This is a genomic window from Streptococcus sp. X13SY08 (genome assembly GCF_001182825.2).
In the GTDB taxonomy this organism is placed as follows: Bacteria; Bacillota; Bacilli; order Lactobacillales; family Streptococcaceae; genus Streptococcus.
Genome location: NZ_LFYO02000002.1, coordinates 461371 through 519041, shown reverse-complemented (window position 1 = coordinate 519041; position 57671 = coordinate 461371). Strand labels below are relative to the sequence as shown.

50 protein-coding genes, 16 pseudogenes and 1 other annotated feature (2 of these 67 only partly in view) are annotated in these 57671 nt (G+C 39.3%); of the genes and pseudogenes, 62 read left to right on the top strand and 4 right to left on the bottom strand.

Annotated elements, in window-relative coordinates; translation table 11 throughout:
- The 12 genes and pseudogenes from rimM to AEX56_RS03180 all read left to right on the top strand — a co-directional run.
- Nucleotides 1-436, top strand: partial view of a ribosome maturation factor RimM gene (gene rimM / locus AEX56_RS03235; protein WP_049617870.1) — the 3' portion only. It extends 83 nt beyond the left edge of the window; 436 of the gene's 519 nt are visible here — the last part of the coding sequence; its start codon lies beyond the left edge, outside the window; the stop codon is at nucleotides 434-436.
- Complete coding sequence (gene trmD, locus AEX56_RS03230; protein WP_049617869.1) at nucleotides 426-1148, top strand: tRNA (guanosine(37)-N1)-methyltransferase TrmD; 723 nt, start codon at nucleotides 426-428, stop codon at nucleotides 1146-1148. Before rimM ends, trmD begins: the two co-directional genes overlap by 11 nt.
- A gap of 41 nt (nucleotides 1149-1189) precedes the next feature.
- Nucleotides 1190-2266, top strand: a complete 1077-nt coding sequence (locus AEX56_RS03225) for a pyridoxal phosphate-dependent aminotransferase (protein WP_049617868.1) — start codon at nucleotides 1190-1192, stop codon at nucleotides 2264-2266.
- Between the two features lie 290 nt (nucleotides 2267-2556).
- Nucleotides 2557-3307, top strand: a pseudogene (locus AEX56_RS03220) (DeoR/GlpR family DNA-binding transcription regulator).
- A complete protein-coding gene (pfkB, locus tag AEX56_RS03215; RefSeq protein WP_049617867.1) occupies nucleotides 3304-4215 on the top strand; it encodes a 1-phosphofructokinase in 912 nt (303 codons plus the stop codon). The pseudogene AEX56_RS03220 and the gene pfkB overlap by 4 nt, the downstream one beginning before the upstream one ends.
- The gene (locus AEX56_RS03210) at nucleotides 4212-6155 is read left to right on the top strand and encodes a PTS fructose transporter subunit IIABC (protein WP_049617866.1); all 1944 of its coding nucleotides are present in this window, start codon (nucleotides 4212-4214) and stop codon (nucleotides 6153-6155) included. Before pfkB ends, AEX56_RS03210 begins: the two co-directional genes overlap by 4 nt.
- An 80-nt stretch (nucleotides 6156-6235) precedes the next feature.
- Nucleotides 6236-6610: a DUF1149 family protein gene (locus AEX56_RS03205; protein WP_049617865.1), complete on the top strand. Its 375-nt coding sequence runs from the start codon at nucleotides 6236-6238 to the stop codon at nucleotides 6608-6610.
- A gap of 1 nt (nucleotide 6611) precedes the next feature.
- A complete protein-coding gene (locus tag AEX56_RS03200) occupies nucleotides 6612-7460 on the top strand; it encodes a DegV family protein (protein WP_049617864.1) in 849 nt (282 codons plus the stop codon).
- 482 nt (nucleotides 7461-7942) lie between these two features.
- Nucleotides 7943-9154, top strand: a complete 1212-nt coding sequence (locus tag AEX56_RS03195) for a CCA tRNA nucleotidyltransferase (protein WP_049617863.1) — start codon at nucleotides 7943-7945, stop codon at nucleotides 9152-9154.
- 18 nt (nucleotides 9155-9172) lie between these two features.
- A pseudogene (locus AEX56_RS03190) lies at nucleotides 9173-10992 on the top strand (ABC-F family ATP-binding cassette domain-containing protein).
- A 9-nt stretch (nucleotides 10993-11001) separates the two neighbouring features.
- The gene (locus AEX56_RS03185; RefSeq protein WP_049617862.1) at nucleotides 11002-11340 is read left to right on the top strand and encodes a hypothetical protein; all 339 of its coding nucleotides are present in this window, start codon (nucleotides 11002-11004) and stop codon (nucleotides 11338-11340) included.
- A gap of 79 nt (nucleotides 11341-11419) precedes the next feature.
- A pseudogene (locus tag AEX56_RS03180) lies at nucleotides 11420-12404 on the top strand (ROK family glucokinase).
- A gap of 45 nt (nucleotides 12405-12449) precedes the next feature.
- On the opposite strand, the gene AEX56_RS03175 reads toward AEX56_RS03180, so the two are convergent.
- Nucleotides 12450-12893, bottom strand: coding sequence for an ROK family protein (locus AEX56_RS03175; RefSeq protein ID WP_236682995.1), 444 nt, complete (start codon nucleotides 12891-12893; stop codon nucleotides 12450-12452).
- Here AEX56_RS03175 and AEX56_RS09495 point away from each other — a divergent pair.
- From AEX56_RS09495 to AEX56_RS03080, 18 genes and pseudogenes are all read left to right on the top strand, one after another.
- Nucleotides 12864-13764, top strand: a pseudogene (locus tag AEX56_RS09495) (glycoside hydrolase family 16 protein); the annotation flags it as partial. The gene AEX56_RS03175 and the pseudogene AEX56_RS09495 overlap by 30 nt on opposite strands.
- 11 nt (nucleotides 13765-13775) lie before the next feature.
- The gene (locus AEX56_RS03155; protein ID WP_049617860.1) at nucleotides 13776-14093 is read left to right on the top strand and encodes a PTS sugar transporter subunit IIB; all 318 of its coding nucleotides are present in this window, start codon (nucleotides 13776-13778) and stop codon (nucleotides 14091-14093) included.
- A 13-nt stretch (nucleotides 14094-14106) separates the two neighbouring features.
- Complete coding sequence (locus AEX56_RS03150; RefSeq protein WP_049618246.1) at nucleotides 14107-14424, top strand: PTS lactose/cellobiose transporter subunit IIA; 318 nt, start codon at nucleotides 14107-14109, stop codon at nucleotides 14422-14424.
- Between the two features lie 207 nt (nucleotides 14425-14631).
- Complete coding sequence (locus AEX56_RS03145) at nucleotides 14632-15471, top strand: thymidylate synthase (RefSeq protein WP_049617859.1); 840 nt, start codon at nucleotides 14632-14634, stop codon at nucleotides 15469-15471.
- A 236-nt stretch (nucleotides 15472-15707) separates the two neighbouring features.
- Nucleotides 15708-16220 carry a dihydrofolate reductase gene (locus tag AEX56_RS03140; protein WP_049617858.1) on the top strand — a complete coding sequence of 171 codons (513 nt, stop codon included), beginning with the start codon at nucleotides 15708-15710 and terminating at the stop codon, nucleotides 16218-16220.
- Nucleotides 16221-16410: 190 nt separating this feature from the next.
- Nucleotides 16411-17415: pseudogene (gene clpX / locus AEX56_RS03135) on the top strand (ATP-dependent Clp protease ATP-binding subunit ClpX).
- A 347-nt stretch (nucleotides 17416-17762) separates the two neighbouring features.
- Entirely contained in the window at nucleotides 17763-18350 is a 588-nt protein-coding gene (gene yihA / locus AEX56_RS03130; protein ID WP_049617856.1) for a ribosome biogenesis GTP-binding protein YihA/YsxC, read from the top strand.
- Nucleotides 18351-18612: 262 nt separating this feature from the next.
- Nucleotides 18613-18888 carry a transporter substrate-binding domain-containing protein gene (locus AEX56_RS09200; protein WP_082326164.1) on the top strand — a complete coding sequence of 92 codons (276 nt, stop codon included), beginning with the start codon at nucleotides 18613-18615 and terminating at the stop codon, nucleotides 18886-18888.
- 4 nt (nucleotides 18889-18892) lie between these two features.
- Nucleotides 18893-19393, top strand: a complete 501-nt coding sequence (locus AEX56_RS09195) for a transporter substrate-binding domain-containing protein (RefSeq protein ID WP_049617855.1) — start codon at nucleotides 18893-18895, stop codon at nucleotides 19391-19393.
- Nucleotides 19341-20117, top strand: a complete 777-nt coding sequence (locus tag AEX56_RS03120) for an amino acid ABC transporter permease (protein WP_236682959.1) — start codon at nucleotides 19341-19343, stop codon at nucleotides 20115-20117. The genes AEX56_RS09195 and AEX56_RS03120 overlap by 53 nt, the downstream gene beginning before the upstream one ends.
- Nucleotides 20118-20167: 50 nt before the next feature.
- Nucleotides 20168-20902, top strand: a complete 735-nt coding sequence (locus AEX56_RS03115) for an amino acid ABC transporter ATP-binding protein (RefSeq protein WP_049617853.1) — start codon at nucleotides 20168-20170, stop codon at nucleotides 20900-20902.
- Between the two features lie 241 nt (nucleotides 20903-21143).
- A complete protein-coding gene (locus tag AEX56_RS03110) occupies nucleotides 21144-21947 on the top strand; it encodes a formate/nitrite transporter family protein (RefSeq protein WP_049617852.1) in 804 nt (267 codons plus the stop codon).
- A 79-nt stretch (nucleotides 21948-22026) separates the two neighbouring features.
- Nucleotides 22027-22160: a sequence feature (ribosomal protein L10 leader region), on the top strand.
- A 27-nt stretch (nucleotides 22161-22187) separates the two neighbouring features.
- A complete protein-coding gene (gene rplJ, locus AEX56_RS03105) occupies nucleotides 22188-22685 on the top strand; it encodes a 50S ribosomal protein L10 (RefSeq protein ID WP_049617851.1) in 498 nt (165 codons plus the stop codon).
- Nucleotides 22686-22781: 96 nt separating this feature from the next.
- A pseudogene (rplL, locus tag AEX56_RS03100) lies at nucleotides 22782-23054 on the top strand (50S ribosomal protein L7/L12); the annotation flags it as partial.
- 243 nt (nucleotides 23055-23297) lie between these two features.
- Entirely contained in the window at nucleotides 23298-24122 is an 825-nt protein-coding gene (locus tag AEX56_RS03095; RefSeq protein WP_049617850.1) for a metallophosphoesterase, read from the top strand.
- A gap of 687 nt (nucleotides 24123-24809) precedes the next feature.
- Nucleotides 24810-25367, top strand: a complete 558-nt coding sequence (locus tag AEX56_RS03090) for an ABC transporter ATP-binding protein (RefSeq protein WP_082326161.1) — start codon at nucleotides 24810-24812, stop codon at nucleotides 25365-25367.
- Complete coding sequence (locus AEX56_RS03085) at nucleotides 25354-25746, top strand: FtsX-like permease family protein (RefSeq protein WP_131542057.1); 393 nt, start codon at nucleotides 25354-25356, stop codon at nucleotides 25744-25746. Before AEX56_RS03090 ends, AEX56_RS03085 begins: the two co-directional genes overlap by 14 nt.
- Entirely contained in the window at nucleotides 25746-27122 is a 1377-nt protein-coding gene (locus AEX56_RS03080; protein ID WP_053093905.1) for a hypothetical protein, read from the top strand. The genes AEX56_RS03085 and AEX56_RS03080 overlap by 1 nt, the downstream gene beginning before the upstream one ends.
- Nucleotides 27123-27146: 24 nt before the next feature.
- On the opposite strand, the pseudogene AEX56_RS03075 reads toward AEX56_RS03080, so the two are convergent.
- Nucleotides 27147-27611 (bottom strand): annotated as a pseudogene (locus AEX56_RS03075) (polysaccharide deacetylase family protein); the annotation flags it as partial.
- 57 nt (nucleotides 27612-27668) lie between these two features.
- Between AEX56_RS03075 and AEX56_RS03070 the strand changes: the two are divergent.
- The 12 genes and pseudogenes from AEX56_RS03070 to AEX56_RS03015 form a co-directional block, all read left to right on the top strand.
- Nucleotides 27669-28868 (top strand): annotated as a pseudogene (locus tag AEX56_RS03070) (homoserine dehydrogenase); the annotation flags it as partial.
- 1 nt (nucleotide 28869) lies between these two features.
- Nucleotides 28870-29730 (top strand): annotated as a pseudogene (thrB, locus tag AEX56_RS03065) (homoserine kinase); the annotation flags it as partial.
- Between the two features lie 138 nt (nucleotides 29731-29868).
- Nucleotides 29869-30768 (top strand): UDP-N-acetylmuramate dehydrogenase, encoded by a 900-nt coding sequence (murB, locus tag AEX56_RS03060; RefSeq protein WP_049617849.1) that lies wholly within the window; start codon nucleotides 29869-29871, stop codon nucleotides 30766-30768.
- 166 nt (nucleotides 30769-30934) lie between these two features.
- Nucleotides 30935-32089 (top strand): ABC transporter ATP-binding protein, encoded by a 1155-nt coding sequence (locus tag AEX56_RS03055; protein ID WP_049617848.1) that lies wholly within the window; start codon nucleotides 30935-30937, stop codon nucleotides 32087-32089.
- The gene (locus AEX56_RS03050) at nucleotides 32073-32870 is read left to right on the top strand and encodes an ABC transporter permease (protein ID WP_049617847.1); all 798 of its coding nucleotides are present in this window, start codon (nucleotides 32073-32075) and stop codon (nucleotides 32868-32870) included. The genes AEX56_RS03055 and AEX56_RS03050 overlap by 17 nt, the downstream gene beginning before the upstream one ends.
- The gene (locus AEX56_RS03045) at nucleotides 32867-33643 is read left to right on the top strand and encodes an ABC transporter permease (protein WP_049617846.1); all 777 of its coding nucleotides are present in this window, start codon (nucleotides 32867-32869) and stop codon (nucleotides 33641-33643) included. Before AEX56_RS03050 ends, AEX56_RS03045 begins: the two co-directional genes overlap by 4 nt.
- Nucleotides 33636-34703 (top strand): ABC transporter substrate-binding protein, encoded by a 1068-nt coding sequence (locus AEX56_RS03040; RefSeq protein WP_049617845.1) that lies wholly within the window; start codon nucleotides 33636-33638, stop codon nucleotides 34701-34703. The genes AEX56_RS03045 and AEX56_RS03040 overlap by 8 nt, the downstream gene beginning before the upstream one ends.
- 202 nt (nucleotides 34704-34905) lie before the next feature.
- On the top strand, nucleotides 34906-36450 hold the full coding sequence (locus tag AEX56_RS03035) for a ClC family H(+)/Cl(-) exchange transporter (protein WP_131542058.1): 1545 nt from the start codon (nucleotides 34906-34908) through the stop codon (nucleotides 36448-36450).
- Between the two features lie 273 nt (nucleotides 36451-36723).
- Nucleotides 36724-37643 (top strand): annotated as a pseudogene (locus AEX56_RS03030) (GMP reductase).
- Nucleotides 37644-37755: 112 nt separating this feature from the next.
- Nucleotides 37756-38965, top strand: a pseudogene (locus tag AEX56_RS03025) (MATE family efflux transporter).
- Between the two features lie 153 nt (nucleotides 38966-39118).
- Nucleotides 39119-40799: pseudogene (locus AEX56_RS03020) on the top strand (ABC transporter ATP-binding protein).
- Nucleotides 40800-40827: 28 nt separating this feature from the next.
- A pseudogene (locus tag AEX56_RS03015) lies at nucleotides 40828-42567 on the top strand (ABC transporter ATP-binding protein).
- 74 nt (nucleotides 42568-42641) lie between these two features.
- Here AEX56_RS03015 and AEX56_RS09490 read toward each other — a convergent pair.
- Entirely contained in the window at nucleotides 42642-42710 is a 69-nt protein-coding gene (locus tag AEX56_RS09490; RefSeq protein WP_131542158.1) for a tautomerase family protein, read from the bottom strand.
- Between the two features lie 96 nt (nucleotides 42711-42806).
- Here AEX56_RS09490 and AEX56_RS03010 point away from each other — a divergent pair, with 96 nt between their 5' ends.
- From AEX56_RS03010 to AEX56_RS09485, 16 genes and pseudogenes are all read left to right on the top strand, one after another.
- Nucleotides 42807-43580: a sulfite exporter TauE/SafE family protein gene (locus AEX56_RS03010; RefSeq protein ID WP_049617844.1), complete on the top strand. Its 774-nt coding sequence runs from the start codon at nucleotides 42807-42809 to the stop codon at nucleotides 43578-43580.
- A 10-nt stretch (nucleotides 43581-43590) separates the two neighbouring features.
- Nucleotides 43591-43776 (top strand): sulfatase-like hydrolase/transferase, encoded by a 186-nt coding sequence (locus tag AEX56_RS03005; protein ID WP_049617843.1) that lies wholly within the window; start codon nucleotides 43591-43593, stop codon nucleotides 43774-43776.
- A 6-nt stretch (nucleotides 43777-43782) separates the two neighbouring features.
- Complete coding sequence (locus AEX56_RS03000; RefSeq protein WP_049617842.1) at nucleotides 43783-44562, top strand: sulfatase-like hydrolase/transferase; 780 nt, start codon at nucleotides 43783-43785, stop codon at nucleotides 44560-44562.
- Nucleotides 44559-44735, top strand: coding sequence for a hypothetical protein (locus AEX56_RS08395; RefSeq protein ID WP_165497245.1), 177 nt, complete (start codon nucleotides 44559-44561; stop codon nucleotides 44733-44735). Before AEX56_RS03000 ends, AEX56_RS08395 begins: the two co-directional genes overlap by 4 nt.
- The gene (locus AEX56_RS02995) at nucleotides 44687-45022 is read left to right on the top strand and encodes a hypothetical protein (RefSeq protein ID WP_049617841.1); all 336 of its coding nucleotides are present in this window, start codon (nucleotides 44687-44689) and stop codon (nucleotides 45020-45022) included. Before AEX56_RS08395 ends, AEX56_RS02995 begins: the two co-directional genes overlap by 49 nt.
- Nucleotides 45012-45835: pseudogene (locus tag AEX56_RS02990) on the top strand (formylglycine-generating enzyme family protein). The gene AEX56_RS02995 and the pseudogene AEX56_RS02990 overlap by 11 nt, the downstream one beginning before the upstream one ends.
- Nucleotides 45836-45895: 60 nt before the next feature.
- Nucleotides 45896-46465, top strand: a complete 570-nt coding sequence (locus AEX56_RS02985; RefSeq protein ID WP_049617839.1) for a thymidine kinase — start codon at nucleotides 45896-45898, stop codon at nucleotides 46463-46465.
- Nucleotides 46466-46865: 400 nt separating this feature from the next.
- Nucleotides 46866-47945, top strand: a complete 1080-nt coding sequence (prfA, locus tag AEX56_RS02980; protein ID WP_049617838.1) for a peptide chain release factor 1 — start codon at nucleotides 46866-46868, stop codon at nucleotides 47943-47945.
- Nucleotides 47945-48781 carry a peptide chain release factor N(5)-glutamine methyltransferase gene (gene prmC, locus AEX56_RS02975; protein WP_049617837.1) on the top strand — a complete coding sequence of 279 codons (837 nt, stop codon included), beginning with the start codon at nucleotides 47945-47947 and terminating at the stop codon, nucleotides 48779-48781. The genes prfA and prmC overlap by 1 nt, the downstream gene beginning before the upstream one ends.
- Nucleotides 48768-49373: an L-threonylcarbamoyladenylate synthase gene (locus AEX56_RS02970; RefSeq protein WP_049617836.1), complete on the top strand. Its 606-nt coding sequence runs from the start codon at nucleotides 48768-48770 to the stop codon at nucleotides 49371-49373. Before prmC ends, AEX56_RS02970 begins: the two co-directional genes overlap by 14 nt.
- The gene (locus AEX56_RS02965; protein WP_049617835.1) at nucleotides 49374-49841 is read left to right on the top strand and encodes a GNAT family N-acetyltransferase; all 468 of its coding nucleotides are present in this window, start codon (nucleotides 49374-49376) and stop codon (nucleotides 49839-49841) included.
- Between the two features lie 10 nt (nucleotides 49842-49851).
- Nucleotides 49852-51108, top strand: coding sequence for a serine hydroxymethyltransferase (gene glyA / locus AEX56_RS02960; protein WP_049617834.1), 1257 nt, complete (start codon nucleotides 49852-49854; stop codon nucleotides 51106-51108).
- Between the two features lie 2 nt (nucleotides 51109-51110).
- Nucleotides 51111-52085: a nucleoid-associated protein gene (locus AEX56_RS02955; RefSeq protein ID WP_049617833.1), complete on the top strand. Its 975-nt coding sequence runs from the start codon at nucleotides 51111-51113 to the stop codon at nucleotides 52083-52085.
- Between the two features lie 22 nt (nucleotides 52086-52107).
- Nucleotides 52108-52635 (top strand): annotated as a pseudogene (locus AEX56_RS02950) (lysozyme family protein); the annotation flags it as partial.
- Between the two features lie 92 nt (nucleotides 52636-52727).
- Nucleotides 52728-53378, top strand: a pseudogene (locus AEX56_RS02945) (SDR family NAD(P)-dependent oxidoreductase); the annotation flags it as partial.
- Between the two features lie 8 nt (nucleotides 53379-53386).
- Nucleotides 53387-53485, top strand: coding sequence for an excalibur calcium-binding domain-containing protein (locus AEX56_RS09485; protein ID WP_443031007.1), 99 nt, complete (start codon nucleotides 53387-53389; stop codon nucleotides 53483-53485).
- A 9-nt stretch (nucleotides 53486-53494) separates the two neighbouring features.
- Here AEX56_RS09485 and guaA read toward each other — a convergent pair whose 3' ends face one another.
- Nucleotides 53495-55081, bottom strand: coding sequence for a glutamine-hydrolyzing GMP synthase (gene guaA / locus AEX56_RS02940; RefSeq protein ID WP_236682957.1), 1587 nt, complete (start codon nucleotides 55079-55081; stop codon nucleotides 53495-53497).
- Nucleotides 55082-55552: 471 nt separating this feature from the next.
- On the opposite strand from guaA, the gene AEX56_RS02935 reads away from it, so the two are divergent.
- The 4 genes from AEX56_RS02935 to AEX56_RS02920 form a co-directional block, all read left to right on the top strand.
- Nucleotides 55553-55804 (top strand): hypothetical protein, encoded by a 252-nt coding sequence (locus AEX56_RS02935; RefSeq protein ID WP_049617831.1) that lies wholly within the window; start codon nucleotides 55553-55555, stop codon nucleotides 55802-55804.
- Between the two features lie 102 nt (nucleotides 55805-55906).
- The gene (locus tag AEX56_RS02930) at nucleotides 55907-56689 is read left to right on the top strand and encodes a hypothetical protein (RefSeq protein WP_049617830.1); all 783 of its coding nucleotides are present in this window, start codon (nucleotides 55907-55909) and stop codon (nucleotides 56687-56689) included.
- A 74-nt stretch (nucleotides 56690-56763) separates the two neighbouring features.
- Entirely contained in the window at nucleotides 56764-57462 is a 699-nt protein-coding gene (locus AEX56_RS02925; RefSeq protein WP_049617829.1) for a GntR family transcriptional regulator, read from the top strand.
- An 86-nt stretch (nucleotides 57463-57548) separates the two neighbouring features.
- Nucleotides 57549-57671 carry the 5' end (the start) of a putative DNA-binding protein gene (locus AEX56_RS02920; protein WP_049617828.1) on the top strand. 210 nt of this gene lie beyond the right edge of the window, so only the first 123 of its 333 coding nucleotides appear in the window; its start codon is at nucleotides 57549-57551; the stop codon falls past the right edge of the window.

Sequence of the window (57671 nt, the reverse complement as noted above, 5' to 3'; positions counted from 1 at the left end):
AGAAGAGCGTTTTAAAAAAGGGAGTAAGCTGTCTATTTTCGATGCCAAAGACCAGTTTGTTATGGAAGTAGAAGTCGCTACCCATCGAAAACAGAAGAATTTTGATATTGTCAAGTTTAAGGGGCTTTACCATATCAATGATGTAGAGAAATACAAGGGGATGTCTCTCAAAGTCGCGGAGGAAGATTTGTCTGATTTGGATGAGGATGAATTTTACTACCACGAGATTATTGGACTTGATGTCTATGAAGGTGATGTTCTTATCGGGCAGATTAAGGAAATTCTCCAACCTGGTGCCAACGATGTTTGGGTAGTCAAACGTAAAGGGAAGAAAGATCTGCTCTTGCCTTATATTCCGCCAGTGGTTCTTAATGTTGACGTGACTGGTAATCGTGTGGATGTAGAGCTTTTGGAAGGATTAGATGATGAAAATTGATATTCTGACGCTCTTTCCGGAGATGTTTGCCCCTCTGGAGCATTCTATTGTGGGAAAGGCAAAAGAAAAAGGGTTGCTAGACATCAATTACCATAATTTTCGTGAACATGCAGAGAAGGCTCGCCATGTAGATGATGAACCATATGGTGGTGGTCAAGGTATGTTGTTGCGCGCGCAGCCCATTTTCGATACTATTGAACAAATAGATGCCAAGAATCCTCGCGTTATCTTGCTGGATCCAGCTGGTCGTACTTTTGACCAAAGCTATGCGGAAGAATTGGCGCAGGAAGAAGAACTCATTTTCATCTGTGGACACTACGAGGGCTACGACGAACGAATAAAAACGCTGGTAACGGATGAGATTTCCTTAGGAGACTTTGTCTTGACGGGGGGCGAACTGGCTGCCATGACCATGGTGGATGCGACCGTTCGTCTGATTCCAGAAGTCATTGGTAAGGAAGTCAGTCATCGGGATGATAGTTTTTCATCAGGACTTTTGGAATATCCTCAATACACGCGTCCCTATGATTTTCGCGGTATGCTTGTGCCGGATGTTTTGATGAGTGGTCATCATGAAAATATTCGAAAATGGCGTTTGGAAGAAAGTTTGCGTAAGACCTATAAGCGTCGTCCAGACCTGCTAGAACATTACAACTTTACAGAGGAAGAAGCTCTGCTATTTGAAAAAATAAAAGAAGAAAGTTTGAACTAATTCAGACTTTTTTCTGAACAAAAGATAAAAAGGAGGCTGGAATGGTTGAAGTACGAAAAAATTTAGGACATTTTCAGACCTATAAGGTACATAAGGTGGTTGAGCACAATTTAGGAGATAATGAGAATCGTCTCATGGATTGGGGATTCTTGACCAAGGAAGTCTTGAAAGAGGTGGATCCGGCAGTTCTTTCTTACTACGGTGACAATAAATATGCGGAATTGATTGCGACCTATGCGCAGTATGTCGGTGTCGAGCCCAATCAAGTGGTTCAAGGTGTCGGCTCTGATATGTTGATTGGACAGATTATTACTGGTTTTCTCAATCACGACGACATTCTACTGACCTTGAGTCCTGATTTTTTCATGTATGGGATACACAATGATTTACATGGTTCGCATATGGAGACTTTTTCTCTAGAATGGACAAATGGTCGTCCAGATTTTGATCCAAAACCTCTACTTGCCTATGCCAAGAAAGTCAATGCAAAAATGATTCTCTTATCTAACCCAAATAATCCAGCTTCAGTTTCCTATGACCGAAAAAAATTGGAAGAAATTGTATCTGGGTTTGATGGACTTGTGGTCATTGATGAAGCCTACATCGAGTTCTCAAATTCGATTTCTATGGCTGATTTGACAGACAAAGTAGACAATCTCATCGTCTTACGTACTTTGTCTAAAGCTTTTTCACTAGCTGGATTGCGTCTTGGGTTTGCCATTTCTAATAATCGTCTAGCGAGGGAATTAGATCGCATTTTGCCTCCGTATAGTATGTCTAATCTGGTGGCTTATATTGGAAATGCCGCGCTGGCCCACCGAGACAAAGTAGAAGAGTCTGTCAAGCAAATTTGTACTATTCGTGATGATTTTATGGACTTTTTGGCGAATCTAGCAGATGTAACGGTGCTTCCAAGCCAAACGAATTTTGTCAGCTTTACAGCATCTTTTGCAGAAGAAATTTTTCAAGCAGGGCAAGATGCAGACTTTGCATTTAAATACTATAAACAAGGCCCTATGTCCAATTATATCCGCATGGGAATTGGACGAGAAGATGAAATAGATCAGATGAAGTCTATTATTCGAGAAGTTGCTCAGCAACATCATTTAGGAGAGTGAGACAAAAATTAGTCATTTCATAGAAATTCGATTTTTCAGTCCTGACCGAAAACAGTCTACTAGACTGTTTTACTCCCACTGCCGTACAGTTGAGTAGCGTGAAAAAGGTGATTTATAGGTATATTTCATGCCACGCAATCTGTTATTAAAATGAAATAGAAAGGAGGAAGCTGAGACTCTTGTATCAGTTTCTTTTTTGAAGAAAAATGAAAGAAAATGAATGATATTGATTGAAAATGAAAGAAAATGTGGTACAATAGCATTTGTAAACGATTGCAGGAGGTGGTTTTATTTTAAAATCAGAACGCAAGCAAATCATATTGGAAAAAGTGAAATCTGATACTTTTGTCAAACTAGAAGATTTGGTAGCATTGTTGCACACTTCCGAATCCACAATCCGAAGGGATTTAGATGAGCTAGAGGCCCGTGGTCGTCTCAGACGGGTTCATGGCGGAGTCGAAAGCTTATCTCATCTGCAAATAGAAGAATCTATTGAGCAAAAATCTGTCAAAAACGTGCAAGAAAAAAGCCGATTAGCTGAACTTGCCTGCCAACTTGTGGAAGAGGGCGATGTGATTTTTTTGGATGCTGGGACGACAACAGAGATGCTGATTACTGGTTTGGTCGGAAGACGAATAAACGGTTGTAACGAATTCTATTCACCATGCCACCAAATTGGTGGAACAAAGAATCCCAACCATTATCATTGGTGGAGCGGTCAAGCAATCTACGGATGCATCTGTTGGGGCAGTAGCTGTTCAACAACTACGTCAATTGAATTTTGACAAGGCATTTTGGGGGATGAATGGGGTGGATGAACATTACCTTAAAACGCCTGATGTCGAAGAAGCAGCCATCAAGCAGACGGTGATTGATAATTCTAAAGATGCTTACATCTTGGTGGATCAATCAAAAATCGGTGCCTATTCATTTGTCAAAGTAGCGCCTGTTACTAAAGTTCACTTGATTACGAGCACGAGCTCATCAGAATCTAATTTGCTTAAAAAATTAAAGAAGAAAACGAGGGTAATGGAAGGATGATATATACCGTAACCTTGAATCCAGCGGTTGACTTTATTGTACGACTTGACCATATTAAGGCGGGCAGTGTCAATCGTATGGATAGTGATGATAAATACGCTGGTGGCAAGGGTATCAACGTTAGCCGGATTTTAAGACGTCTTGAGATTCCAACAACAGCAACTGGCTTTATCGGCGGCTTTACAGGCAATTTTATTCACAATAGCTTATTGAGTGAAGGGATTGCTAGCCACTTTGTCGAAGTGGAAGAAGACACGCGCATCAACGTTAAAATCAAGGCTGATGTAGAAACCGAAATCAATGGAACTGGTCCCTATATTTCAGATGAAAAATTAGCAGAATTAGCAGCAATTTTATCTCATTTGGAGGAAGGCGATGTGGTTGTCTTTGCGGGATCAGCGCCAGCTAATCTCGGTAATCAAGTTTACAAACGTTTGATTCCACTAGCCAAAGAATCGGGAGCACAAGTCGTTTGTGACTTTGAAGGACAAACTTTGCTGGACTCCTTGGCTTTCAATCCTCTCTTGGTCAAACCAAATAACCATGAATTGGAGTCCATTTTCAAGGTCAAGTTAGCTGGTTTGGATGACATCGAAAGATACGCTCGGAAATTATTGGAAATGGGAACGCAATATGCTCTGATTTCTATGGCGGGAGATGGCGCACTATTAGTGACCAAAGAAGCTAGCTATTTTGCTAAACCCATAAAAGGGCAAGTCAAAAATTCTGTTGGAGCAGGAGATTCCATGGTAGCAGGATTTACAGGAAAATATGTGGAAACAAAAGATCCGCTTGAGGCGCTCAAATGGGGTGTGGCGTGTGGAACAGCGACGACCTTCTCAGATGATTTGGCAAGTAGAGATTTTATTAAAGAAACTTATAAAAAAGTTGAGGTAGAAAAAAGATGAATATTCAGGATTTACTCAGAAAAGATATGATGATCATGGATTTGCAGGCGACAACTAAGGAAGCTGCAATCGATGAAATGATTGACAATTTAGTGGTTCACGGTGTGGTAACAGACTTTGCAGCCTTTAAAGATGGAATTATGAATCGTGAAGCCCAAACGTCAACTGGTCTAGGCGATGGAATCGCTATGCCACACAGCAAAAATGCAGCAGTCAAAGAAGCAGCAGTCCTTTTTGCTAAATCAGTCAAAGGTTTAGACTACGTTTCTTTAGATGGTCAACCAACGGACTTGTTCTTCATGATTGCAGCACCAGAAAGAGCCAACGACACACACTTGGCAGCTTTAGCTCAATTATCAAAGTATCTCTTAAAAGATGGTTTTGCGGATCAATTACGCACAGCCTCTACACCAGATCAAGTCTTGGCAATTTTTGATGCGGCTTCAGAAAAAACAGAAGTATCTCCAGTCATTGCACCGCAAGATGCCGATGAATTCCTTGTTGCAGTTACAGCTTGTACGACAGGGATTGCTCATACATACATGGCAGAAGAGGCTCTCAAGAAAACAGCAGCTGGTATGGGTCTTGCCATCAAAGTAGAGACAAATGGTGCATCAGGTGTTGGCAATAAATTGACAGCAGATGATATTGCAAAAGCAAAAGGTGTGATTATTGCAGCTGATAAGGCAGTTGATATGGCTCGCTTCGATGGAAAGCCATTGATTAATCGTCCAGTGGCAGATGGTATCAAGAAGCCAAAAGAATTGATTCATACGATTTTGGATGGTAAAGCAGATATTTATCATGCTAAGGAAGGAAAACAAGTGCAAAGAGAAGAAAAATTAACAGCTGGGCAAGCTTTCTACAAACACCTGATGAGTGGTGTCTCACAAATGTTGCCATTCGTTATCGGTGGTGGTATTATGATTGCCCTTGCTTTCTTGATTGATAATGCCATGGGTGTACCACAAGATAGTCTTGGAAATCTTGGTTCTTACCATGAATTGGCTTCTATGTTTATGAGGCTTGGGCAAGCAGCCTTTGGCTTTATGTTACCAGTGTTTGCAGGATACGTAGCTTACTCTATTGCTGAAAAACCAGGTTTGGTTTCAGGTTTTGTTGCGGGGGCTATCGCATCAAGTGGTTTGGCTTATGGAAAAATCGCTTTTGCAGCAGGTGGTGAAGCGACTCTAGGTCTTGCCGGAGTATCATCTGGTTTCCTTGGTGCTCTTGTCGGTGGTTTTATTGCAGGTTATGTTGTTCTTGCTATTAAGAAATTCATCCCAGTTCCTCGTTCCCTTGAAGGTGCCAAATCTATCTTGATTTTGCCGCTCCTTGGTGTGCTCTTGACAGGTGCAATTATGCTGGCGGTCAACATTCCGATGGCAGCAATTAATACAGCGCTCAATGATTTCTTGACAGGACTTTCTGGTAGTTCAGCTGTTCTCCTCGGACTTCTTGTTGGTGGAATGATGGCAGTAGATATGGGTGGTCCAGTCAACAAAGCAGCTTATGTCTTTGGTACTGGTACACTTGCAGCAACAGTTGGTAATGGAGGTTCTGTTGTGATGGCTGCTGTAATGGCAGGTGGTATGGTACCGCCGATTGCAGTCTTTATTGCAACACTATTATTTAAAGATAAATTTACCAAAGAAGAACGCGATGGTGGTTTAACCAATATTATCATGGGGCTTTCCTTCATCACAGAAGGTGCTATCCCATTTGCAGCGGCTGACCCAGCTCGTGCTATTCCAAGTTTCATCGCAGGTTCTGCACTTGCAGGAGCTCTTATTGGTCTTTCAGGTATCAAATTGATGGCACCACATGGAGGTATCTTTGTGATTGCCCTTACGAGCAATCCACTCCTTTATATCTTGTATGTCTTGATTGGAGCATTGGTATCAGGTCTTATCTTTGGTGCCCTTCGTAAATCAAAATAAATCCTTAAAACCTTGTTGAAAAACAAGGTTTTAAGGATTTATGGTACAATAAAGCTAATATTGCTTTGAAGGAGATGAACATGGAATTAACTCGCTCTAAGGAATTTGTCAATCAATTTCATTTTGATGGCCGCAATCTTCAATGGGAAAAAGAAAATGGGGAACCAAAGACGCGTTTACAAGTTGATTTTCAGTTGATTGAAAAAAATCAAGAAGAAAATAAAACAGTAATGGTCACTATTTTGCATTACATGGTTGTGCTCAATACACATGTTATTTCAGGTTCGATGACACAAAAAGTAGAAGTTTTAAATAGAATCGTAGAGGAACCAAGTGAGTTTACGGACGAAGACCGTCGTGAATTAGCTTTGCCCTTGCTTGACATGCTCAAACGTTTGACCTACGAAGTGACCGAGATTGCCTTTGATGCACCGGGAATGAAATTGGAGTTTTAAGATGAAAGTTGCTATTATCACGGACTCATCAGCCGTTTTACGCCCCGAAACAGTCCAGAATGAGCAGGTTTTCGTTTTGGATATTCCTGTTTCTATCGATGGCGTGGACTATGTCGAAGGGCAAAATTTAAGTGTTCAAGAATTTTATGAAAAAATGGGAGCCTCAGCTGAGTTACCTAAGACAAGCCAACCTAGCTTAGCCGCTCTTGAAACTATTTTAGGAAAACTATCAGAGCAAGGCTATACACATGCTATTGGACTCTTTTTATCCTCTGGAATTTCTGGTTTTTATCAAAATATTCAGTTCTTAAAAGAAGAATTTTCAGATTTGACCATTGCTTTTCCAGATACAAAAATTACTTCAGCTCCGCTTGGGATGATGGTAGAAAATGTTCTGAAATGGTCGGAAGAAAGTGCCAACTTTGATGAGATTTTAGTACATCTTGAGAAGCAAATTCAGTCTACAACAGCTTTTATCATGGTGGACGATCTAGATCATTTGGTTAAAGGTGGTCGTTTATCAAATGGGGCAGCTCTGCTTGGGAACTTACTCAGTATCAAGCCGATTCTCTACTTTACGGATCAAGGAACCATTGAAGTGTATGAAAAAGTTCGCACAGAGAAAAAGGCGGTCAAGCGTTTGGTAGAGATTTTGAAAGAAAAAACAGCCAATGGAGATTATCAAACCGCCATTATCCATGCCAATGTGCCTGAAAAAGCAGCTGACTTCAAAGATTTATTGCTAGAAAATGCTTTGGAAGGTGAACTACCGATTGTTTCATTTGGCTCTGTTATCGGAACGCATTTGGGTGAAGGTGCAATTGCCTTTGGTATCTCACCAATAGCATAAAAAGTTGTAAGACAGACCTACTCAAAGTTATTTTTGTAGGGTTTAAAGAGAAATTTAGTCTGCTTTTGTTTTTAGCACAACTGGTTGACGCTGAAAAAACGAAAGAATGAATTGCTTTTCACTTGAAAAAAATTGGTGGTTTGATGCCATTAAACTTTGTGAGTGAAGGGATATTTTCCATACAACTGTTGACTAAGATGGCTAATTATTCTCAAATTTTTTAGAATTGATTGAATGACACCAAGTTGCTAAAAAGATAAAGAAGAATTGATTTCAAGTGCTTGTGAGTCGTTTGCGATGGTTTCTTATTTGTTCAGTTCATTAACAGAATCTGATTGCCCATCTGAAAATGCTTTTCGGAGACTAAGGGAAGAGTGAGGTCTTAATTCTATAGTCTTTCTTCCTTGTATGTATGGTGTCAATATGGTGGTGAAAGAAGTAATAAAACGCGAATAATTCGCGTATAGTTTGGAACGGTTATTATGAAATTAGACTATTTGCCTTCTGAGTTTCAGGAGGCTTTGCCGATTTTAGAGAAAATAAAAGCTGCGGGATTTGAGGCTTATTTTGTGGGTGGTTCTGTGCGCGATGCTATTTTGGAGCGTCCTATTCATGATGTGGATATTGCGACATCCAGTTATCCTCAAGAAACCAAGGAGATTTTTCGTCGTACAATCGATTTTGGTATTGAACATGGGACTGTCCTTGTCTTGGAGGGAGAAGGCGAGTACGAAGTGACGACTTTTCGGACAGAGGATGTTTATGTGGACTATCGTCGTCCTAGTCAGGTTTCTTTTGTACGTTCCTTAGAAGAAGATTTGAAGCGACGCGATTTCACGGTTAATGCCTTTGCTTTAGATGAGAACGCTCAAGTGATTGATAAGTTTGATGGCTTGACAGACTTGAATAATCGTCTTTTACGAGCAGTTGGACTTCCTGCGGAGCGCTTTGGTGAAGATGCTCTTCGGATTATGAGAGGATTTCGCTTTGCTGCGACTTTGGATTTTACCATTGAGGACATGACTTTCGAGGCCATGAAAAAAATGGCTCCCTTACTTGAGAAGATCTCTATCGAACGTATTTTTATCGAGTTTGATAAATTATTAATGGCTGATTTTTGGGCAAAAGGGATTGCTGCGCTGGTGCAATCACAGGCTTTCCAGTATTTACCTATGTTGGAGAACAGACAAGTAGGCTTGCTAGGCATGCTAGAGATTTTGCCACATGATACACGGTTTACAAGTTCGGAGCAAGCTTGGGCTATGCTGATGATTGCTTTAGAAATCGGAGACACTAAAACGTTTTGTCGCAAGTGGAAAACATCCAATGACTTTCAGAAGACAGTCAATAATCTCGTCAAAATATGGTATGCTCGCTTACAGGGACCTCCTAATAAGGAGCTTTGCTATGCCTACGGAAAAGAAAATCTACTCTTGGTAGAGAAGCTTCGTCAGATGTTGAGGCTGGATGTTGATATGGAACGCATCGCGGAACTGGATGCAGCCTTGGTGATCCACAGTAAGTACGATATGGCGGTCAATGGAGGCACTCTAATCGCGGAGCTTAGCATGAAGCCGGGGCCTCACTTGGGACAGATCTTAGATGAAGTAGAAATGGCACTGGTACATGACCATCTACCTAATGAAAAAGAAGCAATTCTTGCCTTTATCAAAGAGAGGGAAATAAAGGGCTAAGAGCCTACTGAAAAAGTTATGAGTGATTTTATTGTTGAAAAGTTGAGTAAATCTGTTGGAGATAAGACGGTCTTTTCTGATCTTTCCTTTATTATCCATGAAGGCGATCGGATTGGGATTATCGGTGTCAATGGTACGGGGAAAACAACTCTCTTGGACGTCCTATCAGGTCGTCTTGGATTTGATGGTGATGTGCCCCCTTTTTCTGCTAAAAATGATTACAAGATGGCCTATCTGACGCAGGAACCTGATTTTGATGAATCACATACTATCTTAGATGCTGTTTTGTCATCTGATTTGCGTGAAATTCAGCTCATGAAAGAGTGATGGCTGAGATGGATGCTCTCAATGCTTGGGAAATTGAAAGTCAGGTTAAAACAGTCCTGTCTAAATTGGGTTTGACGGATGTCACTCGAAAAGTTGGGGATTTATCGGGTGGTTTGCGCCGACGGGTACAGTTGGCACAAACACTTTTAGGGGATGATGATCTCTTACTCTTGGATGAGCCAACCAACCATCTGGATATTGATACCATTGAGTGGTTGCAACATTTCCTGAAAAATTCTAAGAAGACAGTGCTTTTTATTACTCACGATCGTTATTTCTTAGATAATGTGGCAACGCGAATTTTTGAATTGGATCGCGCTAGCTTGATTGAATATCAGGGGAATTATCAGGATTATGTTCGCTTAAAAGCTGAACAAGATGAACGAGATGCAGTTTTGCGCCACAAAAAAGAGCAACTCTACAAACAAGAATTATCTTGGATGCGTCGTCAGCCACAAGCGCGGGCAACTAAGCAGCAAGCCCGCATCAATCGTTTCCATGATTTAAAAGCGGATGTTCATCAGACCGTTTCAGATGATTCTTTAGAAATGAATTTTGAAACGAGTCGTATCGGAAAAAAGGTGATTTCTTTCGAAAATGTATCTTTTTCCTATCCCGATAAGCCAATTCTGAACGATTTCAATCTTTTAGTGCAAAATAAGGATCGCATTGGTATTGTCGGCGACAACGGTATGGGAAAATCTATCTTGCTCAATTTGATTGCAGGAGAACTGCAGCCTGATAGAGGGGTGGTGGCTGTCGGTGAAACCGTAAAAATTGCCTATTTCTCGCAGGATATTCGTGGATTGGACGAGAAGAAACGGGTTATCAATTTCCTTCAGGAAGTGGCAGAAGAAGCCCATACAACTTCTGGTATGGTTTCAATTGCAGAACTCTTGGAACAATTTCTCTTCCCAAGAAATACGCACGGAACCTTGATTGAAAAATTATCTGGTGGTGAGAAAAAAAGGCTTTACCTTCTCAAATTATTGCTGGAGCGGCCGAATGTCTTGCTCTTAGATGAGCCGACCAATGATTTGGATATTGCAACTTTGACGGTACTGGAACATTTCTTGCAGGGATTTGCCGGTCCCGTTATTACCGTTAGCCACGACCGCTATTTCTTGGATAAAATTGCAACGAAAATTCTGGCTTTTGAAGATGGGAAAATTCGAGAGTTCTTTGGAAACTACACAGATTATCTGGATGAAAAAACCTTTCTGGCTTCGAGCGCAGTCATTTCTCAAGAAAAGAAAAAAGAAAAGACAAAACGAGTTCGAGAAGAAAAATCTAAAGAGCGTATGTCCTATTTTGAGAAGCGAGAGTGGGCGACTATTGAAGAAGACATAGCTGTTTTGGAGGACCGAATTGAGGTTATTCAGGAGGAGATGCTGACATGTGGCAGTGATTTCTCGCGTCTATCTGCTTTGCAAAAAGAGTTGGATGAAAAAAATGATGCCCTACTTGAAAAATATGAGCGCTATGAATATTTGAACGAAAAGACTGTCTAGGAAAAATATATGAAAGTTTTTATCATTGCTTACATGGTCCTTTATCTCTTAATCGTTTTGGGAGCAACCCTTTATAGCTTTTTCAAGACAAAGAAAATGAATAGCCTGAGGCTTGGTTTGGTCATTTTCGCACTCGTAGTGATTGCTATTTCCCTATTTTTCTACGCTCAGGTTTATCATCCTCTGCAAATGGTAGGAATTGCACTTGCATTTACTTCCATTTCAAGTCTCTTTTTATACAATAGCTTGGTGGGAGAAAATAATTCATTCTTTACTATGTTCGGACTGAGTTTTTTGCGCTTGGTTATCCATCTACAATTGCTATTTTTACTTTATTTTTTCCGTTAAACAGCTCACGCCAAAAAATTTATAAATGATAAATTAGGGCTATGCAAACCTTTTCATTATGATATAATGGAAGAGAAATATTTATCAATTTAGGAGACATTATGTCAAAAAAATTATAGGTATCGATCTAGGTGGTACATCCGTTAAATTGGCAATTTTGACACAAGAAGGTAAAATCCAAGAAAAATGGTCTATTAAAACCAATATTCTGGATGAAGGTAGCCATATTGTGCCAGATATTATTGACAGTATCCAGCATAAGTTTGAAAAACAGGGACTGGATAAGGAGGATTTTCTAGAAATTGGAATGGGGGCCCCAGGCGCTATTGACCGCAAAGCAGGGACGGTTATCGGGGCTTACAACCTCAATTGGAAAGAATTGCAAGAAGTCAAAAAAGCCTTTGAAAAAGAAATTGGATTGCCATTTTTCATTGATAATGATGCGAATGTGGCTGCCCTTGGCGAACAGTGGGTCGGTGCTGTCGAAAATAATCCTGATGTAATCTTTGTAACACTTGGAACAGGTGTCGGTGGCGGTGTTGTTGCTGAAGGAAACTTAATTCATGGTGCTGGCGGTGCTGGTGGAGAATTAGGTCATGTTACCGTCGATTTTGAGAATCCAATCACTTGTACCTGTGGCAAAAAAGGCTGTTTGGAAACTGTTGCTTCAGCGACTGGTATCGTCAACTTGACACGCCGTTACGCAGAAGAATACGCTGGTGATGCTCAACTTAAGAAAATAATTGACGACGGTCAAGATGTGTCTGCTAAAGATGTCTTTGACTTGGCAAAAGAAGGAGACGATTTAGCCCTCATTGTTTATAAAAACTTCTGTCATTATCTGGGTACGGCATGTGCTAATTTTGCCTGTACCCGTAATCCATCAACGATTGTAATTGGTGGTGGTGTATCTGCCTGCCGCGGGCGACTTCTTACTGAAAGGTGTTCAAAAAGTTTTTGAAGAAAATGTTTTTGCACCAATCAAAGCTTCTACCAAATTAGCTCTTGCTAATCTTGGAAATGATGCCGGCGTTATCGGTGCAGCATCACTTGTCTTGAAATAATAGTAAAAAATACCTCTGTTTCCAACAGAAGTATTTTTTATTGTCCTAAAATTCAAGCGATGTTTTATAAATTGCTAAAGCTGCACCACCCAGAGAACCCCGAAAATCATCATAAGGGTCAATCAAAATTTTTTGAGGATTCCCTAATAAATCGCTGCTATATTCATTTAAGAGTCTATATAATTCCACTTCCAATGTTTTATGGTTAAACAATGGACTATGAATAAATATTTTATTTGCATCAATTAAGTTTCCAAGATTTAGTAAGACTTGAACGAGGTATTTTATTGCTTGATGGAGTAAATTAATCACTTCAATATCACCATAGTCATAGGCTAAAAAGAGATGGTTTAAATTGAGTTCGGTTTGATTATCTAGAATATTTTTTAAAAAGGTACTCACATGACTTTGAGCAAGTAGAGTAGCCTTTTTTAATAACCAACTTTCACTTGCATAGGTCTGAAGGCAACCAGCAGGGTGAAAGAAGATCAGTACAATAATCCAAGAAATGCATTATCCAAAGTTATTTATAATTCCGGTAGTGTGAGAACACATGGTAAGCAAGAATTCCTATATGGAAAGCTTGAAATTAGAGCAAAGTTTCCAAAAGGAAAAGGTGTATTTCCCGCATTTTGGACGCTTGGTGCAGATTTCGTATTGGATGGTAAAATCAGTGATAATCAAGGACACGGGTGGCCTTCTACAGATGAAATTGATATAATGGAACTGATAGGAGATGCAAACTCAGGTTCCTATGCCAACCGTCTTCTGGAAACTTCAATGATGACTATCATACATTTGCTTTAGATTGGTATAAAGATCGAATGGTATGGCTGGTGGATGGTAAAGTGGTCAGAACAGTTGACTATTCAAGTGATGCTCTTGCTTCAGCTATTTTGAACAAGCCTCAATATGCTCAATTGAATCTTGCAATGGGAGGAGCTTGGCCTGGACCAGTTGGAACTGACCTGTCTGGTACAGAGTTTGTGATTGACTATATTTCCTATGCTAGAAATGAGGAACAAGAAAATCAAGCACAAGCATATTATGCTGAAGCTCCACATTTAAATGGTGTAACGGATCTAACGATAAAAAAGGTGAAATTCCAGATTTGTTAGCTAATGTCTCAACAAATATTGAGTCATATGTGCTAGATTACTCCATAGATGACGAGTTTCAGTTTAGCGATACGGGTGGAAATACCAGTGTCAATTTACTGGTATCAGGAAAACAAGAAAAAGAAAAAATTGCCTCCCTTTTATCTGGAAAATATAATATTCATTATAGTGCCTTTCCAACAACGATTGAGTATGGAAGTAGAATCGCTCGAAAGACAGTAACGTTGACAATTACGGAGTAAGGGGACCAACAATGACGAAGAAAACCATTATGCTAATTTGCGCTGCAGGAATGAGTACTAGTTTGCTTGTTACCAAGATGGAGCAAGCAGCAAAAGCGCGAGGACTTGAAGCGGATATTTTTGCAGTTTCTGCGATGGAAGCGGATGAAGTATTTGCTCAAAAGGAAAGTGATGTATTGTTGCTTGGACCACAAGTGCGCTTCATGTTGAGTGAGTTTCAAGAAAAATTAGTTGCAAAAGGAATACCAGTAGAAGTGATTCCAATGGTCGATTACGGCATGATGAACGGAGAAAAAGTACTGGACTTAGCTGAAAGCTTGATGAAATGAGGCATTGAAAGCTATGGATCAAAATTTAGAAGTGATTATGCCTTTAATTATGTATGGTGGAGATGCTAAAAGCTCAGCGATGGAGGCCATACAGTTGGCGAAAAAAGGAGAGTTAGAACAAGCAGATGATAAGTTGAAAGCTGCCGGAGATAGTCTGATTCAAGCTCATCATTCTCAAACTGACTTATTGACGAAAGAAGCAAGTGGAGAAGAAATTTCACTCTCTCTGTTAATGGTGCATGCTCAAGATCATTTAATGACAAGTATGACATTTGTTGACTTAGCAGCTGAAATCGTTGAACTTTACAAAAACACTCTGATAAACAAGTAGGGATATCACTAAGTTCATTACTTTAAAAAAGATAAAACACCTCTATTAAAATCCTATATGTGGATATATAGAGGTGTTTTCTTTTACTTTTATATGTTGAAAGGATACAGATTGTTTCTGATTATCTCCCTAACTTGGACTATTTTCTGTTTCAGGTAAATAGACTTTTTTTGAGACAAATTTTCTTGTGGATGTTATACTAAAATCATGACAAAAGCAGATGCAATTTTTAAAAAGAATATTACACGTATTTTAGAAGAGGGTGTTTTTTCGGAAAATGCTCGTCCACGTTACAAAGATGGAAATGTTGCCAATTCTAAGTATGTGACAGGTGTTTTTGCAGAATATGACCTGTCAAAAGGTGAGTTTCCGATTACAACTCTTCGTCCTATCCCTATCAAATCCGCCATCAAGGAAATGCTATGGATTTATCAAGATCAGTCTAATAGCCTTGATTTGTTGGAAGACAAATATAATGTACATTATTGGAATGAGTGGGAAGTCGACGGTACACGAACTATCGGTGAGCGTTATGGTGCCGTTGTTAAAAAGCATGATATTATCACCAAAATTCTCAAACAACTCGAGGAAAATCCATGGAATCGTCGCAATATCATTTCACTTTGGGATTATGAGGCATTTGATGCCACAGGTGGTCTTTTACCATGTGCCTTTCAGACCATGTTTGACGTGCGTCGAGTAGATGAAGAAATTTACCTTGATGCGACTCTGACACAACGTTCCAATGACATGCTAGTGGCACACCACATCAATGCTATGCAGTATGTTGCCTTGCAGATGATGATTGCTAAGCATTTTGGCTGGATAGTTGGGAAATTTTTCTATTTCGTTAATAACCTTCATATTTACGATAATCAGTTTGAGCAAGCCAAGGAGTTATTGTCACGAACTCCGTCGGATATTGAGCCACGCTTGGTATTGAACGTTCCAGATGGGACCAATTTCTTTGATATCCAAGCGGAAGATTTTGAATTATTGGATTATCAACCAGTCAAACCGCAATTAAAATTTGACTTGGCGATTTAACTGGTTGAGTGGAAGAGAACGAACGTTCTCTCTATCTCCGGCTTTAAAAAGTCAATTCCTAGACTTTTTAAACCAGCGAAACCACAATTGAAATTTGATTTGGCAATTTAAGGCGTTCTGGCTACTTCTAAATTTTTCAAATCGGTTGTATCATGAATGAGGGCTTTTATTGGTGATCTCATAATTCCAGTTTAAACTTTGCCATTTTATAATAATGTAACGGAAAGCGAGAGAAAATGAACAAAAAAATTTCAGCTGTTTGGGCACAAGACAAGAATGGGTTGATTGGAAAAAATCAGACTCTGCCATGGTCTTTGCCAGCGGAACTAAAACATTTCAAAGAAACAACAACAGGACATGCTACCCTGATGGGGCGTGTCACTTTTGATGGTATGGACCGTCGTATCTTGCCCAATCGAGTGACTTTGATTTTGACACGCGATCAAGATTACAAAATCGACCATGAGCGTGTTATCGTGGTTCATACAGTTCAGGAAGCTCTTGATTGGTACCAGAAACAGGATAAAAACCTCTATGTTATCGGTGGTGGACAGGTATTTTCAGCTTTCGAATCTTATTTGGATGAAATTATTTTAACAGAAATTCATGATAGCTTCGAAGGGGATACGTATTTTCCTGAGGATTTTGACTGGACTGCTTTCGAAGAAGTTTCCAGCCAATTCCGCGCTAAAGATGAGCAAAATACTAGCGATTTTACAGTAAAAGTATTGAAACGAAGAGAGAACTAAATGGAAAAGAGCTTATTTGGGATTTTTACGGCTTTTTTGTGTGCAATTTGTGTGATTTGCTCACTTCAGGCCTTTCAAAAGAGACGTTACGGACTCGCCATCCTATTTTTAATGAATGCAGCAACTAATCTCGTCAATAGCATTCATGCCTTTTACGGTTTTTTATTCTAGGAGATAAGGGAGAGAAGAAATGGCTGTACATAATCAACCAGAATTGATTTACTGCTCATTTTGCGGTAAAAATCAAGAAGAAGTAAAGAAAATCATCGCAGGAAATAACGTTTTTATCTGTAATGAATGTGTCGAATTAGCACAAGAAATTATTCGCGAAGAATTAGCAGAAGAAGTATTGACAGACCTTGCGGATACACCAAAACCACAGGAATTGCTCAATATTTTGAATTTGACTGAGGCAGGCTATGTAGGTGAGGATGTGTAAAATATCCTCCTCAAGCTCATCCAAGCTGCGGATTACAATATTGAACGCGCCGAACGTGGAATTATTTATGTAGACGAAATTGATAGAATTGCTAAGAAAGGCGAAAATGTCTCTGTCATACATGATGTATCAGGTGAAAGAGTGGAGCAAGCTCTTCTCAAAATTATCGAGGGAACCGTCGCTAGTGTTCATCCACAAGGTGGACGCAAACATCCGAACCAAGAAATGATTCAGATTGATACAAAAAATCTTCTCTTCATTGTGGGTGGTGCTTTTGATGGAATAGAAGAAATTGTCAAACAGCGCATGGGTGAGAAGATCATTGGTTTTGGTCAGAACAATTGTGCCATTGATGAAAAAGCTTCTTATATGCAGCATATCATTTCAGATGATATTCAAAAATTTGGGATTATTCCAGAATTGATTGGACGTTTACCTGTATTTGCTGCATTGGACCAATTAACGACAGAAGACTTAGTGCGAATCTTAACTGAACCGCGCAATGCCTTGGTAAAACAATATCAAACTCTCTTGTCCTACAATGATGTGGAATTGGATTTTGAACCAGATGCCTTGGAAGAAATTGCCCAAAAAGCCATCGAACGCAAAACAGGAGCCCGTGGTCTTCGTTCTATTATCGAAGAAACCATGCTGGATGTTATGTTTGAAGTTCCAAGTCAGACGGATATCAAACGCGTGAAAATCACCAAAGAAGCAGTAGATGGAACGGACAAACCACTCCTTGAAACTGCCTAAAAAAGTTTGGGGCACATGGTGCTCCAAACTTCTATTTATTTCAATGATACTTGTAAAGCATGGGATGACCGCAGTTTAATGGGCTGCATCATCAGCTTTTATAGCTCTAGTACAAATGAAATGGATAGCGCTCCCTTCAGTTCCAACATCAAAAGGTGTGGAAAAAATTTTGATTTGTGCGGACGTGAAAGAGAAAGAGTCCATTGCACTGTCTTAGCTTGAATACCTAAAAACTAGAACGTAGAGAGCAGTCGAAGAAACTGTCTGATATTTTCAAGCGCATGAAGAAACTATTTAGTGGAGCTTTACTTTTGTCCTGCTCTCTGTTCTTTTACAAAGGAGAAACTATGGAAATCAATACCAATAATGCGGAAATTGTGCTGAGTGCGGTCAGCAAGTCCCAATATCCGCAAGACGAAATGCCAGAAATTGCTTTGGCTGGACGTTCCAATGTCGGAAAATCATCCTTCATTAATACTCTTCTTGGTCGAAAAAACTTGGCCCGTACTTCCAGTAAACCTGGTAAAACGCAGCAACTAAATTTTTATAATATTGATGACAAGTTGCGTTTTGTCGACGTTCCTGGCTATGGTTATGCAAAAGTTTCCAAAACGGAGCGGGCTAAATGGGGCAAGATGATTGAAGAATACCTAACTAGTCGTGACAATTTACGTGCTGTTGTTAGTTTGGTCGACATGCGCCATGATCCTTCTGCAGATGATATCCAGATGTATGAATTTCTAAAATACTATGAAATTCCTGTTATTGTCGTGGCAACCAAAGCAGATAAAATTCCACGCGGTAAGTGGAATAAACATGAATCAGCCATCAAGAAAAAATTAGATTTTGAAAAAACAGATAACTTCATCGTTTTTTCATCGGAAACACGTCATGGATTTGAAGACGCATGGAATGCTATTTTAGACAAAATTTAAAACTTTCTGAAACCATCTTGACTTTCAATGAAGTAAAGTGTATACTTATTCAAAAATAAGGAAAGAGAGTTCTAAACATAATGTCGGCTGCAACTTTTTACTCTAGCTTTTGTAGATAAGTTTGTATCTATGATGCTGGTAAGAAGTAGCTGCATAGACGAAAGTCTGGTGCGGCAGCTCATTATGAAAGACTCATTCATATGAAACCACATTAGACAACGCTTCTAGTGTGGTTTTTGTTTTAGAATAAAAGAGGAAAAAAATAGTCGCTCAGGTTGAAGAGACTGTCACGGTCGGTACGTCAGCGCAAACAAAACCATACAATTATTTCACTCCAAGTGGTGAATTAACTGGTTTTGAAATCGAAATGCTGCAAGAAATCGATAAACGATTGGAAGATTATGGTTTTAAATATGAAACGACTGAATTTGCGTCACTTTTTGCAGGGGTAGATGCTGGAAAAATTGACATGATCGCGAATTGGCTTGGCGAAATGCCAGGACGTCGTGAAAAGTATCTCTTCTCCCTTTACTCATAATGTTTTGATTACACGACCTGAGTTGGGTGAAAATGTCACACTGGAAGATTTGGCTGGCAAACATATGGGAGTTGTAGCCGGTTCTGTCCAATCAGGATTCATGGAGGCTTACAATAAGGAGAACCCTGATAAGGCAATCGTTTTGGATTATGTTGATGGGGATGTGTCAACTATTATCCAAGATGTGAATAATAAGCGTTACGACGCGACGATTTACGCAACTACGTATCTTAAAGATGTGGAGAAGACATTAGGAATTGATTTAGTGGGGAGTCCGATTGCAGATGAAGACAAAATCCAGCCACCAGGTTCTCATCTTCTTTACCGTAAGACTGAAGAGGCTGAGAAACTTAGAAATGAAGTAGATGCTGTTTTAGGTGACATGCGTCAAGACGGCACCTTGTCAGCTCTTTCAGAAAAATATTTCGAGCAAGATGATACCCAATTGACCGATGCGGTCAAAGAACGCAACGATAAAATCGAAGCGAAGCAAGCGTACGGGTAAATCGGCAGGAGCGACTAACACCAAATCTGAAGACAAAAATTCCAATGACGGTAAAATTTTTGTACCAAGTTTGATTCTTCAGTTTATGCCACAGATATTGGCTAAACTGCCCATTACTATTCTTATGACCTTTGTGTCAGCAGCTATCGGATTGGTGCTTGGTTTTGGCATTGCTCTAGCTAAAATTAAGAAAGATTCTGGTCTTAGTCAATTTTTCACACTCTTTGTTTCCTTCATGCGGGGAACCCCACAACTAGTGCAATTATTCCTAGCTTTCTGTGGTTTTCCAGTCTTTGTGAAGTGGATCAATCAACAGTTCGGCTGGTCCATCGATACCAATCAGATTCCAGCCTTGGTCTATGTCTTCATCGCCTTTGGTCTCAATGAAGCGGCATACACTTCAGAAATTTTCCGCTCTGCTATTCTTTCTGTTGATAATTCGGAAGTAGAGGCAGCTAAATCAATTGGTTTAACCAATTTCCAAACTATGTGGCGCATAGTGTTGCCATCTGCATTAGTGGTTGCTCTTCCAAACTTAGGCAACTCTCTTCTTAGCTTGCTCAAAGGAACTTCCCTTGCTTTTACAGTAACCATTGTTGATGTGATGGGGCAAACGCGTATTCTTGCTGGTTCAAATCTCTGTTTCTTTGAAGGCTATATCGCTGTTGCTATTATCTACTGGATTTGCTGCTTAGTCATTGAATTTAGCTTTAGTTTCTTTTAAAATCGTCTCAGTGTCGATAAAAAATAGTCTCCAAAAGAAAGGAAAATACTATGTTAAAACTTGAGCATTGGTCCAAATCTTTTGGGAACCACAAAGTCTTAAATAATATCAACTTATCTGTTGAAAAAGGACATGTGCTGACCATTATTGGTGCATCAGGTTCAGGAAAATCAACCCTACTTCGTACTATCAATTTCTTAGAAAGTCCAGATAGCGGAACGGTTCATATCGGAAATACGACCAAAAATGTCGAAAAAATTAGCAAGAAAGAAATTCTAGATATCCGCCGTCAGACAGCTATGGTTTTTCAAAATTATGCTCTATTTTCTAAGAAAACAGCATTGGAAAATGTCATGGAAAACCTTCTGATGGTTAAGAAGATGGATAAAGGAACTGCCCGTACCATCGCTCTTAAAAATCTTGAAAAGGTGGGGATGTTGGAACGTCAGGATTATTATCCGCATCAGTTATCGGGTGGTCAGCAACAGCGTGTGGGTATCGCACGTGCCCTAGCAATTGAGCCAGAAGTGATTCTCTTTGACGAGCCAACTTCAGCCTTAGATCCTGAGTTGGTCAATGGTATCTTGGAATTAATCCAGTCAATCGCCCATAAAGATGTAACTATGATTCTGGTTACCCACGAAATGAACTTTGCTCGTAAAGTATCCGACCATGTGATTTTTCTCGAAAAAGGGGATATCTTAGAAGAAGGAACGCCCGAGCAATTGTTTGACAACCCACAAAATGAGCGCACAGCTCAATTTATCCAAGGTTTTGCACGCTAATATGGTAAAGAGGTTATTGGCCATTAAGGAGTAGCAGAACTTGGTTCATGCCAGTGAATCGATGTAACTGATTGCTGCTATTGAGTCAGTCGCTTTCAATCGAACGGTGGTTTCTTTAGTCAATTTAAAACTATAGGTATGTTTTGTATCTTTTTTCACAATTTTTGGAAAAACACTTTTATTCTTCTTTAAAAAGTGATAAAATAGACACGTTTTGAGCAACTACAAAGGAGATTATAAAATGTCGGGAACAACTTCTGTATTCTTAGAAAAAATTAGTGAATCTACTCATAAAAAAGAAGCGCTTTTTGATGATTCCAAGGCTTTATATGCTATTCGTTCTATTTTTGCGGGGGCATTTTTAACAATGTCAACAGCAGCTGGGGCCATTGCAGCTGACAAAATGAATGCCATTCATCCGTCTCTTGGAGCCTTCACCTTTGCCTTTATCTTTGCATGGGGATTGATTTTTATACTCTTTCTTCATTCAGAGCTTGCGACTTCCAACATGATGTATTTAACTGCTGGAGCTTACTTTAAAAAGATTTCTTGGGGAAAAGCCATTACAATCCTGTTTTACTGTACCTTTTTCAACATAGTTGGAGCAGTAGTGTTGGGCTTACTGTTCAATCAGACACATGCCTTTGAAGGCTTAACGGCGGAAAGTTTTATGGTTGGGGTTGTTTCTACAAAGCTCCACAAGACATTTATTCACATCATCATCGAAGCAATCTTAGCCAATGTTTTTGTCAATACAGCTATCTTAGGCTATTTGTTCATCAAAGATAATATAACAAAAGTCTTTGTAGCCATTGCGGCAGTCTTTATGTTTGTCTATCTTGGAAATGATCACGTCGTGGCGAACTTTGCTTCCTTCTCGTTAGTTAAATTTTCACATGTAGCTGGTGCTGTTGACAACTTCACATTAGTGAATATCTTGCGTCAATGGACTGCAGCATTTATTGGTAACTGGATTGGTGGAGGTGTGATTATGGGACTTTCTTACGCGCTCCTAAACAGTAAAACTGACACTTACTTAGACTAGAAAACTATATCATTTAAAAAAATTAAAAATCGCACAAAAAAGTCTTGCATTATGAAGACAATTATGATATATTTATTAAGGTTTTGAATAAAACTGACCTAAGACAGTAGGGGAGCTGGACTCATAAACATCCTACCGAGGCACAAAACGTTATAAATTTATGCGTATTTGTACTTTCGTGTCTAGGTTTAGGTGCGATTTTTTTGTGCCTAGACAAAAATAAAAACGGAGGTAAACTTAATGTCAGAAGCTATTATTGCTAAAAAAGCCGAATTGGTAGATGCAGTTGCAGAACAAATGAAAGCTGCTACATCAATCGTTGTCGTTGATGCTCGTGGTTTGACAGTTGAACAAGATACAGTTCTTCGTCGTAACTTGCGTAACGAAAACGTTGAGTACAAAGTTATCAAAAACTCAATCTTGCGTCGTGCTGCTGAAAAAGTTGGACTTGAAGGACTTGCTGAATTGTTCGTAGGACCATCAGCTGTTGCATTCTCAGAAGATGCAGTCGCTCCAGCAAAAACAATCTACGATTTTGCGAAAACTGCAGATGCTCTTGAAATCAAAGGTGGCGCTGTTGAAGGTAAAGTTTCTTCAAAAGAAGAAGTCCAAGCCCTTGCTACATTGCCAAACCGCGAAGGTATGCTTTCTATGTTGCTTTCAGTACTTCAAGCACCTGTTCGCAACGTTGCATACGCTGTCAAAGCTGTTGCAGAAAAAGAAGAAGACACTGCGTAATGCAGAGCCATGTAGCTGCTTAGTGCTACAAACAACTTATTAAAAACCTATATTGGAGGAAATTACAATGGCATTGAACATTGAAAACATTATTGTGGCGTAACTGCCGCTGCTCCAGTTGCAGTTGCTGCTGCTGGTGGTGCTGCTGAAGAAGCTAAAGATTCATTCGACGTTGAATTGACATCAGCTGGCGACAAAAAAGTTGGCGTTATCAAAGTTGTACGTGAAATCACTGGTGAAGGCCTTAAAGAAGCTAAAGCTATCGTTGACAACGCACCATCAATTATCAAAGAAGGTGCTTCTGCAGCTGAAGCTGAAGAAATCAAAGCTAAATTGGAAGAAGCTGGAGCTTCAGTTACTCTTAAATAATAGAGTAACGCAATTTAATTGCAAAATCCCATTAAGATTTAATCTTGATGGGATTATTTTTTTATTTTCAAATTAAATATATAGATTAGCATGGGAATGTTTCTGGATAGAGAGATTAAAATCACTTTCCTTATGATAAAATTGAGACGCTTTGTTTTAGTATAGAATGTTTTTTTCTTTCATCAGATTGGTAGAGATGATATAATTATTTTATTTATCTATTGATGAGAGGAAATGAATCAAATGAATCAAGTGAAACAAGAAATATTCATTAGTTTAGGAATAATTTCTTTAATATTTATAGTTTTAGGTCTGAGAAATAATGTAGTTATAACGGAATATCATATTTCTGATAAAAAGTTAAACGATAAAATGAAAGTTGCGCTTATAGCTGATACACATAGTTGTGATTATGGAAAAGACCATAAAGAAATAACTGATAAATTGGAGAAAATTAAACCAGATTTAGTTTTTCTGAGTGGAGATATCGTAGATGATCAGTTGCCAATGAAAAAAGGATTTATTTTAGTTGAAAAAATTTCAAAAAAATATCCAACATTTTATGTTACAGGTAATCATGAAATGTGGTCAGGAAAGCATGATTATATAAAAGAAAAAATATCTTCATTTGGAGTGAAAGTTTTATCTGGAGATAGCGAAATAGTAAAAGTAAATGGCACAAGTATAAATATAATGGGAATTGACGATCCAGATATCGGAGAGTCAATTTATAGTAAGGAATACGAAAAATTAGAAAAAGTTTATAAAAATGGTTTAACTTTTCTCTTAGCACATAGGCCAGAAAGAACTTTTGATTATAGTGAATTAGGAGTAGATTATATATTTTCTGGACATGCTCATGGAGGTCAGTGGCGCGTACCTATTTTATTAGATAAGGGTTTATATGCTCCTAATCAAGGCTTATTTCCAAAATTTACAAAAGGGATTACTCAGTTGGATCGAGGAAAATTAATAGTTAGTAGAGGTTTAAGTAGAGAGTCAACAAGAATACCAAGATTTTACAATCCGCCAGAAATTGTTGTTATCAATTTTGATAAAGTAGAATAACATATTCAAAAAATTTTTAGAATATGTTATAATATCGATTACATTTAATAGTTTATATGGTTGCCACCGGGTAAGAAATGCAATAGCATTCATGTATGCATCGTTAGGTCTTAGAAGATGTATATGTGGATGCATTTTTTATAGCTCTCTCTATAAAAAAATCGAATTGAGATTAGAGTTTTTCTAAATTAAAAATGGTTTCTTTAAAACTATCTAACTGGTATAATATCCTTATTATTGAGTGTATTGAGTCCATTCTTTAGAATTATTTTGAATATAATAGATTCAAATAACTTTTTGATTTGATTATTAAGATGAAATGATTACCCATTTTTTACGACCATACATATGACTGCTTTTTCAGCGATTAGCTAAAAGATGCAAGTAATACAAGGAAATGATTTAGAAGGGAAAAAATGATATATATTTTAACAATTTTGTGTCTAGGAGTATTTATTTTTAGTTTTTATAGAGATCGAAGAAGTCTGTTAAATGCATTATTTTTATTATCTATAGTGATGATGTATTTGAGTATCGTTTCACTTGTCTACGAGAGATTTCCGTTGTTTCATCAAATTTTATTAGGGATTTTATATGGAGTGGTACCTCTTAGTATATTTTTGTTTGCTATTTTTATGATTATTAATGGCGTAATTGTTTTGAAAAAAGAAGGTAAAAGGCTAGCCAATGCATTGCCTATTTTTATGGGAAAACGAACTTGCATCTTTTAGAAGGAGAGAGTTAGGGTTTGTGTTTCAGCAATTTAATCTAATCAATACTTTAACGGTTGGAGAGAATATAATTTTACCACTTACATTAGATAGTATTCCAAGAACAGAAATGAAACAAAAGCTTGAAAAAATAAGCAGTTTACTGGGGATAGAACATCTACTCGAAAAAAGAATTTATGAAATATCAGGAGGACAAGCACAGAGAGTTGCGATAGCAAGAGCAATCATAAATAGTCCTTCATTATTACTTGCTGATGAACCTACAGGTAATTTAGATTCAAAGTCTGCAAAGGATGTGATGAAATTATTTAAAAAACTAAACGATAAGATGAATGTTACCATCGTTATGGTTACGCATGATCCTAATATCGCCTCGTATTCAGATAAAACTTACATCATAAAGGATGGCAATATTTATCAAGAAATCATTAATCGAACTAATAAAGAGGAGTATCGACAAGATATATTAAATGCAATAGCTTTGCTTGGAGGTGAAGAAGTTGAATTTGATTGATTTTGCTTATAAAAATATAATTCATGATTTCAAAACATATGTCTATCACTTTTTGAGTTGTATGTTTTCGGTTTTTGTATTTTTTATATTTACCAATTTATCATTTCATCCAGCATTAAAGGTTGTCGATAAAAATAGTAGTTTAGGATTAGTCTTGGTACTTGGCTTAGTGACATCGGTAATTTTCTCATTTGTCTTTATTTTATATTCTGTCAGTAATTTTTTGAAACAAAGGAATAGGCAATTTGCATTTTTAAATATTTTAGGAGCAAGCAACATCCAATTTAAAAAAATCATTTTTTTAGAGAATGAAATTATTTCTATACTATCATTATTTTTTGGAACTGTAGCAGGATTTATTTTTCAAAATTCTTTTTAATGATTGCCGAAAAAACTATTGGAGACTTAGATCTATACTTTTACATTCCAATAAAAGCATTTTTAGTCACAATTTTACTAATGGGGGGACTTTTTATTATTGTGTCATTGATTGCTCCTATAATCCTAAAAAAGAAAAAAATCATTGCTCTCTTGAAGAAAGAAGAGAAAGAAGAAAAAAGCTATATTTTAGCTACATCCATTTTATTTATAACAGTTTCTTACATTACAATTTATCTGCATGAAAAGGTCAGTATATATGTATATCCCCTTTACCTTATAACGTTTATTTTGGGGACTTATTGCTTTTTTTACATCACTTTCTTTATTTATGAGCGATTCATGAATCTTACTAGTAAAAAGTTTGATGGTAATGGTTTAGTTAAAGTGGGTAACTTTAAATATTATATGAACACCAATTTAAAAACAATGACTATAAATATGGTACTTTTCAGTATAATATTGTCTTCACTAATTGTTATTGTTGGAGCACCACAAAATGTTGAAGAAGTTACAGAAAAGATAATGCCGTATTCTTATATGTATGCAGCATGGGACAAAAATATTAACGAAAAAGCACAAGTCAAAAAAATTAAAGATGTCTTAAAAGATAAAGAGGGATACAAAGATTTACAAATTGAGTACAGTGAATTCCGAGATTTAAATAGAGATATCATCATTTCTAATTCCGTTTATAACGATATTGCACAATTTTTAGATAGAAAAACAATCAAGTTAAATCCTGATGAATATTTTATGGTTGGAGTTGATGGGAAAAACTCACCTAGAATAAGAAAATTGTTAGGAGAAGATTTTGAGAAACTAGGGATAAAAAAGGAGCAAGGTTCCGACAAGGCTGTCATAGCTTTATCTGGTTACTTTTCAAGCATAACGGTTTTAGAAAATAATAAGTATGAAAACCTATCCAAGAAATTGAAAAAGGAAAGAATTTTTGCTTTTAGTATCAAAGATTGGAAACAGGCAAAAGCAGAGGAAACAGAAATAAGAAGTTTTCTAAAAATTGATGGCACAAGTGAAACACTAGCTTCAGCCTATTCATATTATTATTTAGAAAAACTTCAAAGAAGTATAGTAGCATATGTAGGTAGTATTTTATGCGTCTCCTTTTTAATAGGTATTGCAAGTACAACATATTCAAGGTTATATTCATCCTCAGGGGAGGAGATTAGTAAGTATAAGACTATGGTCAAGCTAGGCATGGCAAAAGATTTAATACAAAAATCTTTATCAAGTACAATAAAATGGGTTTTTGTATTATCTTTTATCCTTGCGTTATTTATAGCCTGGTACTTTATATATACCTTAAATCAGTATACATTAGTCTCATATAATGGTAACAGAGAGGAGGCAAAGTGAGAAAATGGGAAAAGAATTTATTCTACTTGCCTTCATTTCTTCCATCTCTTCTAAAGTTAAGTTGCCTTCGTTGCCGACTGTTCCTGTGATGACATTGTTGGTGGCTTTCATGTTGTATTTTTGAAGCAGTGGATAAGTCAGGTCGTAGAAATCCCAAAGGCTATCGTCAAAGGTTAACCAGACTACTTTCTTGCCTTCTGGCAGAACATTTTCAGTTAATACTTTATAGGCTTCTTCAGGAGAAAGTGTATAATAGCCGGCATTTTGCAAGGCTTGCAAGTGACTTTCAAAGGTAGCAGGAGAAACAATCAAGTTAGCATTGGCTTCTTCACCTGGTGCCATATCATGAATAGCGTGGTACATAAGGATGGGAACTTGCACGGGTTCAGCTTGTTTTTCCCATGTGACATCTTCCGTTGGTGTGCTACTTGAGCTTTGCGAGGTAGCAACTTCTGAACTCGATTGTTGAACTGTCTGTTGTAGGCTGCTTGGATGATATAGGTAGGTCCTTGCTATAGATTAGAAAACCTATGAGCGAGATCAGGGCAAGCAGCTACGGATGAGATTTTTGTGGAGAAGGTCTTAGTGCGCAATGAAGAAGAAGCGGAGCGTCTGCGCGTTCAAGGTCATGCTTATACCTTTGTAACAGATATCAAAGAAATTATTGAGGATCCATCTATTGCTATTGTTATTGAGTTAATGGGACGGATTGAACCAGCAAAATCCTACATCCGTCAAGCGCTATCAGCTAGAAAGCATGTGGTCACAGCTAATAAAGATTTGCTTGCGCTACATGGTCAGGAACTCCGCCGTTTAGCCAAAGAAAAGCAAGTTGCTCTTTATTATGAGGCTGCTGTAGCAGGTGGGATTCCAATTTTGCGCACCTTGGCCAACTCCTTTGCATCAGATAAAATCACGCGTGTCTTGGGTGTCTTGAATGGGACATCGAATTTCATGATGACCAAGATGGTGGATGAAGGGTGGACTTATGAGAAGGCGTTACAGACTGCTCAAGAATTGGGTTACGCAGAATCTGATCCTACCGACGACGTTGAGAGGATTGATGCAGCTTATAAAGCTGTTATTCTCAGTCAATTTGCTTTTGGCATGGAGGTTGATTTTGTAGACGTTGCTCACGCAGGGATTTCTAATATCACACCGGAAGATGTAGCGGTTGCTCAGCAATTAGGTTATGTCATTAAATTGGTCGGGGATATTCAAGAAACATCATCTGGTATTTCGGCTGAAGTTTCTCCAATATTCTTGCCGAAAGATCATCCGCTGGCCAGTGTCAATGGTGTCATGAATGCAGTATTTGTAGAGTCTGTGGGTGTTGGTCAGTCTATGTTTTATGGACCTGAAGCTGGTCAAAAACCTACTGCAACAAGTGTGGTTGCAGACTTGATTCGCATCGTTCGGCGTTTGAATGATAAGACAATTGGCAAACCATTCAATGAGTTTAGTCGTCCCTTGGTTTTGGCAAATGCGGAAGATGTCAAGAGTGATTATTATTTCTCTATCAAAACACCAGATCAACAAGGGAAAATGCTGCGATTGGCTCAAATTTTTAACGGAGAAGGTGTATCATTCAAGCAAATCCTACAACAACCTTCCGCTAGTCAGGAAGCGCATTTGGTCATTGTGACACATGCCATGAGTAAGACTCAGTTAGGCAGGATTATAGATCGATTGCATGCAGCTGCTGAATTTACCTTGAGTAATGTTTTCAAGGTTTTGGGAGAATAGTATGAAAATTATTGTACCTGCAACATCAGCCAACATTGGCCCAGGTTTTGATTCTGTCGGAGTTGCGCTTTCAAAATATTTGACAGTTGAAGTGTTGGAAGCACGAGATGAGTGGCTAATTGAGCATGATTTAGAATTCGTGCCGTCTGATAAGAATAATTTACTGATTAAAACAGCTTTGAAAGTTTCGCGTGATTTACAGCCGCATCGCATCAAAATGACTAGTGATATCCCTTTGGCGCGTGGTCTTGGATCATCCAGCTCTGTCATCGTAACAGGGATTGAGTTAGCTAATCAAATTGGTCAATTGGAATTGACAGATGATGAAAAGTTAAAGCTGGCTACAGATATTGAAGGGCACCCTGATAATAATGTAGCGTCGGCTATTTTTGGAAATTTAGTAATTGCTAGCTATGTCAATAAGAAAGTAACCGCTGTGGTAACAGATTTTCCAGAGTGTGCCTTTATCGCTTTTATTCCAGAGTATCAATTGCGCACGGCAGATAGTCGTAATGTACTACCAAATCAATTGTCCCACAAAAAAGCAGTAGCGGCTATCGCTATTTCAAATGTAGCCATTGCTAGTCTTTTAACAGGAGATTTGGTCAAGGCTGGGAAGGCGATTGAATCGGATATGTTTCATGAACAGTTCCGCCAAAAGCTAGTCCATGAATTTTATACAGTCAAGCAAATTGGTCATGAAAATGGTGCCTATGCAACCTATCTTTCCGGTGCAGGCCCAACTGTCATGATGTTAGCACCCCTTGACAAAGTGAATCAAATTATTGAACGATTGGAGGATGCTGATATTGAGGGAGAAATTTGTTCTCTAAGTGTTGATATCAAAGGTGTGAGAGTTGATTCGTACAGTAGAGTGGAAACCAGTTTTTGCGGGTTTTTTGCTACTTTAAGTTTGTGTTTTGAGGGGATTACCTCTAGCAAGCTCTATTATTTTTTGGTATAATTGAGAAAGTATCTATTTTATGAAATGAGAAGCGAGATGAAAGAAAAAATTCAAACTGAATTGAAAGGAATCGATATTCGTTTCGATGAACCTTTGAAGTCTTATACTTATACTAAAGTTGGTGGTCCAGTGGATTATTTAGCTTTTCCACGTAATCGCTACGAAATTGTCAGAATTGTGGAATTTGCCAATCGTGAAGGTATTCCTTGGATGGTTTTAGGAAATTCAAGTAATATTATTGTGCGTGATGGTGGGATTCGTGGGTTTGTTATCCGCATGGATAAATTGAATTCTGTAACTATTTCTGGCTATACAATTGAGGCAGAAGCAGGAGCAAATTTGATTGAGACGACTTATGTGGCACGTTTTCATTCCTTGACAGGATTTGAATTTGCTTGTGGCATTCCAGGAAGTATCGGTGGTGCAGTGTTTATGAATGCTGGTGCCTACGGTGGAGAAATTGCTAATATTCTGGTATCGGCTCAAGTCCTGACGCCGTCTGGTTTGGTACAAACATTAGATGCGCGTGAGTTGCGCTTTGGCTACCGTTCATCTATTTTGCAAGAAAATGGTGCCATTGTCTTGTCAGCCAAATTTGCTTTGAAATCAGGAAATCATACAACGATTTCACAGGAGATGGATCGCTTGACGCATTTACGTCAGTTGAAACAGCCTCTAGAATATCCGTCTTGCGGCTCAGTCTTTAAACGTCCTGTAGGACATTTTGCAGGTCAGTTGATTATGGAAGCTGACCTAAAAGGACATCGTATCGGTGGCGTGGAAGTTTCTAAGAAACACGCTGGTTTTATGGTTAATGTGGCAGACGGAAATGCGCAGGATTATGAAGATTTAATTGCCTATGTTATCGATACCGTGGAAAAAAATTCTGGTGTTCGGTTAGAGCGTGAAGTAAGGATTTTAGGAGATTCTTTGTAATAATATTTAAGTATAACAATCAGTGCGAACTACAATCTCTTACATCTTCAATAAAGGGGGTGAAGCCTATCGTTTTAGGTAGTATGGAGGACAAGTTATTTGTCCTAGAGGTAGTATAGGCCTAACAGAGCCTTGATCTGTAATATACTTAAAAGGAAAAATGTAATTGAAAAAACCAATTATTGAATTTAAGAACGTTTCCAAAGTCTTTGAAGATAGCGGGACAACCGTATTAAAAAATATCAACTTTGAGCTAGAGGAAGGGAAATTTTATACTCTTCTTGGGGTATCTGGTTCTGGTAAATCAACGATTTTGAATATGATTGCTGGGCTTTTGGATGCGACGAGCGGTGATATTTTATTGGATGGTGAACGAATCAATGATGTACCAACCAACAAACGTGATGTGCATACGGTCTTTCAGTCCTATGCGCTTTTCCCACATATGACAGTCTTTGAAAATGTAGCTTTCCCCCTAAAACTTAGAAAAATCGATAAAATACAAATCAAAGAACGTGTCACGGAAGTATTAAAAATGGTACGCTTAGAAGGCTATGAGAAGCGTTCTATTCAAAAACTATCTGGTGGTCAGCGTCAACGTGTAGCCATTGCTCGTGCCATTATTAATCAGCCACGTGTAGTCCTTTTGGATGAGCCGCTTTCAGCACTTGACTTGAAATTGCGGACAGAAATGCAGTATGAACTCCGTGAATTGCAGCAGCGTTTGGGCATCACTTTTGTCTTTGTTACGCACGATCAGGAAGAGGCTTTGGCAATGAGTGACTGGATTTTTGTCATGAACGAAGGAGAAATCGTTCAATCTGGGACGCCCGTTGATATCTACGACGAGCCTATTAATCACTTTGTTGCTACCTTCATCGGGGAATCCAACATCTTATCAAGTCGCATGATTGAAGACTACTTGGTTGAATTTAACGGTAAACGTTTTGAAGCTGTGGATGGCGGAATGAAGCCAAACGAGGAAGTGCAAGTTGTTATTCGTCCTGAGGATTTGCGAATTACCTTGCCAGAAGAAGGCAAACTTGAAGTTACCGTTGATACGCAACTCTTCCGCGGTGTTCACTATGAAATTATCGCTTATGACAACTTAGGGAATGAATGGATGATCCACTCTACTCGAAAAGCGATTGTGGGAGAAATCATTGGTTTAGACTTTGAGCCTGAAGATATTCATATCATGCGTCTCAATGAAACAGAAGAGGAATTTGATGCTCGTATTGAAGAGTATGTGGAAGTGGAGGAAGTAGAAGACGGCCTCATCAATGCGATTGAGGGGGAACGTTATGAAGAAAACCTCTAATCTTGCTTTTTCCGTACCGTATGTTCTCTGGCTTAGTCTCTTCGTTTTAGCTCCTGTTATCCTTCTTGTGTGGAAATCACTCTTTGATATCGAAGGAAATCTAACACTTGACAATTACGGTATCTTCTTTTCAAGTTGGACCTATTTGAGAATGAGTTTTAACTCCATTTTATACGCTGGAATTATTACGCTCGTTACCTTTCTCATTTCATATCCGACAGCTTTGATTTTGACGAAGTTAAAGCACAAGCAATTGTGGCTTATGCTGGTTATCCTCCCCACCTGGGTCAATCTCTTGCTAAAAGCATATGTTTTTATGGGAATTTTTGGTCAGCAAGGCGGTATCAATGCCTTTTTAGGATTTATGGGAATTGCTCCGCAGCAAATTTTGTTTACAGATTTTTCATTTATCTTTGTTGCTAGTTATATCGAATTGCCCTTTATGATTCTGCCAATCTTCAATGCCTTGGACGATATGGATGCTAACCTTATCAATGCCAGCAAAGATTTGGGAGCTACAGAGACGCAAACATTTTTGAAAGTTGTCTTCCCTCTGTCCTTAAACGGCGTTCGTTCTGGTATTCAGTCGGTATTTATTCCAAGTTTGTCTCTCTTTATGTTGACACGTTTAATTGGTGGAAATCGAGTGATAACACTTGGTACGGCTATTGAGCAGCATTTCCTCACAACACAAAATTGGGGAATGGGATCAACCATCGGTGTGATTTTAATTGTTGCCATGATTGCAACCATGTGGGTAACAAAGGAGAGACGTCAATGAAAAAATTAGCATATATTTATTTGGCACTGGTCTTCCTTATTTTGTATATTCCTATTTTCTATTTGATCGCTTATTCATTTAATAGTGGTGGGGATATGAATGGTTTCACTGGCTTTACCTTGGAACACTATGAAACGCTGTTTGGTGACAGCAGGTTAATGATGATTTTGGTGGATACCTTCTTTCTAGCCTTTCTGTCAGCCTTGCTTGCAACCATTATTGGGACATTTGGATCAATTTTTATCTACCAAGCTAAAAGACGCCTTCAAAACAGTCTCCTATCAGCTAATAATGTTCTTATGGTAGCACCAGACGTCATGATAGGGGCATCATTTCTTATCCTCTTTACGACTATTGGTTTCGAGCTAGGCGAAGTATCCGTCCTTTTGAGCCATGTGGCGTTTTCAATCCCAATTGTGGTCCTCATGGTTCTTCCACGTCTTAAAGAGATGAATCATGATATGGTTAATGCAGCCTATGATTTAGGGGCAACGCATTTTCAAATGCTCAAAGAGGTCATGTTGCCTTATTTGACACCGGGAATTATTGCAGGCTACTTTATGGCCTTTACTTATTCCTTGGACGATTTTGCAGTAACTTTCTTTGTGACTGGAAACGGTTTCTCAACGCTCTCCGTTGAAATTTACTCACGAGCTCGTCAGGGAATTTCTCTTGATATCAATGCTTTATCGACAGTTGTTTTTCTTTTTAGTATCCTTCTCGTGATTGGTTACTATTTTATCTCGAAAGAAAGAGAGGAAAAACATGTGTAGATTATATTCTTTTGTTGGTGGAGTTATTGCTATCGTTGCTTTGATATTTTCTATCAGTTTTATTATGAAACAGAATTCTGGTGCTGCTAGTGATAAGCTGGTTATTTACAACTGGGGCGATTATATTGATCCTGCTCTTCTGGATAAATTTACAGAGGAAACGGGAATAAAGGTCCAGTACGAGACTTTTGATTCAAATGAAGCCATGTATACCAAAATCAAGCAGGGCGGAACAACCTATGATTTAGCTGTACCATCTGATTATATGATTACCAAGATGGTGGAAGAAGATATGCTCAACAAGTTGGATAAATCTAAAATTGTGGGCATGGAAAATATCGGTCAGGAATTCTTAGGGCTTTCCTTCGATCCTAAAAATGATTATTCGATTCCATACTTCTGGGGGACTGTTGGGATTGTTTACAATACCACAATGGTAGAAGACGCGCCAGAACATTGGGATGACCTCTGGAAGAAAGAGTTTCGCAATGATATCCTCTTGGTGGATGGTGCTCGTGAGATAATGGGCTTAGGACTTAATAGTTTTGGCTATAGCCTTAATAGTAAGGGTAAGGTTGAGTTGGCTGTTGTAGAAGCTAAACTTAATAATCTGACACCAAATGTCAAGGCAATTGTTGGAGATGAACTGAAGCATTACATGATTCAAGGCGATGCTGCTGTTGGTGTTTCTTTCTCAGGCGAGGCTAGCGAAATGCTGGATGGCAATGAGGACTTATTTTATGTAGTCCCAAGTGAAGGTTCTAACCTTTGGTTTGACAATATCGTCATTCCACGAACTGCTAAACATACCGAAGAAGCTTATGTCTTTATCAATTTCATGTTAAAACCGGAAAATGCTGCGCAAAATGCTGAATATATCGGATATGCCACGCCAAATACGGTGGCTAAGGAGCTTTTACCTGAAGAGATTACATCTGATAAAGCTTTTTATCCCGATCGTGAAACCATTGAAAATCTTGAAGTCTATGATAACCTTGGCGCTGAATATCTAGGAATCTACAATGACCTCTATTTGCAGTTCAAAATGTATCGAAAATAGAGTCACTTACCCGATGATATGATGCATCTTTCAGGAAAATTCGTCACGGACTTAAAATCAATTTAAAATAAAATTGCTTACTGTCAATTTACTTGTTCTTAACAAACTGTAACAATGACTAGTAGGTATTGCGGGAGTGAGACCAGCAGCTTTTTATAAAAAGCTTGGTCTTACTCCTATTTTCGAAAAGGAGATGAAAAAGTTGGAAAACCATCGTAAAGAAGTAAAATTTATTCATCAATCCATTTTACTGTCTGTCTTACGGGGAATATTAGTTGGGATAATTGCGGGATTTGTGGTTGTCTTTTTTCGATTATCTATCGAATTTCTCTTTGGGTGGATGGAAATATTTTTCCATGCCGCTCATGAAAATTCTGAGTACCTATTACTGATTTTAGTGATTTACTTACTAACTGCCATTGTTGTTGGTTATTTGGTCAAGGGAGACGAAGATGTCAAAGGATCAGGGATTCCGCAGGTTGAAGCAGAGCTAAAGGGGCTGATGCACCTCAATTGGTGGTCTGTTTTATGGCGTAAATTTATTGGTAGTGTTTTGTCCATTGCTTCTGGTCTGATGTTGGGCCGTGAAGGTCCTAGTATCCAACTCGGTGCTGTGGCAGGTAAGGGGGTTGCCAAATGGCTAAAAACCAGCGAAATGGAGAAACGGAGTTTGATTGCTAGTGGTGCAGCCGCTGGTCTAGCAGCCGCTTTTAATGCTCCTATTGCAGGTTTGCTCTTTATTGTAGAAGAAGTCTATCATCAATTTTCTCGTTTGGTTTGGGTGTCAGCTCTTGCTGCTAGCATTACTGCCAATTTTATTTCTCTTAATATTTTTGGTTTAACGCCTGTTTTAGATATGCCAGATCGGTTGCCGATGCTAGATTTAAAACGCTATTGGGGCTATATTTTATTTGGAATTGTCCTTGGTTTGGCAGGTTTTGCTTATGAAAAAGTTATTCTAAATATGTCGGTTTTCTATGGTTTTATCGGAAAAATATTTCATTTAAAACCGCACTATTACAGTTTATTCGCCTTTCTTTGTATTTTACCGATTGGATATTTCTGGCCTGAATTGCTGGGAGGCGGACATCATTTGATTTTGGAAATGCCTAGCCAACTGCCTGTTATGACGACTTTGCTTCTCTATCTTATGATTCGTTTTGTATGGAGCATGATTTCTTATGGAAGTGGTCTTCCTGGTGGCATTTTCTTGCCTATTTTGACTTTGGGAAGTATTTTAGGTATGCTCCTTGGACGACTGGCATTCGATATAGGTTTCATTGGTCAAGATGAAATGATTCTATTCATCATTCTAGGGATGGCTGGCTTTTTCTCGGCAATTTCAAAAGCTCCGCTAACTGCCATGATTTTGGTGACAGAGATGGTTGGAGATCTCACCCAGCTCATGGTTATCGGTCTAGTTGCTTTGACCTCCTATGTAGTCATGGACTTGCTCAAGGGTGCGCCTGTTTATGAAGCGATGCTGGAGAAATTATTGCCTGAAAAGGTTGAATCAGATAGTCGTGTGACGCTGATTGAAGTAGTAGTGTCTGAACATATCGCCAATAAGACAGTAAGCGAACTTGAATTGCCGCACAATAGTCTCATTACCTCGCAAGTGCATCATGGTAAGAGTCAAGTTGTCAAAGGAAACAACCACTTACATGTGGGGGACAGCATTTACGTGGCAGTTCCCGTATCTGACATTCAAAAAGTTAGAGAAATTTTAGAAGGAACCGAATTATAGCATCTTTTTTAAGATAAAATCTAAATATTAAACGAATGTTCTATTGGTGAAACCAAAAAGACAAGCAAATGTTTTTATTAGAAACAGATGTTTGTTTTTTTTTACAAAAACATATATTAAAAACCGAATTATATATCTATTTATTATTAAAATATTGACAAAAAACAAACAATAGGGTAAAATGAATTAAGGAAACACGTCGCTCGTGACGCGATGAAGTGCAAATCCTGTATTTCATAGGTAGGTCAGCACCCCTAAAGGAGAAAAAGACAAATGTTTAATGAAGTACCCGTTTTTGATTATGAAGACATTCAATTGGTTCCAAATAAATGTATCATCAGTAGCCGTTCAGAGGCCGATACCAGTATTCAATTTGGAAAACACATTTTCAAATTACCTGTTGTGCCCGCAAACATGCAGACTATTATTGATAAAGATGTGGCGGAACAGTTAGCGAGCAGTGGTTATTTTTATATTATGCACCGGTTTGATGAAGCAGGTCGTATTCCATTTATCAGACGCATGCATGAAAAAGGATTGATTGCCCTGACTACATTACCATTGATATCGCTCATGGTCATGCAGATTCAGTCATTCGGATGATTCAACATATCAAGGCTGAATTGCCAGAGACATTTGTCATTGCCGGAAACGTTGGTACACCAGAGGCGGTTCGTGAGCTGGAAAATGCTGGCGCAGATGCGACTAAAGTTGGAATCGGTCCTGGGAAAGTCTGTATCACTAAGGTGAAAACTGGATTTGGTACAGGTGGTTGGCAATTAGCGGCCCTTCGTTGGTGTGCCAAAGCAGCTCGTAAGCCAATTATTGCAGACGGAGGAATTCGTACACACGGTGATATTGCCAAGTCTATCCGTTTTGGAGCTAGTATGGTCATGATTGGTTCGCTTTTTGCAGGTCATATCGAAAGTCCAGGAAAAACCATTGAAGCAGATGGCGAGCAGTTCAAAGAATATTTCGGTTCTGCATCTGAGTACCAAAAGGGAGAGCACAAAAACGTCGAAGGTAAGAAAATTCTCCTTCCAGCAAAAGGTCATTTGCAAGATACATTAACCGAAATGGAGCAAGACTTGCAATCCTCTATTTCGTATGCTGGTGGTCGTGACTTGCAGAGTTTGACACGTGTGGATTATGTAATTGTGAAAAATTCCATTTGGAATGGGGACTCTATCTAATAGTCTGGTAAAAAAGGCTTGCTTTTGCAGGTCTTTTTTACCAAGATAAGAGTGAAGAGGCTGATGTTACAGTTCTTTTTTATGACAGAAACGAAGTAAAGAGTGAAGGAAAATGTACCAAACACAAACAACCAAGGAGAAAATATGTTTGTTTTTCAAACTATTTTTTCCGATATTGATTTATCAATTTGCTAACTTTTCAGCAACCTTCATTGATACCATGATGACGGGCCAATACAACACAACAGACTTAGCTGGAGTTTCCATGGGCAGTAGCTTGTGGAACCCATTCTTTTACTTATTGACTGGAATTGTGTCGGCACTAGTTCCAATTGTCGGTCATCATTTGGGAAGAGATAAAAAGGAAAATATTCGAGCAGAATTACATCATTTTGTTTATTTGGCTCTGATGTTGGTGGGAGTTCTCTTTATACTGGTGTTTTGCGGTGCTATTCCTGCTTTAGCTATCTTTGGTTTGGAGCCACATGTTCTAGAGGTTGGTCAAGCCTATTTGCGACTGATGACGATAGGAATTCTGCCTTTGTTGTTATTCAGTGTTTTTCGTTCCTTTTTCAATGCAACTATGTTTTGATTTATGGGAAATTCGGTTTTCCTCGAATGGGGGGAGCAGGGGCAGGGCTAGGAACGTCTTTGTCTTATTGGTTGCTTCTCTTAGTGGTTGTGGGTGTGATGTTACTTCATCCCAAAATCCGTTCCTATCAAATTTGGCAGCCGACGACTTTTCGTCTGGAGTTATTGACAGAAGCTTTGCGCTTAGGTTTGCCAATTGGTTTACAGATTTTTGCTGAAGTAGCGATTTTTGCTGTAGTGGGACTTTTGATGTCCAAGTTCTCCTCTCAGGTTATTGCTGCCCATCAATCCGCCATGAACTTTACCACCTTGCTCTATGTCTTTCCTCTCAGTATTTCAACGACCATGCCTATTACCATCGCTTATGAAGTGGGGGCTAAGCGCTACAAGGATGCACGTGAATCATTCGGAGTGAGGTTGCCTCCCTCTATGGTAGTGATCCCGATTTTATTTCTTTGACATCACGTTTCTTAGTCTTTGCCTTCTTTTTCCAGCTAGCAGATACTTATGCGGTACCACTTCAAGGAATTTTGCGGGGCTACAAGGATACAACCATGCCCTTTATTATCGGTGTCAGCTCCTATTGGTCTATTGCTCTGCCATTGGCTTTAGCTTTAGATTGGTTAACCCCATTAGGGCCGGTAGCTTACTGGATTGGATTGACGACGGGAATTTTTGTTTGTGGCTTAATGCTGCACATACGCTTGCTCAAAATTTTAAAACAGTTTTAGAAGCAAATGTCATTTATTCATAAAAATATGTAAAATATGCTATACTAGCATCATTGAAGTGCATGATAGCATATTTTTATCACTAAAGTGGTTTGGAACAATTTTTGTCCCAAACCCTTTCTTATCTGTGCTAATTAGTACGAAGGAGGAACTATGAATCTGATTTGGTCTTATCTGAAAACCAAGCCTAAGTGGTTATTGCTAGACTTGATTGGTGGATTTTTCTTTGTTGTTGTCAATCTAGGTATGCCAACAATTTTGGCAAAAATGATTGATGAGGGTATTACAAAAAATAATCCCCAACGGCTCAATTTCTGGGCCTTGATGATGTTGCTTATTATTCTTTTGGGAATTTTAGGACGGATTGTCTTATCCTATGCATCTAGTAAGCTGACTACCACCATGATTAAAGAAATGCGTGGGGATATGTATCATAAGTTGCAGGGCTATTCGCATCATGAATTTGAAAAGATTGGGGTATCATCGCTTGTGACCCGTATGACCAGTGATGCCTATGTTCTGATGCAATTTGCTGAAATGTCATTGCGTTTAGGAATTGTGACTCCGCTCATGATGATTTTTTCTGTGATCATGATTTTAATGACTAGCCCCTCTCTTGCTTGGATCGTGGCGGTTTCTATGCCATTTTTGGTTGTTGTTGTGCTGTATGTAGCGGCCAAAACTCGTCCGCTGTCAGAGAGACAGCAGAAAACATTAGACCATATCAATCAATATGTTCGCGAGAATCTTATGGGGTTACGGGTTATACGTGCCTTTGCGCGTGAGGATTTTCAAGAGGAGCGCTTTGCTGAAAAAAAATGAAGACTACACAAACATTTCAAAAGGTCTTTTCTATTGTTTGGTTTGCCTTGGATCCATTGGCTAAATCTCAATTACAAGTTGGTGACTTGGTTGCTTTATCGAATATAGCTTTCACGCGCTTTTTTAATTCTTGATATTTGCTAATCTCTTTACCATGTACCCGCGCATGGCAGTCTCTAGCAGTCGGATTCAGGAAGTCATGGACACGCCTATTTCTATCAATCCGAATGAAGATGGTATTACTGAGACAGACAGTAAGGGGTACCTGGAGTTTGATAATGTGACCTTTGCCTATCCAGGCGAGACAGAGAGTCCTGTTCTCCATAATATTTCCTTTAAAACAAAACCTGAGGAAACGATTGCCTTTGTTGGCTCAACGGGTTCAGGAAAATCCTCTTTGGTTAATTTGATTCCGCGTTTCTTTGATGTAACCTTAGGACGGATTTTGGTTGACGGAGTAGATGTCAGAGACTATAATCTAAAAGCTCTTCGCCGCAAGATTGGCTTTATTCCACAAAAAGCTCTGCTATTTACCGGAACCATCCAAGAAAACCTTCAGTATGGTAAGGCTGATGCGACTATACCAGAATTGGACCAAGCGACAGAAGTAGCGCAGGCTAAAGAATTCATTGCTAGCCGAGAAGAGGGTTACGCAACCCATCTGGCTGAGGGTGCAAGCAACTTATCGGGTGGTCAAAAACAACGCTTGTCCATTGCACGTGCGGTTGTCAAGACTCCTGATATCTATATTTTTGATGATTCTTTCTCTGCACTGGACTACAAGACGGATGCCGTTTTACGTCGTCGTCTCAAAGAAGTGACCAGAAATGCGATGGTCCTTATCGTAGCGCAGCGTGTTAGAACGATTATGGATGCGGACCAGATCGTCGTCTTAGACCAAGGGGAAATTGTCGGACGTGGTACTCATGCTGAGTTGGTGGAAAGCAATGACATTTATCGTGAAATTGCCAATTCTCAGCTCAATAATCAGAGTCTAACAGAAGGAGAATAGTTGTGAAAGAAAAAATGTCTTTTTACGCTTGTGGACTTATCTCAAGCACTATAAACTGTCTCTCTTTTTAGCTATTTTCCTAAAGATCGTGTCAAGTGTCATGAATGTTCTGGAACCTTTTGTACTTGGTTTGGTCATTACGGAATTGACTAGCAATCTTTTGGATATGGCAAAAGGTGTAGAAGGAGCTGGTATCAATACAGGCTATATTTTCTGGGTTTTGCTAATTTATGCTGTGCGTGCCCTTTTCTATGAAATCGGTGCCTATGGTTCTAACTATTTTATGACGCGCACTGTGCAACATTCCATTCGTGATTTGCGCAATGATATGAGTCAAAAAATCAATCATATCCCTATTTCTTATTTTGATAAGCACCAGTTCGGGGATATGCTAGGACGATTTACTAATGATGTGGAGACTGTGTCGAACGCCTTGCAACAATCATTCTTACAGATCATCAATGCCATTCTCAGCTTGGTTTTGGTCATTGCTATGGTCTTGATTTTGAATGCTAAACTTGCTTTGGTTGTCTTGTTAAGTATGCCTATTACCTACTTTAGTGCACAGGCTATTCTTAAAAAATCTCAGCCCTATTTCAAACGTCAAGCCAATGTTCTGGGGAAGATGAATGGATTTGTCCAAGAGAATTTGACTGGTTTTAATGTCTTAAAATTATATGGTCGCGAGGAAATGTCAGCCAAAGAATTTGTCAACATTACGGATGAACTTCAAGATGTTGGTTTCAAAGCTAGTTTTGTGTCGGGAATTATGATGCCAATCTTGCACGGAATTTCTGATTTTACCTATCTTTTGATAGCTTTTCTAGGAGCCCTGCAAGTCATGGCGGGTAAAATGACTATCGGGAATGTCCAAGTCTTTGTTCAGTACGTTTTCCAAATTGGTCAACCCATTCAGACCTTGACTCAGCTAGCGGGAATTTTACAAAGCGCCAAGTCCTCTTTGGAACGCATCTTCCAAGTGTTGGATGAAACAGAAGAAGCTGCTAATGTGACAGAAACACTGGATAAGGATTTGACAGGTCAGGTTAGTTTTAACCATGTTGATTTCCAATATATCGAAGGTAAGCCACTCATTCGCGACTTCAATTTGGATGTTGAGCCTGTCTGGTCAGATGATTGCCGTTGTTGGTCCAACTGGAGCTGGCAAGACGACACTGATTAATCTTCTCATGCGTTTTTACGACGTGACCAGTGGGTCTATTACTGTAGATGGTCATGATATTCGTAATCTTTCTCGCCAAGAATACCGCAAGCAATTTGGCATGGTTTTGCAAGATGCTTGGCTCTACGAAGGAACGATCAAGGAAAATCTTCGTTTTGGAAATCTAGATGCAACGGAACGGACCAAGAAATCGTCGATGCTGCCAAAGCTGCCAATGTAGACCATTTTATCCGCACACTTCCAGGTGGTTACAATATGGAAATGAACCAAGAGTCTAGCAATGTTTCGTTAGGACAAAAGCAGCTATTGACGATTGCGCGTGCGCTCTTGGCTGATCCCAAAATCTTGATTTTAGATGAGGCAATTTCCTCTGTTGACACTCGTTTGGAATTATTGATTCAAAAAGCTATGAAACGTCTCATGCAGGGACGAACGAGCTTTGTGATTGCCCACCGTTTGTGTTTGTCCACCATTCAAGAGGCCGATAAAATTCTGGTCTTAAAAGATGGACAAATTATCGAACAAGGAAATCATGAAACTTTACTGGCCGATAAAGGTTTCTACCATGATCTCTATATGAGCTAATTTAGTTCACAAGAAGTATAAAGAAATCCTCCCTACAAAATGTAGTGGAGGATTTTTCTTAATCTATTTGCGTTTCATTTCATCTTCTGTATCTTTTGTTCTTCTGTGCGCCCTTCAAATAAATCAATTTTTACAAATGGCATACTATTCTCCCTTGAAATTTTTCTTTGTTATATCATAAATCCGCTTTCACATACCTTTATATAGTGCTATAATGAAGAGAAGGAGGGATATTCACTATGCTGATTTATCTATTCATTGTCTTGTTGGCAACGACTGTGGGAGCCGTGACCGGCCTTGGTGGTGGTGTCATTATTAAGCCTTTATTTGATATGATTGGACAAGATACACCGAGTGCTATCGGATTTTACTCGTCGGTAGTGGTTTTTACCATGTGTTTAGTGGCCATTTACAAGCAGTACAAAAAAGGCTTTTCTTTCGATCTTAAAATGCTTCTGTCCGTTTCAATTGGTTCCGTCATTGGTGGATTATTGGGCGGAGAAATTTTTTCACTAGCTACTCGTTCATTTTCAGTTAGCCAAGTGAAAGTGATTCAGGCCAGTTTGCTCTTACTCACTTTAGTGACCATTGTTCTATATACAATTAACAAAGAAAAAATTGCAACTCTTCATACAAAAAATTTATTCGTCATCTTTGCCTTGGGATTATTCCTCGGGACCATTTCAGTTTTTTTAGGCATTGGAGGAGGCCCTCTCAATGTAGCTCTTCTCATGTATCTCTTTTCTTTTTCCATTCGAGATGCAGCAGTCTATTCTATTGCGACTATCTTTTTTTCTCAATTCTCCAATCTCAGCTCTGCTATTTTAACAAAAGAATCCCTAGCCTATAATCTAGGGATGTTACCCTACTTGATGGTGGTGGCCATTATTGGAGGCTACTTGGGAACCCTGCTTAATCAACGTTTGTCTGAAAAGAATATTGAGCGTTTTTATATGACTTTGATGGTGCTGTTGATGATTGTGTCTATTTACAATATTGCTAGTAACTTATAGGAGACAACTCATGAAAAAACCAAATATTATACTTATTTTTGCAGACGACTTGGGGATAGGAGATGTGTCTGTCTTTAATCCTCAATCCAAAATCAAAACAGAGTCTCTAGAACAACGCTTGGCAAAACAGGGGATGTTTTTTACAGATTCCTATGCTACATCGGCCCTTTGTACACCATCACGCTATGGGATTTAATGGCATTTGAACTTAGACTGGGTCTTAAAACCTGAGAAAGATTATACTCGTTTTGGGCTCAATCCTGATCATTTTGAAGAGCCAGTTCACCAAGTAGGACGTGATCACTTTTTTGACCATTCAGAAAAGAAGAATTGGGCAGCTATTGAAGGATTAGATATTGATTACAGTCAGCCAATTACCTATGGTCCGCTACAAATGGGGTTTGATTGCTTCTTTGGGACTTCGGCTTCGTTGGATCAGCCACCATATGTTTATACCGAAAATGATCGAGTCTTGGAGGAGCCAACAGTCATTTCAGGTCGTTTCCAGATTGATCGTACAGGTGGTCATCAGCAACGGACTTGGCAGGTAGGACCTGCAGCGCCAGAATTCAGCAATAAGCAGATACCTATTGATATGCAGCGCAAGGTCTTGGAGTTAATGGATGATTATAGTCAAGAGGATCAGCCATTTTTTATCTATTACCCTATGCATTTGGTGCATGGTCCCTTGCTTCCTGCGGATGAGTTCAAAGGAAAGTCTGGTATCGGTGTTTACGGAGATTTCGTGCTCCAGATGGATGCCTATGTCAGACAAATTATGGATAGTCTTAAAGAAAAAGGACTGGACCAAGATACCTTGTTGATCTTTACGAGTGATAATGGTGTATCAGGAGTATCAGACATTGAAGTTCTAGATGCTCTAGGACACGACACGATTCGAGTGCCATTTATCGCGGTTCCAAGTCTGATATTTGGGAAGGCGGCCATCGAGAGCCAAACATTATTTCCTATCCACCTGTGATTGAACCAAACAGCCAGTCCAACCACATGGTGTCGCATTCGGATATTTATCGAACCATTGCCGATTTGCTGGAGGTAGATTTATCAGATACGGAAGCAGAAGATTCGGTTTCCAACCTTCCATTATGGCAGGGAATGGTGGCTTTTCTATTCGTCGTGGTTTTTGGAAATTAACCTTCGTTCGCTACGGTCGGGGCATGAAGGTTCGCCTGCGTAAGGCACAAGGTTTGGATATCTCTGATGATTATCAAGCCTATGAGCTTTATGATTTACGTGATGACATCAGTGAGACGCATAACGTGATCGACCAACATCCAGAAATTGTTGCAGAATTGAGCAAGTCCTTAGCAGACTACATCAAAAATGGACGATCAACACCTGGACAACCTCAATCAAATGAACCACTCCGCTATGCCAAGTGGCCACAAATAAACTTTATGGAGGGGATTGATGACAAGTAATGAAGAAATGATACTCATCAAAGGCGGTCGTTTTCTGATGGGAACCAATGACCACCTAGGCTTTCAAGATGATTTGGAAGGTCCCACGACAGAGGTCCACGTGGCTGATTTTTATATGGATAAAACAACAGTCACCAATCGTGATTTTTTAACATTTTTTCAAGACACAGGTTATGTGACAGACGCAGAGCGTTTTGGTTTTTCCTATGTTTTTCACTTACTCTTGTCAGATGAGCAAAAAAAAGCTAGGCTGGCAGCTGGTTCAACCTGGTGGTATGAAGTCGCAGATGCTTCTTGGCGCATGCCTGAAGGTCCAGGATCTTCCATTGCTGAGTGTATGGACCATCCAGTCGTCCACGTTTCTTATCATGATGCTTACCACTACGCCAAATGGGCTGGAAAACGATTACCGCTCGAAAGCGAATGGGAATATGCCTGTCGTGGCGGAAAAGAAGGTCTAATTTTCCCATGGGGAATAGCGCTGATGACGGTTTTATCGGGACCGCACCAGCAAAATGGTACGAACCAAATGGCTATGGACTCTATCAAATGATTGAGAATGTCTGGGAATGGTGTCTCAACTCTGGACGAATTCCTTTGCAAGAATTTGCGACGAAAAGCTCACAAGAATTTATCCAAGAAAGTCAGGAAATAATACCTTCCCATGCGGATAGCTTACGTGCACTACGCGAGGGGGTCTATCTGTGTCATATTTCTTCCTGTGCACGCTATCGCAATGCAGGACGTAATAGTAACACTGCACTTTCCTCAACAAGCAATACAGGATTTCGCTGTGTGCGAGATGTCAACTAGTCTTTCCATGCTTTGCTATTTGTGGTAAAATGAAATGAATATCTACGAAGGAAGGCTGACATGGCTCAATTTTATTTTAAATATGGTTCGATGAATTCTGGCAAAACCATTGAGATTTTGAAAGTGGCGCACAATTACGAAGAGCAGGGGAAAAATGTGGTGATTATGACCTCTGCTATTGATACGCGTGCAGGAGTGGGCGTTGTAGCGAGTCGAATTGGGATGCAACGCGAAGCCATTGCTATCGAAGATGACACGGATGTCTATGCTCTTATTGAAAAGATGGATCCCAAACCTTATTGTATTTTGATTGATGAAGCGCAATTTTTGACCAAGAAGCATGTATATGATTTTGCCCGAGTGGTTGATGATTTAGATGTTCCTGTCATGGCATTTGGCTTAAAAAATGATTTCCGGAATGAGCTTTTTGAAGGTTCAAAATATCTTCTTCTGTTGGCGGACAAAATTGATGAAATCAAAACTATTTGCCAATTTTGCTCTAAAAAAGCGACTATGGTCTTGCGGACAGTGGATGGAAAACCTGTTTACGAAGGGGAACAAATCCAAATTGGCGGTAATGAAACCTATATTCCGGTTTGTCGTAAGCATTATTTTCGTCCTGAAATCTAAGAGAGCTGTGCTCTTTGAGAATATGGATAAGCTAAATTTTCAAATACAAAATTATACAGTTCTGTGGATACAAATGTAATAAAATAATTTATTTTCTTAACCAAGAGAGCGTATGCGAGAAAGACTCAGTAGAGCGCCGTGATGAAAGTGCTTGAAACAGGGACGTTTCAAGCATTCGGAAACTTTGAGACCTAGTCTCAAAGTTTAGGTATGGAATTCTGAAAGAAGTCGCTACCGTCCGTCATCACCTGAGGTACTATCGAAAAGAAGATTTAGTCTTCAATCTAAGAGAGCTTGCCTCTCTTTTTTTGAGGTTAAATTCCTACCCAAGTCCTCAATCTCTCAAAATTTTATGGTATAATAGACTGTAAGTTTTATTACAGTATGAGGAAAAATTTTTATGAATATTTATGATCAATTACAAGCGGTAGAAGACCGCTATGAAGAGTTGGGAGAATCGCTTTCAGACCCAGCTGTCGTCTCGGATACCAAGCGCTTTATGGAATTGTCCAAAGAAGAAGCAAGCACACGTGACACCGTCGCAGCTTATCGTGAGTACAAGCAAGTCATCCAAAACATCTCGGACTCAGAAGAGATGATTAAGGATGCTGGTGGCGATCCAGAATTGGAAGAAATGGCTAAGGAAGAGCTCAAAGAGTCTAAGGCTGCCAAGGAAGAATATGAAGAAAAACTCAAAATCCTTCTCTTACCCAAAGACCCTAACGATGGTAAAAATATCATCTTGGAAATACGCGGAGCTGCTGGTGGTGATGAGGCTGCGCTCTTTGCGGGTGATCTTTTGACCATGTATCAAAAATTTGCCGAAGGACAAGGCTGGCGGTTTGAAGTGATGGAGGCTTCTTACAACGGTGTTGGTGGTATCAAAGAAGTTGTTGCTATGGTATCAGGACAATCCGTTTATTCTAAACTCAAATATGAGTCTGGTGCTCACCGTGTACAACGTGTTCCAGTGACTGAAAGCCAAGGTCGTGTTCATACTTCTACAGCGACAGTGCTGATCATGCCAGAAGTAGAAGAGGTAGAATACGATATTGATCCTAAAGATCTTCGTTTGGATATCTACCATGCGTCTGGTGCAGGTGGACAGAACGTCAATAAAGTTGCGACAGCCGTTCGCATCGTCCACTTGCCGACCAATATCAAGGTTGAAATGCAGGAAGAACGTACCCAGCAGAAAAACCGCGATAAAGCTATGAAAATTATCCGTGCACGTGTCGCCGACCACTTTGCACAAATTGCTCAAGATGAGCAGGACGCAGAGCGTAAATCAACCATCGGTACAGGGGACCGCTCAGAGCGTATCCGTACCTATAACTTCCCGCAAAACCGCGTGACGGATCACCGCATCGGATTGACTCTTCAAAAATTGGACACCATTTTGGCTGGAAAATTAGATGAAGTAGTGGATGCCTTGGTGCTCTATGACCAAGCGCAAAAATTAGAAAAGCTCAATAACTAATGACAACATACGGACAAGTCGTCTCAGAACTGGCTGGAAAATTAGAACAAATAGGAGAGGAAAATCAAGCCCTCTCTTATGTTTTTAAGGAGTTAAAAGGCTGGACGACGACAGATTTTATTTTGCATTTGCGTGAATCTATCTCACAAGAGGATTTTGCTTTGCTGACTCAGATTTATGAGCAACTTGCTCAGTATATTCCGGCTCAGCATATCATGGGAAGCGCCTATTTTATGGACTTGAAGCTCAAGGTCAATCAGCACGTCCTCATTCCTCGCCCTGAGACGGAGGAGTTGGTGGAGCTCATTCTTTCAGAAAATAGCAGAGCGGATTTGCGGATTTTAGATATGGGTACAGGGAGCGGCGCCATCGCTATTGCATTGAAGCAAGCCCGACCCGACTGGTCTGTGACTGCAGTAGATATCTCACAAGAAGCACTAGCTATTGCCTCGGAAAATGCAGCAGCAGATCATGTTGACATTGAGTTTATCCTGTCTGACGTCTATGAAAATGTGCAGGAGAACTTTGATATTATCGTGTCTAACCCACCCTATATCGCCTATGAGGATGTTCACGAAGTAGGAAAAAATGTCTACGAGTATGAACCTCACAGTGCTCTTTTTGCAGATGAAAATGGTTTAGCGATTTATCGAAAAATATTGGTAGGTTCGGCGAATGTTTTAAGGCAAGATGGCAAAATTTATTTTGAAATTGGTTATAAGCAAGGGCAGGATATTTTGGCGTTAGCAAATCAGTATCTACCGCAATATGAGGCGCGTGTCGTACAAGATATCTACAAAAAAGATCGGATGGTGATTTTAGATGGAAATAAGTAAAATCCGAACAATCATTGAAGAGGGTGATGCAGTCATTCTGCCGACTGAAACGGTCTATGGTCTCTTTGCTCAAGCCTTGAATGAAGAGGCAGTTGATCAGGTATACCAGATAAAGCAGCGTCCACGAGATAAAGCAATGAATTTAAATGTAGCTAGTTTAAATGATATTCTGAAATACAGTCAAAATCCACCCATTTTTCTGGAAAAATTGTATAATAGATTTATGCCAGGTTCCTTAACGATTATCCTGAAATCAAACGGAAATGTTCCGTTTTGGATAAATTCTGGCTTGGAGACTGTTGGCTTTCGGATACCCAATCATCCGAAAACATTACAAATCATTGCTGAAACAGGTCCTTTAATCGGACCCTCCGCAAATATTTCTGGGAATGGAAGCGGACAAGTATTTTCTAAAATTGAGACTACCTTTGGATTTCAAATTTCTGGCATAGAGGATGATGCAGCTATTTCTGGCTTGGATTCCACTATTTTGGATTTATCTGGAGAACAGGCTCGTATTTTGCGACAAGGCGCTGTCACAAAAGCAGAGCTGCAAACTGCTATCCCAGAGATGAAATTTGAGGAGGTATAAATGATTAGACCTTTACAGTTAACGGATGCAGAGTTCTTGCAAGAAATTAATGAAATTGCGCTTGGTTATGCCTTTCCTCTGGAGGCTACCAAGTCGCAATTGGTAAGATTACTTGCTGACGATCATCATTTTTTAAAAGCATTTGTTGATGTTGATAGGAAACGTTTAGTGGCTTACGTACATGCGGAGCGTTATGAATCTTTGTATTCAGAGGCTAGATTTAATGTTTTGGCATTGGCTGTTCATCCTGATTTTCAGGGACGACAAATCGGTCAAAAACTCATGCAGGCTTTGGAAGATGAAGCGAGAGCACGACATCTGAGCTTTGTCCGCCTCAATTCGGGATCCAATCGGGAAGAAGCGCATGCTTTCTATAAAAAGATTGGGTATATCGACGATAAATTGCAAGTTCGTTTTTTAAAGGAACTTTGGTACCCCATCCTCAAAAAGGATTCACTCATAGCATAAAGGAGACATCATGATTTTTGATAAAGAAGACTACAAAGCATACGACGCGGAATTGTGGAACGCCATCTCTGCTGAAGAAAAACGCCAACAAAATAATATTGAATTGATTGCCTCTGAAAATGTGGTATCTAATGCCGTTATGGCAGCGCAAGGGTCTATTTTGACCAATAAATATGCTGAAGGTTATCCAGGACGTCGTTACTATGGTGGAACAGAGGTCGTGGATGTCATTGAAAACTTGGCCATTGATCGTGCCAAGGAAATTTTTGGTGCACAGTTTGCCAATGTTCAAGCACATTCTGGTAGTCAAGCCAATGCAGCAACCTATATGGCTTTGATTGAGCCAGGTGATACTGTATTGGGGATGGACTTGTCAGCTGGTGGCCACTTGACTCACGGAGCTTCTGTTAATTTTTCAGGGAAGACCTACAACTTTGTTGCTTATGGAGTGGACAAAGAAACAGAAACTTTGGATTACGATGCTATTTTGGCACGAGCTCAAGAAGTGCAACCAAAGCTGATTGTAGCAGGAGCGTCAGCCTACTCACGCATCATTGATTTTGCTAAATTCCGTGAAATTGCTGATAGCGTTGGTGCTAAACTCATGGTTGATATGGCACATATCGCTGGTCTTGTTGCAGCTGGTCTTCACCCAAATCCAGTTCCTTATGCGGATGTGGTCACATCAACTACCCATAAAACTCTTCGAGGACCACGTGGCGGTTTGATCTTGACTAACAATGAAGAACTAGCTAAGAAAATCAACTCTGCTGTCTTCCCTGGATTGCAAGGTGGACCACTTGAGCATGTCATTGCAGCAAAGGCTGTAGCCTTCAAGGAAAACTTGGATCCAGCTTTTAAAGAATACGCTCAAAATATCATTACCAACTGTAAAGCTATGGCGGACGTCTTTGAAGAGCACGATAAGTTCCGAGTCATTTCAGGTGGGACAGACAACCACGTCTTCCTTGTTGATGTGACAAAAGTGATTGAAAACGGGAAAGAAGCGCAACAACTTCTTGATGAAGTACACATTACGCTCAATAAAAACTCAATTCCATTTGAGACACTTTCGCCATTTAAAACCTCTGGTATCCGTATCGGTACAGCTGCCGTAACAGCTCGTGGTTTTGGTGTGGAAGAATGTCGCAAAGTAGCAAAATTGATTATCAAAACTTTAGAAAATGCGAGTGATCCTGCTGTCTTGGAGCAAGTACGTAAAGAAGTGACTGCTTTAACAGACCAGCTCCCACTCTATGAAAATTAAGCATGGATATTTACATAAAAGAAGCCATTATTCACCAATTTAGCCCAGATGATACGGAGCTATTCCTTGCGGATAGTCTCCTCGTCATCAGCCCTAAAATCGAAGAATATCTTCGTAAGAAAATTGAACGAGTCTATTCCGACGAAGCCAAAACAGGTCGATTTACAGCCGAGAATACTTTTTTGGAAAACATCTCAGATGACCTTATGACTACCTCATACCAGATTGTCAAAGCTTGGCACGAAGAGTTTTCTGTGTCTGAGAATCAAAAAACCAACGATCTCATTTTTGTGCGCTTTGAAAAAAATGGTGTAGAGCATTTAGTTTTCTTACGTATTTCTTTGCGGGAAAATTTGGTGCACAATGGCAGCGAAAGCGACCGTCCCCTTCAAACAACGCAAAATAATTTACCCAGTGCTGGTTCAGCTCCCGATGAAGCTCTTATCATCAACTTGACTACTTACGATTATCTTTTGATTGAAAAGCGAATCAAGTATAATGGAGCTTTTCTAAATTATTTCTCGGATAATCTCTTGCAAGTAACGCCTACCATTTCTGCTAAAAAATCTATCAAGGAAGTGGAAAAAACGGCACAAAAAATTGCGGAAAACTTTAATCGTGATGATTTTCAATTTCAGACAAAAGTCAAGTCCGCTATTTTTTCCAATTTGGAAGAAGACAATGAGATTTCTCCTGAAAAACTAGCTGACCAACTCTTTGAAGATAATTTGACAGCACGTCTGAGCTTCGTTGACGAACTTAAAGAAGTTATTCCGGACAAGATTTCATTTACTGAGATCGACGCTAGTCGCCAGCTTAAGAAATTCGAAAATCAGAAACTGTCTTTATCTAACGGAATTGAGCTGATTGTGCCAAATAATGTTTATGAAGATGCAGAATCTGTTGAGTTTATCCAAAATGAGAACGGAACTTATTCTATTCTCATTAAAAATATAGAAGATATAAAAAATAAATGAAAAAATTAACAAGAAGGCTTTTCAGCAGGTGATGACCTATGAACCTGTAGTAGAAGAAGTGCTGGCTGAAAATGACAATACAGCCAATAAAGAGCTGATACTGGCTATGATTTACACAGAAACAAAAGGTGAACAAGTAGACGTGATGCAATCTAGCGAGTCTGCTACGGGCTATGTCAACACTATTACTGATAGCAAGGAAAGCATCCATAAGGGAATTGAATTTTTAAGTGAAAACTTAAGACTAGCCGACCAACAAGGAGTTGATGTTTGGACGGCCGTGCAAGCCTACAATTACGGACCAGCCTACATCAAGTATATTGCTCAACATGGTGGGAAAAATACAATTAAGTTAGCTACTGCCTATTCTAAAAATGTCGTTGCCCCGAGCTTAGGGAATGACAGCAGTAAAACCTATACCTACTATCATCCTCTCGCCCTTTTAAATGGTGGGAAACTCTATGTTAATGGCGGAAATATCTATTATTCACGTCAAGTGCATTTTAATCTTTATTTGATAAAAATTATTCATTTTTTCACCCAAGAGTAAAATTCTTGGGTATTTTTCTAGAAAATTTTCGAATAGTATAGTTGAAGATGGTATAATGGTTTCAATTAAACTTATAGCAAGGAGTGGATAATATGAATAGAAATGTTGTGATCACTGGTGCAACAAGTGGAATTGGAAAAGCCATCGCCTATGCATTTGCAAAAAATGGTGATAAGTCGTCGTGACAGGACGAAGAGACCACTTACTGAGTCAAATTCAGCATGAATTAGAAACCGAATTTGGAGTAAAGGTCTGGGCTTATGAATTAGACGTGACAAGTCCCAATTCTGTCAAAAAAGTGTGTGAGGCTATTTTCGAAGATGTGAAGCAAGTTCATATCTTGGTCAATAATGCTGGTCTCGCTTTGGGGCTAGATAAATTCTATGAATCTGACATGACTGATGTTGTAACCATGTTAGATACCAACGTTAAAGGTCTCCTCTATATGACTCGTCATGACTCGTCGTTTCTTGCCTCGTATGGTGGAGGAAAATCAAGGTCACATCATTAATATGGGGTCAACGGCAGGGATTTATGCCTATGCAGGAGCTGCAGTGTATGCGGCTACTAAGGCAGCGGTTAAATTCTTGAGCGATGGCATTCGGATTGATACGATTGAAAAAAATATTAAGGTATCCACCATCCAACCAGGCATTGTGGAAACTGATTTTAGTCAGGTACGATTCCACGGGGATAAGGAGCGTGCCGATACGGTCTACAAAATTATATCCAGTATGCTAGCTGTAAAGAAGTGGTCGATGCTGGAAAAGCTCCTATTCATAATGAAGAACAAGGCTATAGTACTGACCTTTACCGAGATGGTGATGGAATCGCCTGCGACATAGAATAATCAGTAATATCATGTTATAAGTGCATACAAATATCCCACCAAGAGAGTTTCTTGGTGGGATATTTGTTGGGGAATTGTACCTTGTTCATCGGTCTTCCGGTTGACGTGGTCGACTTCATTGACGATACGTGTTGATATTTTTTTGAGGACATCCCATGGGAGTTGAGCAAAATCTGCCGTCATTCCGTCAATAGATGTGATAGCACGGATGGCGATAGTGTAATCGTAGGTACGTCCATCACCCATGACACCGACAGAGCGAACACCGGTATTAACTGTGAAATATTGCCATACATCGCGGTCAAGGCCCGCTTTGGCAATTTCTTCACGGAGAATAGCATCGGATTCACGAACTGTTTCTAATTTTTCTTCAGTGATTTCACCCATTACACGGATAGCAAGTCCTGGTCCTGGGAATGGGTGGCGCCACACGACTTCATCAGGCATACCAAGAGCAGTACCTAGCGCTCGAACCTCGTCTTTGAAAAGGGTATTCAGTGGTTCAATCAATTTAAACTGCATATCTTCTGGCAATCCACCGACGTTATGGTGAGATTTGATGGTTTCTGCAGTTTCTGTACCAGACTCGATAATGTCAGTATAAAGTGTTCCTTGGGCAAGGAAATCAACGCCTTTGAGCTTGCTTGCTTCGTCATCAAAGACATAAACAAACTCATTACCGATAATTTTACGTTTCTTCTCTGGGTCATCAACGCCAGCCAATAAATCAAGGAAGCGTTTTGATGCATCTACGCGAATGATATTGAGGCCGAATTTGCCACCTAGCATATCCATTACTTGATCGCCTTCATTTTTACGGAGAAGTCCGTGATCAACGAAGATACAGGTCAATTGATCGCCAATCGCACGCTGGAGAAGGACACCAACAACAGATGAGTCAACGCCACCTGAGAGACCTAAAAGAACTTTTTTATCGCCAACAGTGGCACGGATTTTCTCGATTTCCATATCAATGAAATTATCCATAGACCAATCTTGGCGAGCACCACAAATATTGACTGCAAAGTTTTTTAAGATATCATTTCCGTAGACAGAATGACGTACCTCTGGATGAAATTGAATACCGTAGAAGCTTTTCTCGGTATTTTCAATCGCAGCATAAGGACAATCAACTGAATCACCTACCAAGTGGAAGCCAGCTGGAATTTCAGTGACAGCATCCCCATGGCTCATGAGAACCAATTGCTCCTCGGGTATTCCTGCAAAGAGTTTTGACTCGGTACGAAGGCGAAGGGTAGATTGACCGTACTCGCGATTACCCGCTTGGCCAGCTGGGACTACTTCACCACCTAATTTATGAGTGATAAGCTGCATGCCATAACAAATACCTAGGATTGGAATTCCTAATTCGAAGATTTCTTCATCAATATCAAAGGCATTGTCTGCGTACACTGAGTTTGGACCACCCGAAAGAACGATCCCAATTGGTGCGATTTCACGCAATTCTGCTGCCGTAATTTTGTGATTTTTCAATTCTGAAAATACACCGAACTCACGAATACGACGTGCAATCAATTGATTGTATTGGCTACCGTAATCAAGAACGATGATCTTTTGAAGCTCTTGTTTGATCATTATTTTCCTTTCAAATTCAAAAAAATTTAAAATCTTAGAAATCATTTTATCATAAATGCGAACATTTTGCAGTAAGAATAGTTAAAATTTAACAATTTTGATAAAATAAGAGAATGTTTGTAGAAAGGAAAAATCCATGAAGAGAAAACGAAGGGCAAAGCGCCGAGTTTTTTTAGACCGATTGATTTTCTGATTTTAGGAAGCCTCATTGTCGGTACGATTGTCTTTGTCATAAACGTCACTGATTTACCAACTTTAAAACAGGATATCCAGAGAATCATTCCATTCGCGTGGGCCCAGTCAAAGCCCAAATTTAAAAAAGGACAGAGAGTTGAATTATCTGTTTCAGATAGCAAAACGAAGAAATATAAAAACTGGATTGGGACCGTTAAAGCAATAGATTTTTCTGCCGAAGGAGAACCACACTACCTTTATACTGTCGCCTTTTCAAATGGTGAGAAGGCGACTCAATTGAGAGATAGTGAGCTTCACACACCGACTCCACCTCAATATGCCAAAGAAGAAACGGTTCAACTTACACCAGAAGCTTCAACAAGTCTAGATGGCAATGGCACCGACTTAAGTTTTTATCGTACTTTAACTTTAGCAGTGAAAATTAAAGATATTCATGTCAACACCGCACTTGGCGTTGGCGGCGGATATAATTATGATATTCAATTAGATAAGCTCCTCGTTCCTCATGTAGAAGCAAAAAAATTGTGAAAAACCTATCACATTGATCTCAAAGAAGAGAACACAGCTGCGGAAAATGATGCTATTATCCGCCAATCATTTGATTATGCTAGAAACAATCCACATTCAATTTTGCAATTTACTAGTGGCCATTTCTTGATTGGTAGTCAAACACTTGAGACGGACTATCAGCTTTTACCATCTGATACAGAAATTCTAGGAAATGAGACTACTTTAAAAGTCAGTGGGAAAGTGCGTTGGCTAGGTTTACCTACCGGTCCAGAAGCGACGGATGGTGTGAAAAATTTCCAGATGTCTCATATGATTTTTGAAGCAGAAGATTTGTCAAAAGGTGCCAGTTTTATGATTATGACGAATCATGGGGATGATTGGATGATTCGGCATAATCAATTTATTATGGTACAACCAGCTGGTGGACATGTTTTTGATCTAGGTGGCTTGCAAAATTCACTTTTTGAGGGCAATGCTTTTATTGGATTTGCTCCCGAATTAACGAATAAGATTCCTCTTCCAACAGAGCACGGGCATGATTATTATGCCGAAGCCATTCAATTTGATAGATCTAGTAATAATGGAATTTGGGATGCGAATATCATTAAAGATGTAAATCCTGAGTTCTTTAATGACTATAATCAAGTAGCTTACAACAGCAGTAATATCACTGTTTCGAATAATATTTTTAAAGAATATCGTGATGTCAGTGGCAATATTATCGCTTATGGTCCAAGTATCGGTCAGCATCAGCATTCGTCAGGCGTGACAGACGCTTATATTTACCATAATACCTTCCAGAGTCCCCTGATTTCGCGTTTGAATAGTTCACTTTGGGTATTGCAACCTATCCATTTTAGTCCCAATTCCACCTTTGTATCTGAAAATAATACTATTCAATAAAGCATTGCATTCTACTCTGATAAAATTATGTTACAATAAAGATAAAATTAGATTTATGTAAAAAAGAGGTTATCATGATCCCAGCGTATATAAAGATACACGATCAAATTAAGGATGAAATCGAACAAAAAATTTGGAAAATTGGAGAACGTCTACCAAGTGAACGGGATTTAGCCGACCAATTCGGTGTCAGTAGGATGACCTTGCGCCAAGCTGTTACTTTGTTGGTAGAAGAAGGCGTACTGGAACGAAAAGTTGGCTCAGGAACCTATGTAGCTAGCACGCGTGTTCAGGAGAAGATGCGTGGAACTACTAGTTTTACAGAAATTGTGCGTTCGCAAGGCAAACAGCCTTCTACACGCCTGATTTCCTATCAAAAACGGTTAGCGAGTGAAACGGAAATTCAGTATTTACAGTTAAAGCCCAATGAATATGTGATTCGCATGGAACGAGTTCGTTTTGCTGGTCAGCTTCCTTTAGTTTTTGAGACAGCTTCTATCCCAGAATTCCTTATTCGCCATGCAAAACAGACTGATGTGACGGAGCATTTCTTCAAAACTTTGATGGATAGTGGTTATGAAATTGGGAGGAGTCAGCAGACCATCTATGCTAAAACAGCCAGCGAACGAGTGGCAGACTATCTAGGCATTAAAAAAGGTCATGCTATTTTAGCACTGACACAGATTTCCTATTTTTCTGATGGTCAACCCTTTGAATATGTCCGCAGTCAATATGTCGGAGATCGATTTGAATTTTATTTGGAAAATCACTAGTTTTCATATATTTTATTATGTCAATAAAATTCCTTTGCTTCATCTTTCTCTATTAAAAACCGTAGAAATATGGTAGAATAAAGCTTATGGAAATTGAAAAAACCAATCGAATGAACGCGCTTTTTGAATTTTATGCTGCGCTTTTGACGGGCAAACAAATGAATTATATTGAGCTTTACTATGCGGATGATTACAGTCTTGCAGAAATT

Coding starts and splice junctions, on each gene's coding strand:
- trmD (WP_049617869.1), top strand. CDS start 426: ATGAAAATTGATATTCTGACGCTCTTTCCGGAGATGTTTGCCCCTCTG.
- AEX56_RS03225 (WP_049617868.1), top strand. CDS start 1,190: ATGGTTGAAGTACGAAAAAATTTAGGACATTTTCAGACCTATAAGGTA.
- pfkB (WP_049617867.1), top strand. CDS start 3,304: ATGATATATACCGTAACCTTGAATCCAGCGGTTGACTTTATTGTACGA.
- AEX56_RS03210 (WP_049617866.1), top strand. CDS start 4,212: ATGAATATTCAGGATTTACTCAGAAAAGATATGATGATCATGGATTTG.
- AEX56_RS03205 (WP_049617865.1), top strand. CDS start 6,236: ATGGAATTAACTCGCTCTAAGGAATTTGTCAATCAATTTCATTTTGAT.
- AEX56_RS03200 (WP_049617864.1), top strand. CDS start 6,612: ATGAAAGTTGCTATTATCACGGACTCATCAGCCGTTTTACGCCCCGAA.
- AEX56_RS03195 (WP_049617863.1), top strand. CDS start 7,943: ATGAAATTAGACTATTTGCCTTCTGAGTTTCAGGAGGCTTTGCCGATT.
- AEX56_RS03185 (WP_049617862.1), top strand. CDS start 11,002: ATGAAAGTTTTTATCATTGCTTACATGGTCCTTTATCTCTTAATCGTT.
- AEX56_RS03155 (WP_049617860.1), top strand. CDS start 13,776: ATGACGAAGAAAACCATTATGCTAATTTGCGCTGCAGGAATGAGTACT.
- AEX56_RS03150 (WP_049618246.1), top strand. CDS start 14,107: ATGGATCAAAATTTAGAAGTGATTATGCCTTTAATTATGTATGGTGGA.
- AEX56_RS03145 (WP_049617859.1), top strand. CDS start 14,632: ATGACAAAAGCAGATGCAATTTTTAAAAAGAATATTACACGTATTTTA.
- AEX56_RS03140 (WP_049617858.1), top strand. CDS start 15,708: ATGAACAAAAAAATTTCAGCTGTTTGGGCACAAGACAAGAATGGGTTG.
- yihA (WP_049617856.1), top strand. CDS start 17,763: ATGGAAATCAATACCAATAATGCGGAAATTGTGCTGAGTGCGGTCAGC.
- AEX56_RS03120 (WP_236682959.1), top strand. CDS start 19,341: ATGCGGTCAAAGAACGCAACGATAAAATCGAAGCGAAGCAAGCGTACG.
- AEX56_RS03115 (WP_049617853.1), top strand. CDS start 20,168: ATGTTAAAACTTGAGCATTGGTCCAAATCTTTTGGGAACCACAAAGTC.
- AEX56_RS03110 (WP_049617852.1), top strand. CDS start 21,144: ATGTCGGGAACAACTTCTGTATTCTTAGAAAAAATTAGTGAATCTACT.
- rplJ (WP_049617851.1), top strand. CDS start 22,188: ATGTCAGAAGCTATTATTGCTAAAAAAGCCGAATTGGTAGATGCAGTT.
- AEX56_RS03095 (WP_049617850.1), top strand. CDS start 23,298: ATGAATCAAGTGAAACAAGAAATATTCATTAGTTTAGGAATAATTTCT.
- AEX56_RS03090 (WP_082326161.1), top strand. CDS start 24,810: ATGCATTGCCTATTTTTATGGGAAAACGAACTTGCATCTTTTAGAAGG.
- AEX56_RS03080 (WP_053093905.1), top strand. CDS start 25,746: ATGATTGCCGAAAAAACTATTGGAGACTTAGATCTATACTTTTACATT.
- murB (WP_049617849.1), top strand. CDS start 29,869: ATGAAAGAAAAAATTCAAACTGAATTGAAAGGAATCGATATTCGTTTC.
- AEX56_RS03050 (WP_049617847.1), top strand. CDS start 32,073: ATGAAGAAAACCTCTAATCTTGCTTTTTCCGTACCGTATGTTCTCTGG.
- AEX56_RS03045 (WP_049617846.1), top strand. CDS start 32,867: ATGAAAAAATTAGCATATATTTATTTGGCACTGGTCTTCCTTATTTTG.
- AEX56_RS03040 (WP_049617845.1), top strand. CDS start 33,636: ATGTGTAGATTATATTCTTTTGTTGGTGGAGTTATTGCTATCGTTGCT.
- AEX56_RS03010 (WP_049617844.1), top strand. CDS start 42,807: ATGCTGATTTATCTATTCATTGTCTTGTTGGCAACGACTGTGGGAGCC.
- AEX56_RS03005 (WP_049617843.1), top strand. CDS start 43,591: ATGAAAAAACCAAATATTATACTTATTTTTGCAGACGACTTGGGGATA.
- AEX56_RS02995 (WP_049617841.1), top strand. CDS start 44,687: ATGGCAGGGAATGGTGGCTTTTCTATTCGTCGTGGTTTTTGGAAATTA.
- AEX56_RS02985 (WP_049617839.1), top strand. CDS start 45,896: ATGGCTCAATTTTATTTTAAATATGGTTCGATGAATTCTGGCAAAACC.
- prfA (WP_049617838.1), top strand. CDS start 46,866: ATGAATATTTATGATCAATTACAAGCGGTAGAAGACCGCTATGAAGAG.
- prmC (WP_049617837.1), top strand. CDS start 47,945: ATGACAACATACGGACAAGTCGTCTCAGAACTGGCTGGAAAATTAGAA.
- AEX56_RS02970 (WP_049617836.1), top strand. CDS start 48,768: ATGGAAATAAGTAAAATCCGAACAATCATTGAAGAGGGTGATGCAGTC.
- AEX56_RS02965 (WP_049617835.1), top strand. CDS start 49,374: ATGATTAGACCTTTACAGTTAACGGATGCAGAGTTCTTGCAAGAAATT.
- glyA (WP_049617834.1), top strand. CDS start 49,852: ATGATTTTTGATAAAGAAGACTACAAAGCATACGACGCGGAATTGTGG.
- AEX56_RS02955 (WP_049617833.1), top strand. CDS start 51,111: ATGGATATTTACATAAAAGAAGCCATTATTCACCAATTTAGCCCAGAT.
- guaA (WP_236682957.1), bottom strand. CDS start 55,081: ATGATCAAACAAGAGCTTCAAAAGATCATCGTTCTTGATTACGGTAGC.
- AEX56_RS02925 (WP_049617829.1), top strand. CDS start 56,764: ATGATCCCAGCGTATATAAAGATACACGATCAAATTAAGGATGAAATC.